The sequence below is a fragment of the Bacillus cereus group sp. RP32 genome, assembly GCF_040459735.1.
GTDB lineage: Bacteria > Bacillota > Bacilli > Bacillales > Bacillaceae_G > Bacillus_A > Bacillus_A wiedmannii.
Window position 1 is genome coordinate 519,044 of sequence record NZ_JARVHO010000001.1, and the last position, 57,671, is coordinate 576,714.

The window sequence follows — 57,671 nt, forward strand, 5'->3', positions numbered from 1 at the left end:
CTGATGCAGCAACAATTTGCCAAGAACGATTCACACCTTTATTATGGCATCAAACGAAGCGTCTCAAACTTCCTTTCGATTGGGTGTATGATCACCCAACTCGAGATATGGCAGAATTAATTCGCTATATGATGATAGAAAAAAAGAAAGACTGGGAGCAAACAATCGTTCAATTTGTTACAGATTATGAACGGAATTATTCGCTATCCTCATTTGGTTGGCGCCTATTATTTGCAAGGCTCCTGTTTCCGCTTCACTATTTTGAAACAGTCGAACGATATTACCAAACGGGAAATGAAGAACAAAAAAGCATATATAGAGATCGCTTAGAAGCCATTTTACACGATGTGAACCGCTCTGAGCAATTTATGAAGCACTTTTATGGCTCACTTCGTTTACCGGTCGATAAGTTAGGGATTAGGAAATTAGATTGGCTATCTTAAAATATAAAAAAGAGACCGATTGAGGTCTCTTTTTTATATATCACAATTGTATGTAATACATTATGCCCCTACCTGTTGATCTGCACATATATTTAAAATGAATTGATGTCTTTCAATTTTTTCATTTACTTTACTCAATAATTCTTGCTGAATTTCTTTAAATAAAAATTGATAACTTACATTCCATGTTGGTATAACGGATGAAAGGTCTAATAAATACTCTTTTTTCTTTTCTAGTTCTTGAATTGTTAAGAAAGTGTTCCCCATCTTTGGCATGTGTCGTCCCCCTATGTTTTTTTCTGTATATGTGTGAACGATTCTATAGTATTAATTATCTCACTTTTTGAGAAGGATTTCCAATTTTGTTTTATGATGTTAAAGGAGAAGTGTTTTTTGAATAAAAAAAGAGACCCAAATGGGTCTCTTTCTAGGAAGCGATTCTGAACGAGCCGCTTCTGCTTTTAGATTAATATCTAGCTCCAGCGGCTAAAATGTTCGGTGGCTTCGCTTCTTCCGCCGAGGCAAAAAGCGCCTCTATGTCAGAAGCTCCATCCTCCTCACATTTTGAACGAGCCGCTTCTGCTTTTAGATTAATATCCAGCTCCAGCGGCTAGAACAGGAGGTCATTTCGCGCCTTCCTGTGAGGCAAAAAGCGCCTCTTCGTCAGGAGCTCCAATGACCTCCTGTTCTGAACGAGCCGCTTCCGCTTTTAGATTAATATCCAGCTCCAGCGGCTAGAACAGTCGGCCATTTCGCGCCTTCCTGTGAGGCAAAAAGCGCCTCTTCGTCAGGAGCTCCAATGACCTCCTGTTCTGAACGAGCCGCTTCCGCTTTTAATTAAAATACTTGTTCTACTTCAATAACGCCTGGTACTTCTTCAAGTAATGCGCGTTCGATACCAGCTTTTAGTGTGATTGTAGAACTTGGGCAGCTTCCGCAAGCACCCATAAGGCGTAATTTTACGATACCTTCTTCAATGTCTACTAATTCAACGTCTCCGCCATCGCGAAGTAAGAATGGACGTAATTTATCTAATACTTCTAGTACTTGTTCTTGCATATGTGGGTTTTCCATTTTTATCGACTCCTTTCATCAGTTTTATTATAATCAAGATAGAGGGGAAAATCTATTTTTTCTGTTCTTGTTTTAATGTCGAAATTTTTAATCATGTTTACAACGTGTTTTTTCAGTATAGGGGTATGGAATAAGTTTGTAAAATGATGTGCTTATGTACTAAGACATCTGAATATGCTGTTGAAACAAGAAGTGGGGGAGAAGAAATGGTTAATGTGCAAGTGTATGGGACGAAAGTAATTTGTGCGAGCTGCGTTGGAATGCCATCTTCAACAGAAACGTTTGAGTGGCTACAAGCGGCGATTGGTCGTAAATATGAAGGACAAGAAAATAAATTTAATTTCGAGTATATTGATTTTCAAGAAAAACAAGAAGATGAAGATAAAAAAGCATTCGCAGAGCGCGTAGTGGAGGAAGATCTATTTTATCCAGTCGTTCTTGTAAATGGAGAAATTGTTGGAGAAGGAAATCCTCGTTTGAAGGATGTTTACGAAGAAATCGAGAAATATTTATAAAGCAGGAAGCCTTTGCGAATTCGCAAAGGCTCTTTTTTATTGGAGGGATAGATGTGAAAAATAGAGTGAAGTATGCGTTACCAATGGAAGTACAACAGTTAATGGAGCGGTACACAGTAGAATTAAAAGAAATTTTTTTAGATGAAAAAATAGTCGGGGTATATATTTACGGCTCCATCGCAATCGGTGCATTTCATGCAGAAACGAGCGATGTTGATTTTATTACAGTAATAAGTGATTCCGTGAATGAAGCTGAAAAACAGCAACTTGTAGAACTTCATAAGAAACTTAAGAGTAGTACGTTAGGTAAAAGAATGGATGGTATGTATATTCCGCTTGCTGATTTAGGGAAATACAATGATGAAATGAATGAGTACGTGTATTGTGCAGATGGTAAAGCGAATATAGGTCATTGGGATATTAATGCGGTCACATGGTGGACGTTAAAAAATCAAGGTATTACAGTTACTGGGAAAGAAGCGGAAGATCTTCCGTTTCAAATAAAGTGGGACGATGTAGTCAATACGATGAAATACAACGTAGAACAGTACTGGAGTGAAAAAGCGAAGCAGCCGTATTTATTTTTCATAGAAGAGTGGGTAGAATCAGCTGTCGTTACGATGGGCCGTATTTTATATACACTAGATCATAAAACAATCATTTCAAAAGATAGTGGATTGCAATACTTGTTAGAACGTTCAGGGGAAGAATGGGAGCTTTTATTAAAAGAAGTAGCGAGAATACGGCAGAATCCAAAAGAAAAGCGAATGCTCTCAAGGTGGAGAAGGGCAGATATGACGAGGGAGTACTTATTGCATTTAATTGAAACATGTAGAGAGAAATGGTAGGGGGAAAACCGACGATACAGTAAATTGTATCGTCGGTTTTTGTGTTGAGAATGGTATATAATGGATTAAAAGGTTTAATTATACTGGAGGGGATAGGATGAATACAGAATTAGCTACTTATGAAGAAAAGAATGTAGCAATAAGTATGCGCGAAGTAATTAGCATGATAATAATTATTTTTGGGGTAATGTATGGAATTGGTTTTTTGAACATTATATATGACTCTTCTTTATATCCATGGTATGTAGATCATCTTATTCCACCTTTAACATTTCTTACTATTATTTTAATATATGCACCAGCAAGAAATTGCTGTGTGCAGTTAGTAAAATCAATGCAGTTTAATAATTTAAAACATTATGTAACGATAGTAATGACGATGATTGTACTACTTATATATCTTGCAGTATTAAATTTAGTTTTACCACATGGGCTTCGTGTGAATGAATCTAATATAGTAATAAAGCCTACTAAAAGTGAAATCATTTTATACGTAGTTGTACTCACCACTTTTGCACCGATTTGGGAAGAACTTTTATTTCGGGGGATGTTTTTCACGAAATTATCTCAGCGCTTTTCTACACTTAGTAGTGCCGTTATAAGTGCTGTTATCTTTACTTTAGGTCATCCCCTTACAGTAGGGAGTGTTTTATATATTTTTGGTGGTGGTATATGTTTAGCTTATACGTATAAGAAAACAAATAACTTACTCGTCCCATGGGGGATTCATTTATTAAATAATGCATTTTTTATATTAGTAAATTTTCAACTGTAAAAAGACGCCTTTTGAAAAGGGCGTCTTTCGTATTTTGTAGTAGGTAGAAAAGGCTTTACAAGTATTATGTAGAGGAAAGATAATAGAAAAAATATGTGTATGGGGGAAGATGATGAGTAAATATAAATTACATATAGATAAAGAACAATTATAGATAGTTTCATGTGAAACATTTTTATTATCAAATATACAAAATGATTAACTTAGTGCATTAAACGTATCATTCATAAGTATTCTAATATATTTAAAAGTAAAATGAAATAATAAACAGATAATTGTCGGAATATATTCGATTTTCGTTCGTTTTTATGAAATATATGTACTTTTTGTTAGATTCCTTCTTTTTATTTCTATAAAATACGCGTATGTAGAAATGAGAAAAGGATGATGTACGTGAGGGACACTGTTTTACAAGAAACAATTTCTCCGCAACAGTTACATACAGTCGTTCAAAAGAATACGGCGTATTATGACTTTAAGTGGGGAAAGATAGAAAATCCAGCGCAAGGAAATACGTGGAATTGGGTAGCCTTTTTCTTCCCAGTTTTTTGGTTAGCTTATCGTAAAATGTATAAGTTGTTTATTATACTTACGTTACTGGCGGTACCTAGTATATTTGTAACTCCTTTTATAGATATTCCAGATGGGATTTTTTTATCAATTGGTCTAGTTTTTCAATTAGGAATGATGATATTTACTGGATGGCAAGGAAACCGTTTATATTATAAGCACGCTGTCCGTATTTTACATAAGGAAGAAAATATGCCAGATCATGAGAAGGCATATTAATTACAATTAAAGGGTGGCGCTAGTTTTGCTTGTATGGTTGGTTTACACATCATAGTAGGGGTTAGTATTTGGCGGAGCCACGTTCGGACTCTCCTTTTTACCAACTGAACCAAATATAAAAAACGTTGTTCGTGCAAGTGATGAAGGATTTACTTTAGAGATAATGACGGATAATCCAACGTGGAAGCTTGTAACGAAAGAAAAAGATTATGATGTAGTAGAATTTACTGGTTATGATTATACAGAGAAGAAAAACGTAAAAATTAAATTTGCTGTTTATTTCGATGAAGATTATTTCGAGTGGCAAGAGGTATACGAGAATAATAAGAAGTTAAGTGAAGAAGAGTTGGAAGAGTATCAATTTTATATTGAAGAGAATGGTTGGGGGTTCTAGTGAGAACTCGTTCATTTTGAAAAGAAGGATCTTGTGAAGGTTCTTCTTTTTTATTGGAAACACCATACGAATTGAAATTTTGTAAAATAAAATAAAAAATGAGAATTTGAGGTAGGCTTGTCAATAACGTGAGACTATGGCACTATAAAGAAATGCTATACAAATTTTATTTATCGAGATGTAAACATCAATTTTGATTTTTACGTATAAATAATGAACGGAGGAAATGAATTTATGGCTACTTTACCTAATTGTCCAAAATGTAATTCAGAATATACGTATGAGGATGGCGTTCTTTTCGTATGTCCAGAATGTGCTCATGAGTGGGGCCAAGAAGCAGAAGCTGAAAATAATGATGGTGCAAAAGTTGTAAAAGATGCGAACGGAAACGTTCTTCAAGACGGCGATGCTGTTACTGTTATTAAAGATTTAAAAGTAAAAGGAACTTCTTCAGTTGTGAAGATCGGTACGAAAGTAAAGAGTATTCGTCTAGTTGATGGCGATCACGATATTGATTGCAAAATCGACGGTTTCGGAGCTATGAAGTTAAAATCACAGTTCGTTAAGAAGGCGTAAATAAAAAGAGGAGGCGATTAGCCTCCTCTTTTTATTGTCATTTTTTGTCGGTGAGTCGATATAATTTCATTTACCATGAACAGTGCACCATTTATCGCGCACTATAGTTAATCTCTTTCAACTGACACCGCTTATTAAAGAATGTTTTATATCCAAGCTGTAAGAAGATAATAACAGCAAAGGCAGTGCTTCCTGAAATACCAAGTATAATGGCGATTTGATATTGAATGGCTGTAAATGGTGATACACCAGATAAGATTTGACCAGTCATCATGCCTGGTAAGCTTATAATCCCCATTCCGATCATAGAATTGATTGTTGGTAAAATAGCAGAGTCAAAAGCGTCTCGTATGAGCGGCGCAGCGGCTTCTTTCGGTGTTGCGCCGAGCATAAGTGCGCCTTCAATTTGACCTCTTTGCGATTTCATATTATTTAAGAACGTATTTGCCCCGAGAGAAACACCTGTCATCGCATTCCCAACTAACATTCCCGTAATCGGAACGATATATTGCGGCGCATACCAAGGATCATGACCGATAATAACAAAGATAAATAGTAGAAGTGGCCCAATTGATCCGGCAACCATGGAAAGCGCGGCTACTCGTTTTAATTCTTTAGACATCGGGATGTTAACCCGTTTATAAATATTAAAAATTGCAAAGGTAGTAATAGAAGTAATAAGGGCAATTGTATAAAATGGATTACTATTTTCAAATACGTATGTAAGGACATATGCAACGAGTACGAGCTGAATCGTCATACGGAATGTTGCGAGCGCAATTTGTTTTTCACGCGGAATCCCTTTTAATTTTACAAGTCCAATTAAAATAAGAATAAAAATATATGCAGCGGCAAGTTGCCAAATTTGGAGTTCAATAACGCCCTTCAACTGAGAGCACTTCCTTTCTAGTTGCACCGTTTGTTTTACTAATTTCAATAATGTCGTCTGCAATTTCTTCTGGAAGTTGTTGTGAGTGTGTAATGAAGATAACTGTTTTTTTCTTTTCTCTTGCTAGCATAGTAAATTGTTTCATAACGCGGCGTTCTGTATCGCTATCTAGTGCCGAGGTTGGTTCATCTAATAAATAAACAGGTGGATCCATAAGTACGATACGTGCAAAAGCAAGTCGTTGTTTTTCTCCGCCTGATAATGAATCAGCGTTGTCTTCTAAATTTTTTTCTAAGCTAACAGTCGTTAATGCGCTTCGCAAGGCGTCATCATTTGGAAATGGTTTTTCAGAAAAACGAAGTCCCATTAATAGATTGTCTTTAATCGTTCCATCAAAAATAGGTGGCGTTTGTCCAAGCATGACTACGTCACGTCGTAATTGAATAGGGGGATAATCGGAAATTTGTTTTCCGTTATATTCAATTGTACCGGATGTTGGAGATTGCAAATCATTTAGCATGCGGAGCAATGTGCTTTTTCCGCTCCCACTCTCACCGATAATACATGTGATTTTTTCTTTTTGAATCTGTAAATAAGGAATTTGTAGTATATCTTTATATGTAACGTCTTTTAATATAAACATAGATGGCTCCTTTCTGATTCTAGTTCTATCGTATCAAAAAAGAGAGGATAACGGTTATAAAGAGCAACGTTTTTTCTTCGTCTTGAGTTCTATTAATAAGTTAAGTAAACGATCTAATTCTTGGCTGAAAGAAATCACTTTATCATGAGTGAATCCGTACTTTTCAACGAGATAGATCAATTCTTTCTTCTTCGCTTCTATTCGATCGTTTAGTTTCGTTAAGTTCATAAGTGAAATGGAATACCTCCTGTAAAAGTATTTACAACATAAAAAATAAGACCGAATGACTTCGGTCTTAAAGGAAATAATAAAACAACTTATAAATAGCATACACTGTTTATCAATAGTTTTTAATATAAAAATGAAAAATAAATCATCATCCATATTGAGAAAGATGTGTCTGATAATTATATTTTAACTCATAAAAGAGACTGCCTATTTAGTAGACAGTCTGTAAAGTATTAACCTTTATGATATTTGTACATCCAAAGAAGACCGGATTTTAATAATCTCGGTACACGTCCCATTAATGGTTGGTTTGCTAGTAAACCGAAGCCGTGCTTCTTACCAAGAGAGCCGAGAACACCTTTTAATTTAATTACAGGTAGTTCGTCAGGAAGTGGTTCATTATTCCAACGTTTTAATAATATTTGGACAATTTGCTCTCCTTGACCTTCAGCAAGTTGTGCAGATGGAGCGTGTGGAAGTGCTGCGCAATCTCCTACAACATACACGTTCTCGTTATTTGGAATATTGTGATATTTTGTTAAAACAACCCGTCCGCTACCATCTTGTTCAACTGGAAGGTTTCGAACAACTTCATTTGCTTGAATACCAGCTGTCCAGACGATTGCATCACATTCAAGTGGTTCATCGTGGTTGTATACAATATTTGGTTCTACTTTTGTAATGTTAGAGTTTCGTATAATAGTAACCTTATGTTTTACGAACCATTCTTCTACGTATCTACTTAATTTCTCTGGATATGGGAATAGAATTCTATCTTTTCGATCAAATAAGTGAATTTTTAAATCAGAACGGCTTTCGCGAAGTTCACTTGCAACTTCAACGCCACTTAATCCAGCACCAACGACAGCTACTGTTGCGTTTGGTTCTAGACTATTTAATTGTTCATATGTCTTACGTGTTTGTTCAATCGATTGTAGGCTATGTGTATATTCCTTCGCCCCAGGAACGTTATGATATTTATCCTCACAGCCAAGACCGATAATTAAATCATCATATGGGATTGCTTCGCCGCCATCGAGATGAACAGCTTTTTCTTCGAGATCAATATTTGTTATTGTGCCGTATTGAATATTGAGGCGTGGGTGCTCGGGAAACGGTATACGAATATGTGTTTCTGAAATAGTACCCGCAACTAATGCATAATATTCAGTTTTGAAGCAATGGTATGGTACTTTGTCGATTAATGTCACTTGTACATCATCTGGAAGTTGGTTGCTTGGAAGTAGCCGCTGCAGAATTCTCATTCCACCGTAGCCGCCACCTAGTATTACGAGGTGTTTCATGATGGATTACCCCTTTTCTGTTGAAATATCCCCTAATCATACAATTTTATATTAATAAAATATTTTGACTTTACTCAATCAAATTATATCGAATTTGTGAACAAATAACAATGCATGAATGAATACTCTGTTGTACAATAAGGAGAAAAGTAAAGTAAACTGTTTTTCCTTTTTAATTACTATTTCATTGCGAGTAGCATGTTATATAAAATAAGTCCATCTACTTTGAAGTGAAATAGTGAAGTAACTAAATAGTTTAGAATGTATAACGAAAACAACAAGAGACAGCTTAGTTTTCTTCTTATAGATAGTCAGAAGGTAATTTGTTTTGTAGTACAGGGGGGAGAATTTTGATTAAACCATTAATTGAATTTTGTGTAGGTAACCTTGCGAGTGGTTCACAAGCAGCTTTAGAGAAATTAGAAAAAGATCCGAATTTAGATGTAATGGAATATGGTTGTTTAGGATATTGTGGTATTTGTTTTGAAGGGCCGTTTGCACTTGTAAATGGTGAAGTCGTACAAGGTGCTACAGTAGAAGAACTTGTCCATAATGTATATGAGTATTTGGATGAAAATCCAATGTTTTAAGGTGTTGCAATCAGCAGCACCTTTTTCTATTAGATAAAATCTTCTTTCGCGGGGGAGGATAATATTGTATATAAATAAAAAAAGGCCCTTGTAGAAGGGCTTTTTTTCTTACACAATTTGTGCAAGAATGGCTCATCGCCAAATGTTGTCAAATATGAGAAACGGGGGACATTCATATTGTGTTCTAAAAGCGTGCATTTTATACTTAAAATAACAAACTATTTTTGGAGTGAATACAAATGAGCCAATTTTCTTTTACAAAAATGCATGGTCTTGGCAATAGTTATATATATGTAAATATGTTTGAAGAACAAATTCCTGAAGAAGATTTAGTTCTTGTCGCGGAAAAGGTTTCAAATATTAATACTGGTATTGGAGCAGATGGAATGATTTTAATTTGTCCATCTGACGTAGCTCCGGTGAAAATGCGCATGTTTAATAATGATGGTTCAGAAGGAAAGAGCTGTGGTAACGGTTTACGCTGCGTAGCGAAATATGCGTATGAGCATAAACTAGTAGAAGAAACAGTTTTCAAAATTGAAACGTTAGCTGGTATTGTAACAGCGGAAGTAACGGTAGAAGAAGGGAAAGTTACATTAGCGAAAATCGATATGGGAGCACCGCGTTTAACACGTGCAGAAATACCGATGCTTGGTGAAGGTGAAACACCATTTATTCGTGAAAACTTCTTATACAATAATCATCGTTATGCATTTACAGCTGTTTCAATGGGGAATCCGCATGCGGTTATTTTTGTTGATGATGTAGAGCAAGCACCTCTTACAACACTTGGTCCAGTCCTGGAGACACATGAAATGTTCCCAGAGCGAGTAAATGTTGAATTCGTCGAGATTTTGAATGATGCAGAGATGAACTTCCGTGTTTGGGAACGTGGATCTGGTGTAACACAAGCTTGCGGAACAGGGGCGTGTGCTGCAGTTGTAGCCTCTATTTTAAATGGGAAAATGGAACGTGGTAAGGAAATTATAGTTCATTTAGCTGGCGGCGATTTAATGATTGCATGGACAGAAGAAGGCAATGTGTTAATGAAAGGACCAGCAGAAGTAATTTGCCGCGGAGTGTATGAGTACAAGATAGAAGCGTAAAGATGTATAATAGAATGAGAACAGAAAGGATGGTGTATTTCATGATTGAAGTAACAGAACAAGCAGCTTTTCAAATTAAAGATATGTTAAAAGATGCTGAAGATGGAGAGAAGTACGTGCGCCTTGCTGTACACGGCGGCGGATGTACTGGCCTTTCTTACGGATTAGGATTTGAAGTAGAACCAAAAGAAGACGACACAGTTCTTGAGTTTTTCGGTGTTGAATTTGTTATCGATACAGAAAGTGCTCCAATTGTTAAAGGAGTAAAAATTGATTATAAACAATCTATGCTTGGTGGCGGATTTACAATCGATAATCCAAACGCAATCGCATCATGCGGATGTGGATCATCTTTCCGTACAGCGACGAATGCTGGTAAGCCAGAAGAGTGCTAAGTTTTTAGCCGAAATAGAAAAAGACCTTTTTAGCGATGGAATACAATCGTTAGGGAGGTCTTTTCTTTTTCCATAAAAGTCCAATTAGAAAGTGCTGATTAAAGTTTTACTTTATCTTTGCATAGATGCAAGTATCAGTTAGTTGTTTGCCGTCAGCTGAAAAATCTTCATTACGTAATACCCCTTCAAGCTCAAAACCTAATTTTTCAGGGATTGCACGACTTTTCGTGTTATTACATTCGCATCGTATTTCAATCCTTCTAAATTTGAATAACTGAAATCCAAGGTTTATTAACGCACTTACTGTTTCTGTCATATATCCATGGCCACTAAATTGCGTGTTAATCCAGTATCCAACTTCACATTTAGAAACCTTCCAATCAATTGCGTGAAGGCTAGCAGTTCCAATAAAATCATTCGTCTCCTTATGATAGATAAGATAGCGAAAGCTTTCTCTTTTCAAAAAATCTATATGTGCATTTCTCAGAAGAATTTCCGTTTCTTCAACAGTAGGAATGGACTGGAATAGAGACAACCATTGCTTTAATTCATGAATTGAATCTTTAATAGCTTCATGTACTACATTCCCTTCACCAGCTTGAAGTGGTGCTCGAAGAATGAGTCTGTCTGTTTCTATTTGTAACGGAACATCTAATAAAATAGGATTCATATTATTTCTCCCTTCAAAAGCTAGAAAACAATAAATATATATTCCATTCATTATTTAGAAATCCCTTTTCACATATTGAAGGCGGAATGACGGTTTCTAAAGTGAAGAAATAATTATTATCTTACAAAAGTGTAATGTTCATGTCATGTTTTTGAATTTCTTCTTTAAAGTTTAAGCTTTAAGATAACAATATAAGAAAAACACATGAGGTGAAGGAAATGAAAAGATATATTGCACTTTTTAGTATTTTAGTTGTATTTGCAAGCCTGTTAGTTGGCTGTGATTTAAATCGTATGGGTAAGGACGAGTATTACGTTCAAATTACAGTAGATGGAAAAGAGTATAATGGTAAGTCTGATAATGGTCAGCCTTATAAAGATTACCAATATAAACTAACTGGTTTTGATAAAGATGGTAAAGAGAAAGAATTAGAATTCACAGCTCAAAAAAACTTACGTAAAGATGCATTTTTACGTGTATATCATTCAGATAAAAAAGGTGTATCAGCTTGGGAAGAAGTGAAAAAAGACGAGCTTCCTGCGAAAGTGAAAGAAAAATTAGGCGTTAAATAAGAAAGAAAAAAGGAATTGGCGAACAGGGTCAATTCCTTTTTTCATTCTCAAAATCCTCTTCTGAAATGACTTTAAATCCGTGTCTTTTGAACAAAGCGGTTGTTACCCCGTAACCAGTTTGTTTATTCCCGTTAAATTCTCCAGTGTAAATTGTAGAACTACCACAAGATGGGCTACGTTCTTTTAAAATAATATATTCTGGGTGTAAGCCTTTCAGTTGTTCCAATGCTTTATAAGCACCATTTACGAAAGCTTCTGTAACATCTTCACCGTCTTTTGTCATCACTTTTGCTTTTCCATCCAAAACGTCATCGCCATTTCCACCAATAATTTCAGCTGAGGGACGAGGCGTCGGCAATCCTCCTAATACTTCAGGACAAACAAGTAAGGTATCTTCTCTTTGTAATAACTCCTCTATCTTTGAAACGAGATTGTCATTTCCATCATACCGACAAGCGATGCCACCTAAACAAGAACTGATTACAATCATATTTTCATCTCCAATAAAAAATAGTAACTATCACGCCAATTTCTCTTCCTGCCTCTTATTTATAAGTGAGGTGATAAAAATGGGAAGCTTATATAATTTAATGAAACCATATAGTGAATTTCGAAGTAAAGAAGAGTTTAATACATACCAAAAACAAGTTTTGAAATATTATCGATTTCAATTAAATAAAACGGATGCTACTATTATTCATTTTTTAGGAAAGTATGCAGTGAATGAGAAACAAAAAACAGTAGGAGTTGCTTGTCCGTTAATGGAGACGATTGCGACAAAAGAAAGACATAAACGCGGCGGATATAGTGCGAACTTATATGTATTTCTTATATCTGCAATTGACCGCATGGATGACCGTATGAAAATGTCCGCATGTGAAAGTGAGGATCGTGCAGCTGGCTGTAGTAAAAATGTGCAAAAAAGTGAGGGGGAAACAATTCTTTCTAAAAACATCCCACAAATAAAAGAGAATAGAAAAGAAACGTACGAACTTGATGAGACGTATTGCCGCCACGATATACCGAAGCCTTTTATATATGCACTTCTGCCGATGACGAGTAATCCGAAGAAGATTAATATATTTTGGAGTAAGGTGGAACTTGCATATCAAAAGAGCGGGTTACTAGAGCAAGGTGTGTTACTGGAGCAAATATTAGCTGATGAAGAAGTGTATGGAAATTTCATTTGGCGAGTGAAGAGTGTTGTGAGAGCGTATAAATATGGGGAAATCCGTAAAAATGTTAAGGCTCTTTTATACAGTACAGTGCGGGATCTATTTTTAGAGGTTGGATTAGAATGGGGAGCAGCTGTGAGAAGAAGTAAGGGGATACCGTTATTTGATCCGTTTAAAAAAGAGCCATGCGTATAACACATGACTCCAAGTGTGGCTTTAAAATAGTGTTTGATCAAAATTACCTTTCAAACTCGTATTTTACGTTAAATAAAAGGAATCCGTTTTGAAAAAAGATTGATCAAAACGGATTCTTCTCTTGTGAATTAGTATAGATCTTTTATAAAAAAGTTTGATTATTTTATGCCTGTGATCTTCCACAATCGCGCACTTTAATGGAATAACTAAAATATTTATCAAATCCTATACTCATTAGTCAGACTCTAATGAAAGTTTCCTTGTTCTCTTCTTCAATACAAAAGCCGTTAAATGCACAGCGAACTTGATATTCGGTACGTTCGTTCTAATATACATTTCCTCTCCCTTCACAACTGCAAAGGTGGGTGATGATTTCCCCTTTCAAAACCTTCAACAAGTTTTTGAAATGCTGGTATTGGAAAGTATTTTTACCCCTAAAATTGGTGATTATTCATAAAATTTCTATTTAAATAGAAAGAATATCTGATAAAAATAAGTGCAAGTATACCGAATAATCCTCCAATCCAGCTTAAATTCACTATATTTGTATACTGAATAATGATTCCTCCTAATGCAGAACCTAGCATCATTCCAACATTCATTAAGGCGGTATTAAAACTGAGTACGGTTTCAGAGGATTGTGGTTTTAGTGAAATCAGATAAAACTGCTTTGCTGGTGTCGTTGTCCAAGTTGCTACTCCCCAACAAGCTAGTGTGACAAATACACCGACTGCCCTATACTGTGTAAATGTTAGTACAAATAAAGAGATGATATGAACACATAAACTTAATGAAATCGTTCGATTAGGTCCCCATCTGTCTACCGCATATCCTCCAAAGCGTGAGCCAATAAAAGCAAAAGTGCCTAAAACAAATAAAGCGATACTTGTCATTTCTATAGAAAAACCAGCAGTATGACTTAATAATGGAGCAATGTAGGCGAACACCATCGTATATCCTAAAATCCAAAAGATCGTTGTCATTAAACCAGTAAGGACTCGTTTATCTTTCATAATTTGTAGCTGTTGTGTAAATGGCAGCGGTTGGTTTCCTTTTATTGATGGTAATAATTTGTAAAGTCCTATTATTAAAAAAACTGTGCCAAGCGCAATAATTAAGAAAATATAGTGCCAATCAAAATGTCCAGCTAAAAATGTTCCGATAGGTACTCCAAGTACTAATGAAACAGTGAAACCTGTAATGACTGTTGCCATAGCACTACCTCTTTTTTCTGGAACTGCAATTTGCGCAGCATAATTGGTGGCAACAACAATGTATAACCCTCCACTCATCGCCATAATGACTCTAGATAACATAAGAAAGACAAAATTATAGCTAAAAAATGCAACTAGATTCCCTAGAATAAATATAGAGATAGCATATAAAAGTACTTTTTTACGATCCAATTTAGACGTTAGCATGACCAAGATCAAAGCTCCAATAGCATAAGATAAAGAATAAATCGTAATCAACTGACCAGCCATTGAAATTGAAATATCTAATTCAAAAGAAATCAGTTCTAAAATTCCAGAAACAACAAACTCTGCTGTTCCTGTTACAAAAGCCCCTAAAGCTAAAAGTATGATGATTAGTTGATTCATATTATTTTTCAATTTGTACATCTCCTTATATTTGAACTACTGTTTTTATTTTATGTTCCATGTTAACATAAGTAAAATTGATGTTTTTAATAAAGGAGATGAGTAATTACTCATGACTATTGTGCGCTACGAAATCATTGCAAAAGTGGTTGAGCTAGGAAGCTTTACAGAAACTGCTGAAACATTAAATATGACCCAATCTGCCGTGAGTCATGCAGTTGCGAGTTTAGAATCTGAATGGGGAGTTTCTTTATTAATTCGTGATCGAAAAAAAGGAATAACACTTACAGATATAGGACAAAAAATTCTGCCGCATATTAGAGAAATATTGAAAAGAGTGGAAGTCATTAATCAAGAAATTGCGCTTATGACAAGCTTGGAAACAGGTATTATTCGTATCGGCACTTTTGCAAGTGCTTCTTCCTGCTTATTGCCTAAATTACTTGCAAAATTCCGGAAAAAGCATCCTAAAATAGAATTTAAATTTTACGAAGGAACCTATGAAGAGATTACGGAATGGTTAGGTTCAGGCATTATTGACATTGGATTTGTAGTAAAAGGAAAACCAAACCCAAATTTCGATTTGGTTCCTTTGATTAAAGACAAGATGGTAGTCGCTTATCACCCTGATCATCAATTTCATTCTAAAGAAATAGTAGAAATGAATGATTTAATGTATGAATCCTTTATTATGCCAACAGGGATGTACCAATCACATGTTGAGGAATTATTTGCAGAAGCGCAAATTAAACCATCTATTCTTTTTGAAGTACACGACTGTACAACCATCGCTAATATGGTACAGGAAGGACTTGGCGTTACGATAGGTCCAGAATTATTTTTAAAGACACAGCAAAACATAAAAATCAGCAAACTAAATATTGAAAACAGCCGTGAAGTAGCACTTGCCTGTCAATCAATTGCAAATGCTTCTCCTGCGGTTAAGGAATTTCTTCATGTGGCAAAAAATAGGAATTATTAATAAAACACTAAACTACTCCCCATAGTAAGCCAATCCTATTCATGGTTTGCGACGCTTTGAACGCCCAAACCATGGAAGGACTGGCCCTTTAGTTTAATAAGATATCCTACAATTCTTAAAGAATAGAAAACGAGAATACTGAGTACTAAAAAGATTTGAATGATAATTCCTACCACACTACAAATTAAACCGGAAGTAGCTAATCCACTACCACTTTGGTTTTTTTCTACAATTTCTTTTGTCGCTTTTCTAGCAACTACAACTCCTAAACCACCAAAAAAAACCGATAAATGGTATTAGGATCTAAATAATACCAAGGGTTAAAGAAATTATCGAATTACTGTTTGTTTGAGCATTTTCAACCATTTAGATTTCCCCCTTTACAACCCTTTAGTTTAAGGGAAAATCTTCACAATTTTTTTGCTCCATAATTATTTTCATTAAAGTGTTACTCAAGAAAATGGCTCGTTTGTGGAACAAGAAAAAATCCTGCATATCAACACAGGATTTTTAATCAAACTTTATTATAAATTATCGATCTTTATTATAAATAATCAGACTTTTTTCAAAAGCTACACCAAGTAGTTAATCAAACTTTCTTACAACTGGAACACGAATCGCTACAAAGAGTACGAAGACGATAACGGCGATTGCACCGCTTTTCATAACGGTTACGATTGGAATTCCTATTGCAAGTGCGATTGATGTGAATGCATAAGAAAGCGGGATAAAGCCCATTGATGAGAGCATAAGTAAACTCATTACGCGTCCCATCATTTCTTCTTTTACTGTCGATTGAATCATCGCCATAAGCGGAACGATAGCCATTGCAATTGTAATACCGTAAAACATGCCAGCTAATAATGCTTGCCACAGTACGGTGCTAAAGTTGATGGATAAGAAGAATACACCAGATAGTAGCATCATGATAATGCAAAATAGACCGCGTCTACGATTAATATTTTTTAAACCGACAATGACAGCGCCTATCGCCATTCCGCCTCCTACAGATGCTTCTAAGTAACTAAACTGAAGCGAGTCACCGTGCAGAACATTTTTAACGAAAAGAGGGAAACCGACTTGCATCGGACCGATTAAAAATAAGTTTAAAAAGGCACTACAAATAAGGAAGGTTGAAAGGAATGGTGATTCCTTTACATATAAGATTCCTTCTTTAATAGAAGTGAACATGCCTTTGTCTGTATTTTGCTGTTCTGGCATCGTAAATTGTATTTTTTGAACGAGTATGGCTGCGACGATTAGTAATAAAATCGTGATCGAAAAGATCGTTTCATAGTTCGTAAATTTGATAAGAATTCCGCCCAGTACAGGGCCTAGGATGACCGATGCTTGATTTGACATTTGTGTAAGTGAGTTTGCTTGTGTTAAACGGCTTTTTTCTACAAGTTCAGGCAAGATAGATCCATCAGCTGACCAGAAAAAAGCATCAGCAAGCCCAAAGAATAAAGCGAATAAAGCAAATGTATATAGTGTTACATCACCTACGATGAACCAAGTAAGGATGGTTGCGACGAGAATAGCACGAATAATATTAGAATAAAACATAATGTTTTTTTTCGGGAATTTATCAGCTACAGCACCGCCGATAATCATAAAAATAAGCCTTGGAACACTAAGAGCTACGAAAACAACACCGAGTGAAGCCTCAAGGTTTAATGTTTTTGCTATGTACCACGTTTGTGAAAAAGTAAAAAAGGCTAAAGCAAAACTTGAAAAAAGAGTAGCTGCCCAAAGGAAAAGGAAATTCGTATTTTTTAATAACGGTTTCGCATTTTCTTTTAAAGCAGATTTATTTTGTTGTAGTTCCTCCATATTGCTTCCTTTCTATGTGACAAATTTAAACTAAAAAACCTATTAACAATCGTTTTATACAGTTTCTAATATTTCTATACTGCACTTTCTCATTGTAGACAATAATGTTGGGTTTGCACAGTGGCTATTTAACGACAAAAAAGAAGATACCAAATGGTATCTTCTTTTTTGTCGTTCAGGCTAATGCAATATAAATATCTAATTGTACGTTGGTTGGATCTGTTGCTTTTTCATCATAAAGCTCAAAGTCTGTTGTAAAAGCACGTTTGTTTTCTTTTGACCATTGCCAAATATATTCCCAAGCCTCACAAACGACTTCAGCAACTGGCCCCTTTCTTGTTGTAAATACCGCATACGTAGCAGCAGGTATTGTTAAAGTTGTCATATTTTCAGGTGCGTCTTCTAATGAAGAAACGGGCATACCGATCGTAAATTGATATGTACCAGTTTCATCTGATTCGTAATTTGAGTAGAACGCGAATGTTTCTTTCGTTTGTTGATTTGGGATGTGATGCATCATTTGTTCTTGGAAGTATTGGTTCCAAAGCCCTGGAATTTTTCCTTCAGTAGATGCCTCTATTTCATTTGTCGTCGTAATCGAAACACCGATTGCTTGGAAAGCTTCTTTTTTTACGATAATGGGTTCGTTTATCATTAAAAATCCCTCCTCTAAATTAGAACGTTTGTTCTTGTTTAATATAACATATTTTTACATGTAACGGTTACTTTTTTTCGAGAATTCCAACTATATTTAACAAACTGAAATAAGTAAAAAATGGTAAATTTCCTATTGCTTGTATAAATAGATTAACGAGTATGTTAAGATTTTTATGTATCCTTTAACTGTTATATAAACCTATACAATATGGGATTTTTCCTATATAAAAAAAATGGTAGAGGTTTATATGGGTATCCGATATATATGCTATTTTTGATAAATTAAAATAGTAATATTCTATGAGATTTGTATTGTTGAAATAGAGATTTCAATGATGCATCTTCGTAGGAAGGATTGTTGCGAGTGGATATATATTGCTATGTTCCCGGCTACTAAATGAAATGGGTACTGAAATGAAGTAGAGGATAGCAAATATATAGAAAGGAGAAAAGGTGGAAAATATGAAAAAAGTGTTGAAATGTTTTAATGTCGTAACAATGATTACACTTCTCCTATCCATCATATTGCCTTCACCTAGTGCTTTTGCTACAGAGATAAATAAAAAGAGCTGGGATGAGTTACAAGGGAATGATGTGAAGATTAAGGCAGAGCAAGTGAATGCTGAAATATATAGGGGAGAAGTAGCTGAGAGGGAGCACGTATTTCAATATACGATTGAAAATACGGGAGATACACCAATTCAAGAATTGGCGATTAAACAAAATAATGATAATGAAATTATGTTTCTTCCTCAATCTATGAAAGTAAACGGAGAGAAATTACCTGAAAATAAGGTAGCTGATTTCTATGTAGAGGAAAAAGATAAGGGAGGAAAGCTTCTTTCTTCCAATCTTAAAATTCAAGATTTAAAATCACACGAAAAAATGACTGTGCTAATAAAAGCTAGCCGTGCACAGCATTTTAATAAAGAATACAAACAAAAGATTAGTGTGCAAAAAGATCAAGTGCAAATAGGGACCATGTCTGTAGATGTTGAAGGGATTCCTTCTGAAGACAAGGTAGAAGCTAATGCCGATGATGAGGCTGACAGTAGTAAGAAAGAAGTCGGGTCACCAGTTGATAATGCAACTAACAAAGCAGACGAAAAACAAAAAGCATCTGTAGAAGATAAAAATAAACCTACATCCAACACAGAACTGGTAAAGAAACCAGTAGCTAAAGATGAAAAGCAGCTAGAAAAAGAGAAAAAACAATCGCCTGTAGCGGCAAAACAGAGTGATACAGAAGTACAAGCTGCATCAGAGAATGCTTCAAAGGTTCAAATCCAAACAGGGGATAAGCAAGGGTTTGGAGATCCACTGTATTCCGTAATTACTGCTGGTGATTTAGTACAGACTGGTAATGTGACGCTTGGGCTAACAGATAATTACTATACTAGGCAAAGTGTCGGGGGAAAGGTAAATAAAAAAGCTGTAGATATTGATAATGATGACACCACATTTAATTCATCAACAGGAGCTTTTCCTAACATCCCTGCTGGAAGTAAAGTGAAAAAGGCATATTTATTTTGGACAGCTGCTATGGGGACTCCGGGTGATGCAAGGACAGATTATAGAGTTAGCGATGAAGATGTAAGACAGCCCGTTAAAATGAAGATGGGAAATAAGCAATACGCTGAAGTAAGTGCTGATAGTATACGAAAAGCGGATTATTTACCGTATATTGCAAATCACTATAGCAGTGGCGCAGGATATGTTGCGTATGCTGACGTAACAAATGTGATTGCAAAACAAGGTATTTCTCAAACGGTGACAGTTGCGAATGTACCACAAATTAAATTTGAAAAGGGCAGTGGCTACTACTGGGGTAACTGGAATCTTATATTAGTTTATGAAAACTATAAAGAAACCGTAAAAGATATGAAAATTTGGGAAGGTTTAGTTTCTCAAAAAAGTACAGCTTGGACAGATATTAGTGTTAATAAAATAAACACACCGAAAGAAGGGGCTTTTAAGGCGAAATTTAGTTATTTCTCATCACAAGGAGATCCTGCTGAAAATGATGGATATGCCTATGATTATGGAGAGTATGACTTTGGATTAGGATACCAAAAGTTGAAAAATATTAACGGTAAAGATAATGATGTTAATGACTCGTCTATGACAGAAGTACAAGTGGATGGCACTAACGAGTTTGTTACAAAAAAATATCCGGGATATAACCCAGATTGGACAAATTCATTCAGTACAGATATTCATACGTACCACCTTGAGGGAGCAAAGCAAGTAAAAAACGATTTAAAAGAAGGAAAAATGCGCTTTAGAGCAAATGGTGGTGGCGGTGATATTTACGTATTAAACAACACTACATTCGTCACAGAACATAATGCGCCAAATTTACAAGTTGATAAAAAGGCATTAGATAGTGCTGGAAAAGAAATTAAGGAAGTTAAAGTTGGCGAAGAAATTACGTATCAAATTGAAGTGAAAAATGATACGAAGAACAATCAAGCACCGGTATCTAATGTAAAAGGGTTTGATAAATTAGATACTCGCTTAGAGTATGTTCCGGGATCCATTCAATATATTAGTGGAAGCAATAAAGGACAAAAAACAGATGATGCAAACGATGATGAAGCAGAGTTTGTAAATAATCAAATTGATTTCCGTATTGGTGAAGGGGCAGATGCTACAGACGGTGGTGTTTTACAGCCTGGTGAAAGTGCCATTATTACATTTAAGGTGAAAGTGAAAGAATCTATACAATCAGATACAACAGTAAAAAATGTCGTTGCTGTAAAAGGACAAGATAGTGCCGAGATAAAGTATGAGAGTGAAGACGATGCAAATATTACGGTTACGACTCCAAAAGAGGTTCCTGGAGAAATAGAAGCGACAAAAATAGCTTCTAATAAAACACCGAGTTTAGGTGATGAGGTAGAGTATCGTATTACTTTTAAAAACATTATCAAAGATGGATGTCTAGATGTATTGACGATTGAAGACGAATTACCGAGTAGTCTTGAATTTGTGAAAGATAGTTTGAAAGCAGAAGGTGCAAAACCAGAGCCAGTAGAGCTGAAATTTGAAAATGGAAAGATCATTGCAAAGTATCCAGAAATTGCGGATATGGAAGAAAGAAGTATCGTCTTTAAAACGAAAGTAAAAGAAACTGCAAAAATTGATGAAGAAATTGTTAATAAAGCAATTGTTAGTGATAAAACAAATCCACCAAAGAATTTAGAAGAAAAGATTACACCACAGCATAAGGCCGGAAAAATTGATGCAAAGAAAAAAGCAACAAATAAGAAGCCGAAGCTAGGAGAAGAAGTTGAATATCAAATTAGCTTCAAAAATACGGTAGAAAATGGAAAACTAGAGGTAGTTACAATAGAAGATGAAATTCCAGCTAACTTAGAATTTGTTCAAGGCAGTGAGAGAGCTGAAGGTGCTGGACCAAAACCATTAGAGTTAAAAGTAGAAAATGGTAAGGTAATCGCAAAATATCCAGAAATTACGGATACAGAAGAGCGAAGTATCATTTTTAAAGTGAAAGTAAAAGAAGAAGCAAAAGTAGGAGAAACAATTGTTAATAAAGCAATTGTGAGTGATCCGAATGTTCCGTCTGAGCATCCAGAAGAAAAAATTACGCCAGGTTATAAAGATGGTAAAGTAGACGTGGATAAAAGCGTAACGAATCAAACACCAAAACTAGGAGAAGAAGTGGAGTACCGCATTACATTTCATAATACGGTAGAAAACGGAAAGCTAGAAAAGGTAATGATAGAAGACACGTTGCCTGAAGGTGTTGAATACGTGAAAGATAGTTTGAAAGCAGAAGGTATAAAACCAGAGCCAGTAGAACTAAAAATGGAGAACGGCAAAGTAACTGCAAAATATCCAGAAATTACGGATATGGAACAAAGAAGCATTGTTTTTAAAGTGAAAGTAAAAGAGACGGCAAAAGTAGGGGAAGCAATTGTGAACAAAGCAGTTGCAAAAGATCCGAAACATGATCCGGCTGATGCAAAGGTTGTTATTACACCGCAAAGTAAAAAAGGTGAAATTGCGGCTACAAAGGTAGTTAATAATGAAAAGCCGAAGCCAGGAGAAGAAATCGAATATCGAATTAGTTTTCATAATACGGTAGAGAACGGAAAACTAGCAGAGGTGCGAGTAGAAGATGCAATTCCAACAGGTCTTGAATATGTAGAAAATAGTATTAAGGCTGAAGGGGAAGCACCGGGGCCAGTAGAATTAACGGTTGCAGCTGGGATAGTTAAAGCTAAGTATATCAATATTACGGATATGAAAGAAAGAAGTATCGTCTTTAAAGTAAAGGTGAAGGAAGAAGCAAAAATAGGTAAAGAAATCATCAATAAAGCAATTGTTGATGATACGAAAAATCCACCGATTGAGCCGGAGGAAAGAATTACTCCGCAATATAAAGATGGAATAATTGATTCGAAGAAGACAGTAGATAATCCATCACCAAAACTAGGAGAAGAAGTGGAATACCGAATTAGCTTTAAGAACACGGTAGAAAACGGAAAACTAGAAAAGGTAAAAATAGAGGATACAATCCCTAATGGTTTAGAGTATGTAAAAGATAGTGAAAAGGCGGAAGGCGATAAACCAGCTCCAGTAAAGTTACATGTGAAAGATGGAAAAGTTATCGCTGAATACGAAAATATTACGGATACGAAAGAAAGAAGTATCGTCTTTAAAGTAAAGGTGAAAGAAGAAGCGGAAGTAGGCAAGGAAATCGTCAATAAGGCAATTGTTGATGATACGAAAGATTCGAAAGAGCCAGAAGCGAAAATTACGCCATTACACAAAGATGGAAAAATTAAAGCAAAAAAAGTAGTAAATAATGTATCACCGAAGTTAGGAGAAGAAGTAGAATACCGAATTAGCTTTAAAAACACGGTAGAAAACGGAAAACTAGCAGAGGTGAAAATAGAAGATACTTTACCAGAAGGTTTAGAGTATGTAGAAAACAGTGTGAAAGCAGAAGGTTCTAAGCCGGATCCAGTAGAATTGAAAGTGGAAAACGGTAAGGTAGTGGCGAAGTATCCAGAGATTACGGATACAGAAGAAAGAAGTATCACCTTTAAAGTGAAAGTAAAAGAAGAAGTAAAAGTCGACGAAAAAATCGTCAATAAAGCAATTATTGATGATACGAAAAACAAGCCAGAAACACCGAAAGCAGAAATTACTCCGCAGCATAAAGACGGAAAGCTTGAAGCGAAAAAGACGGTAAATAATGTAACGCCGAAGTTAGAAGAGGAAGTAGAGTACCGAATTAGTTTTAAGAATACGGTAGAACATGGAAAGCTAACAGAGGTAAAAATAGAAGATGATTTACCAAATGGCTTAGAGTACGTGAAAGATAGTTTAAAAGCAGAAGGTTCTAAGCCAGAACCAGTGGAATTGAAAGTGGAAAACGGTAAGGTAGTGGCGAAGTATCCAGAGATTACGGATACAGAAGAAAGAAGTGTCGTCTTTAAAGCGAAAGTAAAGGAAGACTTCAAAGTTGGTGACGGCATTGTCAATAAAGTAGTTGTTGATGATACGAAAGATCCAACGACATCAGAAGTAACGATCACACCAGAATATAAAGACGGTAAGCTGAAAGCTGAGAAATTTGTAAATAATAAGAAGCCGAAATTAGGAGAAGAAGTAGAATATCGAATTAACTTTAAAAATACGGTAGAAAACGGAAAACTAGAAGAGGTTAAAGTAGAAGATGAAATTCCAGCTGGACTAGAGTATGTGGAGAACAGTTTACAAGCAGAAGGTTCTAAACCAAGTCCGGTAGAACTGAAAGTGGAAAACGGCAAGGTAATGGCAAAGTATCCAGTAATTACAGATACAAAAGAAAGAAGTATTGTCTTTAAAGCGAAAGTAAAAGAAGAAGCAGAAATAGGCAAGGAAATCGTTAATAAAGCAATCGTAGTAGATACAACACATGAGCCAGAAAAACCTTATGTGGAAATTACACCGCAATATAAAGACGGCAAGATTATTGCTCAGAAAGTGGCGAATAATCATAAGCCAAAACTAGGAGAAGAAGTAGAATACCGAATTAGTTTTAAAAACACGGTAGAAAACGGAAAACTAGCAGAGGTAAACATAAAGGATACATTACCAGCTGGGTTAGATTATGTGGAGAACAGCGTGAAAGCAGAAGGTTCTAAACCGGAACCAGTAGAGCTACAGGTGAAAAATAACAAGGTAATGGCAAAATATCCAGCAATTACAGATACAGAGGAAAGAAGTATTGTCTTTAAAGCGAAGGTAAAAGAAAGCGTAAAAGCGGGAGAAGAAATCTTAAATGAAGCGGTTGTGGATGATACAAAGAATCTGCCAGAAGAGCCTTATGTGGAAATTACACCGCAATATAAAGATGGAAAAATTGAGGCGAGAAAAGAAGTAAGTAATCACGAACCGAAGCTAGGTGAGGAAATCGAATATCGAATTATTTTTAATAATACGGTGAAGGATGGAAAGCTAGCAGAGGTGAAGATAGAGGATGAAATTCCAGCTGGTTTAGAGTTCGTGCAAGGAAGCGAAAAGGCTGAAGGTGAAGAGCCAAAACCAGTGGAGTTGAAAGTAGAAAATGGCAAGGTAATGGCAAAGTATTCAGAGATTATGGATACGAAAGAAAGAAGTATTGTCTTTAAAGTGAAGGTGAAAGATTCAGTTGCAATAGGCAAGGATATTACAAATAAAGCGATTATTCATGTGGATGATCCGAACCATCCTATAACTGAACCGACAGCTAAAATTACACCGCAATATAAAGACGGTAAAATTACTGCTCATAAAAAAGTAAATAATCATAAACCAAAGCTAGGGGAAGAAATCGAATACCGCATTTCATTTAGTAATACGGTGAAAGATGGAAAGCTGGCTGAGGTGAAGATAGAAGATGAAATTCCGTCTGGTTTAGAATTTGTGAAGGATAGTCTAAAAGCAGAAGGTGATAAGCCAGCTCCAGTAGAGTTGAAAGAAGAAGCTGGAAAAATTATCGCAAAGTATGAAAATATTACTGACATGAAAGAAAGAAACATTATCTTTAAAGTGAAAGTGAAAAATGATGTGGAAGTGGACAAGGCAATTGTGAATAAAGCGATTGTGGATGATTCGCAAAATCCAGTAGAACGACCAGAAGTGGAGATTACACCGGAGTATAAAGACGGTAAAATTAAAGCTGATAAAAAGGTAAGTAAAAAAGATCCAAAGCTAGGAGAAGAAGTAGAGTACCGAATTAGTTTTAAAAATACGGTAGAAAACGGAAAACTAGCAGAGGTGAAAATTGAGGATCAATTACCAACTGGTTTAGAGTATGTGAAAGATAGTTTAAAAGCAGAAGGTAATGAACCGAATCCAGTAGAGTTAAAAGAAGAAGCTGGAAAAATTACAGCGAAGTATGAAAACATTACTGATACAGCGGAGCGTAGTATTAGCTTTAAGGTGAAAGTAATGGAAGCAGCAAAGGTCGGTAAGACAATCGTGAATAAGGCAATTGTGGATGATCATAATCCGAAGAATCCACCGCAAAAACCAGAAGCGAAAATTACACCGGAGTATAAAGATGGAAAACTAAAAGCTGAGAAAACAGTAAATAACGAAGCTCCGAAATTAGGAGAAGAAGTAGAGTATCGAATTACTTTCCGTAACGTAGTTGAGCATGGAAAAGTAGCCAAGGTGAAGATTAAGGATGAATTACCAAGTGGCTTAGAGTTTGTAGAAGGTAGTGAAAGGGCTGAGGGAGAGAATCCGAAACCGTTGCATGTGAAAGTGAAAAACGGAATTGTCCTTGCAGAGTATCCAGAAATTACGGATACGAAAGAAAGAAGCATTGTCTTTAAAGTGAAGGTGAAAGAAAAAGCTAAAGTAGGCGAGGCAATTGTGAATAAGGCGGTTGTGGAAGATACGATACATCCACCAGAGCAACCGAATATCGCTATTCAGCCTCAATATAAAGATGGTGCATTGCAAGCAGAAAAAACAGTAAGTAATCATGAACCGAAGTTAGGAGAAGAAGTAGAATATCGAATTAGCTTTGAAAATACGATAGAGAACGGAAAACTAACTGAGGTAAAGGTAGAAGATGAAATTCCAGCCGGTTTAGAATATGTACAAGGTAGTATAAAGTCTGATGGACCGGAACCAAATCCAGTAGAACTTTATGTTGAGAATGGAAAAGTAACAGCAAAGTATCCGGAAATTACAGATATGAAAAAAAGAAGCATCATCTTTAAAGTGCGAGTACAAGAATCGGTACAAGTAGGAAAAGAGATTATAAACAAGGCGATTGTGGATGATAATAATCCGACGACTCCGCCAGTTGAGTCACTTATACCAATTACACCGCAATATAAAGATGGGAAACTAGAGGCAAGGAAAGAAGTAAGTAATCATGAACCGAAGCTAGGAGAAGAAATCGAATATCGAATTACTTTTAACGGCACAGTAGATGGCGGGAAGTTAGTTGATGTGAAAATTGAAGATGAAATTCCAGCTGGTTTAGAATATGTGCAAGATAGTTTGAAGGCTGTAGGTGACAAGCCTGCACCAACAGAGCTTATAGTAGAGAATGGAAAAATAATAGTGAAGTATCCAGATATTATGGATACGAAAGAAAGAAGTATCATTTTTAAAGTGAAGGTAAAAGAAACAGTAAAAGTTGGAGGAGAAATAACAAATAAAGCGATTATTCATGTGGATGATCCGAACCATCCAGTTATGGAACCGACAGCGACAATAAAGCCAGAATATAAAGATGGTAAGTTAAAAGCAACGAAGACAGTAAGTAATAAAGAACCGAAGCTAGGAGAAGAAATCGAATACCGAATTAGCTTTGAAAATACGGTACAAAACGGAAAATTAGCCGTGGTAAAGGTAGAAGATGAAATTCCAGCCGGTTTAGAATACGTGCAACATAGTCTTAGATTTGAAGGTGCTGAGCCAAATCCAATAGAGTTAAAAATGGAGTTTGGAAAAGTAACTGCTACGTATTTAGACATTATGGATACAAAAGAACGTAGTATTATTTTTAAAGTGAAGGTAAAAGAAACGGTTAAAATCGGTGAGGAAATTGTGAATAAAGCGATTGTGGAAGATACAACAAACAAACCGCTTGAACCGACAGTTTTCATTAAGCCGAAAGAACCAGAAGTGAAACCGGAAGATCCGAAAGAACCAGAAGTGAAACCGGAAGATCCGAAAGAACCAGAAGTGAAACCGGAAGATCCGAAAGAACCAGAAGTGAAACCGGAAGATCCGAAAGAACCAGAAGTGAAACCGGAAGATCCGAAAGAACCAGAAGTGAAACCGGAAGATCCGAAAGAACCAGAAGTGAAACCGGAAGATCCGAAAGAACCAGAAGTGAAACCGGAAGATCCGAAAGAACCAGAAGTGAAACCAGAAGACCCGAAAGAACCAGAAGTGAAACCGGAAGATCCGAAAGAACCAGAAGTGAAACCGGAAGATCCGAAAGAACCAGAAGTGAAACCGGAAGATCCGAAAGAACCAGAAGTGAAACCGGAAGATCCGAAAGAACCAGAAGTGAAACCGGAAGATCCGAAAGAACCAGAAGTAAAGCCGGAAGATCCGAAAGAACCAGAAGTGAAACCAGAAGACCCGAAAGAACCAGAAGTGAAACCGGAAGATCCGAAAGAACCAGAAGTAAAGCCGGAAGATCCGAAAGAACCAGAAGTGAAACCAGAAGACCCGAAAGAACCGGAAGTGAAACCGGAAGATCCGGAAGTAAGACTGGAAAAATTAATTAAAGAGCCGCACGTAAAGGTAGAAAGAGAATTACCGAAAACAGGGGCGGCATCTCCATGGATGATGTCAGTTGGTGCGGGAATTTCATTCTTAGTCGGCGGAGTATTATTCATATTAGGTAGAAGAAGAAAACAGTAATTCTAAAAGCACAATGAGTTCGATCATGTATCGGATTCATTGTGCTTTCGTTTTCTGATATATAAAGAAAAGCTCCTTCCATACGTGGAAGGAGCTTTATTTTTGTATATTAAAACATACTAGAGCTGTGCATCGGTTGAAGTTTTGCGTTTGGATCGAAGTAAGCTTTTGCATTGTTTACTGCTGTTGGTGCTTCACCAAAGCCGCAAGCAATGAGTTTTACTTTTCCTTCATATGTACAAATGTCACCAGCAGCGTAAATGCCAGGAATATTTGTTTCCATTTTCGAATTCACGAGAATGCTGTTTTTTTGTATATCTAAGCCCCAGTTTTTGATTGGGCCAAGAGAGGAAACGAAGCCGTAGTTTACGATGACATCATCCACATCGATGATAATTTTTTCTTCTGTTTTTACATGCTGAAGAACGACTTGTTCAATGTTGTCATCACCAATGAGTTCTACTGGTATGTACGGTGTGCTTACTTCTGCACGAGAATTCATTAAGCTTTCTACGCTATGTTCATGTGCACGGAACTTATCACGGCGATGAACGATTGTAACTTTTTCAGCGATCGGCTCTAACATCATTGTCCAATCAACCGCTGAGTCGCCGCCACCAAATACTACGACGCGCTTACCAGCAAATTTATTCATATCATCAACAAAATAATGTAAGTTTTTCTTTTCGTACTTTGCTGTACCTTCTAATTCTAAGCGGCGTGGTTGGAAAGCACCATTGCCAGCAGTAATAATAACTGATTTAGAATAGTGAGTTTGCTTATTCGTAACAAGTTTAAATATACCGTCAGCTTGTTTCTCAAGCGTATCAACAGCTTCTTCTAAACAAACGGTTGGGTCAAATTTCTTCATTTGCTCTTTTAAGTTATCAACTAATTCTTGTGCACGCACTTTTGGAAATCCAGCTACATCATAAATGTATTTTTCAGGGTAGAGTGCGGATAATTGTCCTCCAAGTTGAGGTAAGCTTTCAATGATTTTTACACTTGCTTGTCTCATACCGCCATAAAATGCTGTGAACAGCCCTGTTGGACCACCACCAATAATTGTTATGTCGTAAACTTTTTGATTTTCTGCCACTTTCATTCCCCCTATAGATGGAATTTTGATATTGATTTCATATATTGTTCATATGTACACGAAAATCCTGCAAATGATGACACTTTCAAATAAATGATAGCATATTTGAGTTCATAATACTTCTGAAAACGACTGAATTGTGTGTAAGTTTTCGCATAGATGCTTTTTTAATTGTATAAAATATGGCGAAAGGAAAATACATGAAAAAAAGGCTGAAAAACCCTTGAAAACGCTATGTTATTTTAAAATATTGATAATTCTCCAGACGCTTGAATTCTGGAATAAAACCGACTAATATAGGGAAGTATTATGTTAAATTTCTATGACAAAATTCGTACGATTTTTTGACTGCGTTTTGTTATGATATAGAATGTGATAAATTCCACATTCTTGACAAATATAGTTTTTAGTACTTGGTATTATTTTTCATTACTATTATATAAAGAAAAGGGTTGTGATTTGGTGAAGACTCCAAAAATCGTAGTTTTAGGTGCAGGTTATGGCGGGATGATTACGACTGTTCGTCTGCAAAAAGCATTATCTGTAAATGAAGCTGAAATTACGTTAGTAAACAACAACAGCTATCACTACCAAGCGACTTGGTTACATGAGAGCGCAGCTGGTACATTACAAGATGAAAAAATCTGTCTAGATATTCAAGACGTTATTGATACAAATAAAGTGAACTTTGTACAAGATACAGTAGTAGAAATTAAAGCTGCTGAAAAACGCATTATCTTAAAAGACGGCGAGTTAGAGTATGATTACTTAGTAATCGGTCTTGGTTTCGAATCAGAAACATTCGGAATTACAGGATTAAAAGAGCATGCATTCTCAATCGCTAACATTAATGCAACTCGTGAAATTCGTGAGCATATGGAAGCTAGTTTCGCTAAATATGCAACTGAACAACGCGATGAGTTAGTAACAATCGTTGTTGGTGGTGCTGGATTTACTGGTATCGAGTACGTAGGTGAGCTTGCAAACCGTGTTCCTGAACTTTGCAAAGAGTACAATGTACCACGTGAAAAAGCACGTATTATCTGTGTAGAAGCTGCTCCAACAGCACTTCCAGGTTTCGATCCGGCATTAGTAGAATACGCTGTAAAACAACTTGAGAAAAAAGGTGTAGAATTCCGCATCGGTACAGCAATTAAAGAAGCAACTGAAGAAGGTATTATCGTTGCAAACGGCGATGATACTGAATTAATTAAGTCTGAAACAGTAGTTTGGGCTGCGGGTGTTCGTGGTAACGGTATTGTAGAAGAGTCTGGTTTTGAAGCAATGCGCGGACGTGTAAAAGTTGATGAGTACATGCACGCTCCAGGATACGAAGATGTATTTATGGTTGGTGACGCAGCGTTAATCATTAACGAAGAAATTAATCGTCCATACCCACCAACGGCACAAATCGCAATTCAAGAAGGTTACAACATTGCACACAACTTAACTGTGTTAGTTCGTGGTAAAGGCGAAATGAAAAAATTCGCATTCGACAATAAAGGATCTGTATGTTCTTTAGGTCATGACGATGCAATGGGCGTTGTTATGGGCAAAAAGTTAACAGGTTGGAAAGCTTCTTTCATGAAGAAAGTTATCGATAACCGTTACCTATTCTTATTAGGTGGACCTTTATTAGTTCTTAAAAAAGGTAAATTAAAGTTCTTTTAATATATAATAGAAAAGCAGAAACGGCTAAGAGCTGTTTCTGCTTTTTTCATTTTAAAAATATAGTATAATATATAAAAAGAAAGAATATTCTGTCCGTTCTAGTAGAGGAGGGTATTACATCATGGAGAAGCGAGGGAAAGTATGGCTAGCTGTTGGTGGCTTAGTAGCTACAAAAGATGGCAGGTGGCTGTTCGTTAAGAAAAAATACAGTGGATTAAAGGGGAAATGGTCTTTGCCGGCTGGTTTTGTAAATGAAGGTGAGACGGTTGATGAAGCTGTGAAACGTGAAGTGTTAGAAGAGACAGGTATCGTCGCTCATGTGAAGGGGATTATTGGTATTCGATCGGGCGTGATTCGCAATGAGATTAGTGATAATATGATTATTTTCCTTTTGGAGCCTGAAGGAGAAAACATTATTGTACAGGAGAAGGAATTGTCTGAAGTAGCATTTTTACATCCAGATACGATTGCGGACGATCCAAATACGTCTCTACTTATCAAATATTTGTTTGAAGGAAGATCAGAACTACATCTTGAGATGAACAAAACATTAGATCCAGGAGAGCAATTTGGTTATACAGCCTATCATGTATTTACGGCGCATGCGAAGGAGAGGGAGAAAGAGTGAGTATACCAGTATTACTTATTTCAATGATGTTATTTTTTATTTTGTTTTTTGGAATTGGATTTTTACTCAACATGATATTGCGAGCGACATGGGTAATGGTTATTGTGTATCCGATTGTTTGTATACTTATTATTAATAAGGCGAGTGTGTGGGATTATTTTTCAAATCCGAAAGAAACATTCTCTTCATTTGGGACAAGTGTATCGCATTTAGGGCAGGCAGATGTGTTTATTCTATCTACTGGATTAGTAGGTGCTGCTTTAGCCGGAATTGTCATTAAGAAACTTCGGAAAAGCGGATATCAAATGTTTTGATCTCCAATTCATTTGGGGATTATTTTTTTGCATATTCCTTCATCGTATAGGGAATGATTAACGATGAAGGAGTGTGGAATATAAAAATGTTAAAACGATATTGTATTCGCATTATGATGACTTGTTTACTTGTATCCGCATTATGCGTAACATGGAATGCTTTCACAGGAGTTTCTTTATTAGAGATTGTAAAGAAATATGAGGGAACGAGTGCAAAAGAAGTACATGCAGCAGAAGTTAAGAGAAATGTTGCTCCGAGTAAAGAAGTGATAAATGCTTTAGAGCAGGCAAACGACTGGTCTAAATATCGTTCAATTGAAATGACTGCAACAGGTTATACGTCGGGAATTGAGTCAACTGGTAAGAGACCGGGACATCCGGAGTATGGTATTACATATTCAGGAGTTAAGGTGAAAAGGGATTTATATTCCACAATCGCTGCGGACTTACGCGTATTCCCAATTGGAACGATTCTATTCGTACCAGGTTATGGGTACGGTGTAGTAGCTGATAAGGGCGGTGCAATAAAAGGAAACCGTCTTGATCTGTATTATGATACGGTGAAAGATGTTTATAGCCAATGGGGTAAGAAAAAAGTGAATGTGTATGTAGTGAAAGTTGGAAATGGTAAGTTTTCAGAAGAAGAATTAACGATGTTAAATCAAGACGAAACGATGCAAGTGTTTCGTGGTCAATATTTAAAACAAAGATAGTCTAGTGGTAATTACGCTAGACTTTTTTATTTTATAAATAGAAGAAATATGGATTATATAGGATGTAACAGAAGTTAGAATTGTCGCATTTTATCGAAAATAAAGTTATAATAAAGGCAGAGTAGAGAAATTTAGGGGGTCTGAACATGTTTCAAGTACAAAAAGAATTAGCAAGCCATGAAGCGGTAATCGTTGCCTTATTTGAAGAAGAGAAAACGAGTAGTTTTGTACAAGAACTGGACAAAGCGTTTGAAGGACAACTACAAGTTTTATTAGAAGAGAAAGAACTTTCTACGAAGAAGAAAGCTATTTCAAAAGTACATAGTTTAGGAAAAACAAATGTGAAACGTTATTATTTCGTTGGTTTAGGTAAGAAAGAGTCTTACACGACAGAAACGTTGCGTGCTGCTCTTGGTAAGGCGTTTAAAACGTTACAAGCAGCAAAAGTACAAGATGCAGCAATCTTGCTTGATTCTTTCGTAACAGAGAAATTAGATGCGATTGATGTAGCTCATATTGCAGCAGAAGTACAAGGTCTTGGTACATATGAGTTACAAACGTATAAATCAGATAAAAAGGATCGTGTGGAACTAGAGAAGTTCACGGCTATTACAGCAGAAGATGCACAAGAAATTGAAGCTGCATTAACAGTTGGTTACGTACATGGACGTGCAACAAATTCAGCTCGTACACTTGTAAATATGCCGCCAAACGTATTAACAGCAACAAAGCTTGCTGAGTATGCTGTTGAGTTAGCGGAAAAGTATGATATGGATTATAAAGTTCTTGAGAAAGAAGAGATGGAAGAGCTTGGTATGGGTGCGTTACTTGCAGTAAATCAAGGATCTACTGAGCCACCAAAAATGATCGCTCTTATTTATAAAGGAAAAGAAGAGTGGACAGATGTCATTGGATTCGTTGGAAAAGGGATTACATACGATACAGGTGGTTATTCTTTAAAACCACGTGAAGGTATGGTCGGTATGAAAGGTGATATGGGCGGTGCTGCGTCTGTATTAGGTGCGATGGAAATTATCGGTGAACTTCGCCCAGAGCAAAATGTAATTGCTGTTATTCCATCAACTGATAACGTTGTAAGTGGTACAGCATTTAAGCCAGACGATGTAATCACATCTATGAGCGGAAAAACAATTGAAGTATTAAATACAGATGCAGAAGGTCGCCTAGCGTTAGCTGACGGTATTACGTATGCGAGAAAACTAGGTGCAAACTATCTTATTGATGTTGCGACATTAACAGGTGGTGTAATTGTTGCACTTGGAAATCATACGACAGGCGCAATGACAAACAATGAAGAGTTGTTTGAGCAAGTGCTAGAGGCGTCTATGGAAACAGATGAATCAATTTGGCAATTACCGATTTTTGATCGTGATAAAGAACGCGTTCGAAACAGTAAGTTTGCCGATTTAAATAACTCACCAGGCCGCGAAGGACATGCGGTTATGGCAGGTACATTCTTAGGTGAATTTGCTGAAGATACACCTTGGGTACACTTAGACATCGCTGGAACATCTGAAACGTCAGGAGCGCATGATTTAGGGCCAGCTGGAGCAACAGGTGCAATGGTACGTACACTTGCAACACTTGTTGAACGTTTCGGAGAAGAGTAAGATCCATAAGAGAAGGCTGTTCCAATATTTTGGAACAGCCTTTTTTATTGGTATGATTATTATCATTTTTTTTCGTTAAGTCGATATAATTTCATTTCCTATTGTACTGTTCTATAGGAAATGATGGATCCTATAAAGAAATCGTATATAACGTTCCATTTAAAGCGAATGAAGTGCGACCTGTTTCTTCAGAGACAACTAAAATAAGTGCGTCGCTTTTTTCTGATAAGCCAATCGCAGCTCTGTGACGTGTTCCTAGTTCAGGATCAACTTCTGTGCTTTTCGTTAACGGAAGAATATTGGCAGCTGAAACAATATGATCATTTTTAACGAGAACGGCTCCGTCATGAAGAGGGTTACCTGGATAGAAAATGGATTCAAGTAACGGTGAGGTTAAATGAGCATGTAATGTTGTTCCAGTTTGAATGAGAGAGTCAAGTGGTTCGTTTCTTTCCACAACAATAAGAGCCCCGTGTTTTCGGGCGCTTAAATGTTGGACAGTTGCTGTAATAGAATGTGAACTTTCCGTATAAGGTGATAAATACGCTTGAATATAGTATGTAGCTGCTAATGTTTGTACGTTTGCTAACATATGATGAATATCTTCCATTTTGCACAAAATACATTCATCTTCTTTATCAATTGCTTGTCTCATAATTGATAATTCTTTCTCAGCAATTTCAATCATTTGCTTTGTTTGTATTTTGAGCTCTTCTGACAAGCCCCATTCTTGCATAATCCTCATTCCCTTTAGTGGAGTATTTAACCATAGTGTATACAAATATTCCTAGTAAAATCCTGTTAGATTGTAAAAAATATTGAGATACAGGTTGTTTTTTTCATATAATAAAGGTATGACAAGCGAGAGGAGATAGAAATATGAACTGGAAACAAGAATTTAGTCGCTGGCTTTCATATGCAGAGTTAGACGCAGAACTAAAAGAACAGTTAGAAAACATGAAGCAAGATGAGAAGAAAATTGAGGATAGCTTTTATAAAAATCTAGAATTCGGCACAGGTGGTATGCGTGGTGAACTTGGTGCTGGTACGAACCGTTTGAACGTATATACAGTTCGTAAAGCAACACAAGGATTAGCGAAGTTTATTGAAAAATTAGGTGAAGAAGCGAAAAAACGCGGTGTTGTTGTAGCGTACGATTCTCGTCATAAATCACCTGAATTTGCAATGGAAGTAGCTGCTACACTTGGTGCACACGGTATCACAACATATGTGTTTGAAAGCTTACGTCCAACGCCAGTGCTTTCTTTCGCAGTTCGTCATTTACATACAGTAAGTGGAATCGTTCTTACGGCAAGCCATAATCCGCCGGAATATAACGGTTATAAAGTATATGGTGAAGATGGTGGGCAGTTGCCTCCAAAAGAAGCTGATGAGTTAATTAGCTATGTAAATGCAGTAGAGGATGAGTTAACAGTTGAGGTTGCTAATGTGGAGCAATTAAAAGCTGACGGTTTATTACATATTGTTGGACAAGAAGTAGATGATGCATATGCATCAGAATTGAACAATGTCATCATTAATAAAGAAATGGTACAAAATGTTGGAAAAGACTTAAAAATCGTCTTTACACCATTACATGGAACATCAAATATTTCTGTGCGCCGTGGTTTAGAAGAAGTTGGATTTACAGATGTAACAGTTGTAAAAGAGCAAGAGTTACCAGATCCGAACTTCTCTACAGTAAAATCACCGAACCCAGAAGAGCATGCAGCGTTTGAGTATGCAATTCGTGACGGTGAGAAGGTAGGCGCAGATGTGTTAATCGCAACGGATCCTGACGCAGACCGCCTAGGCGTTGCAGTTCGTAATCACGATGGTGAGTTCCAAGTATTAACTGGTAACCAAACAGGTGCATTAATGCTTGATTACTTATTATCTCAAAAGAAAGAAAACGGAACGCTTCCAGAGAACGGTGTTGTATTAAAAACAATCGTAACGTCTGAAATTGGCCGTACAATCGCGAAAGCATACGGTTTAGATACAGTTGATACATTAACTGGATTTAAATTTATCGGTGAGAAAATTAAACAGTATGAAGAAAGCGGACAATACGAATTCCAATTCGGTTATGAGGAAAGCTATGGTTATTTAATCCGTCCATTCTGTCGTGATAAAGATGCAGTACAATCTGTTCTATTTGCATGTGAAGTAGCTGCATACTACAAATCACAGGGTAAAACGTTATACGATGGTTTATTAGAAGTATTTGAGAAGTACGGTTTCTTCCGTGAAGATCTTGTATCGTTAACGTTAAAAGGAAAAGATGGAGCGGAACAAATTCAAGAAATGATGGCAACATTCCGTGAAAATCCTCCGAAAGAAGTGGCGGGCTTAACAGTTGTAGCTGTTGAAGACTATAAAGCGAGCATCGTTACATCTTTACAAGATGGACATAAAGAAGAGATTCACTTACCGAAATCAAATGTGTTAAAATATCAATTAGAAGATGGTTCTTGGTTCTGCCTACGCCCATCTGGAACTGAACCGAAGATTAAGTTCTACTTCGGTGTTCAAGATAATTCTTTACAAAATAGTGAACAAAAGTTACTTACTATTAAAGAAGATATTATGAATCGTTTATAATATAAAGTAATTTTAAGTAATAGGGAACAAAAGGGAGTGAAACCTCCCTTTTGTTCTATGTAAGGAAGTAATCGTTATTGATTCTGACAGAAGAGAGGGTATTTTGTGATGAAAAGAGTAAGAAAAGCGATAATCCCAGCAGCTGGATTAGGAACACGTTTTTTACCAGCTACAAAAGCAATGCCAAAAGAAATGTTACCGATAGTAGATAAACCAACTATCCAATACATTGTAGAAGAAGCAATAAAATCAGGGATCGAAGATATTATTATCGTTACTGGTAAAACGAAGCGCTCTATTGAAGATCATTTTGATAATGCATTTGAGTTAGAGCAAAACTTATTAGAAAAGAAAAAGTACGAGTTACTTGAAAAAGTACAGGCTTCTTCAAAAATGGTAGATATTCACTATATCCGTCAAAAAGAACCAAAAGGATTAGGGCATGCAGTTTGGTGTGCACGTAAATTTATCGGTGATGAGCCATTCGCTGTTTTATTAGGTGATGATATCGTTCAAGCTGAAAAACCATGTTTACGTCAATTAATTGAAGAATATGATAAAACGCTTTCTTCTGTTATTGGTGTACAAACGGTTCCAGAAGATGAAACACACCGTTATGGAATTATCGACCCATTAGAGCAGGAAGGACGTCGTTACCAAGTTCGCAATTTCGTTGAGAAACCAGCAGCAGGTACAGCACCTTCAAACTTAGCAATTATGGGACGTTACGTTTTAACACCTGAAATCTTCATGTTCTTAGAACAGCAACATGTTGGTGCTGGTGGTGAAATTCAGTTAACAGATGCAATCCAAAACTTAAACGAAATTCAACGTGTATTTGCTTACGATTTCGAAGGAAAGCGCTACGACGTAGGTGAAAAGTTAGGATTCGTTCAAACGACAATCGAAATGGCCCTGCAACACCCAGAATTACGTGATGAAATGGTTCCAATGATGCAGAAAATTTTAGAAGAACACACGAAGCAACAGTCTTAATATAAAAAAGGAGTTATTTCAGTGTACTGAAATAACTCTTTTTTATTATGAAATCGTCGAATGAGAATGCTGATAAGCGGAACGACGTACAGCATAGTATATGCGAGGTGCGATAATAGCACCGATAATGGTAAAGGCAATATCTTTTACTGCGAACCACATCATAATCATCCAAGCCGCTTTATAACTCATATTACCACCCATGAAGAAATTGACTGCCCCGTACATATAAGTAGTACCGATAATATACGTTAAAATGATTCCTGTGAAAGAGGCAATTGCAAATGTACTGAATGTTGGTCGTTCTTTTTGTTCTACTAGTTTTCCGGATACGTAAGCAACGATAATAAATGCAATAATAAAACCACCAGTAGGATCTAAAAGCGCTCCGAATCCAGCTTTGAAGTTAGCGAAGATTGGTGCACCAGCTAAGCCAACGAGCATATACACAGTCATTGATAATGCGCCAAGTCTACTTCCAAGAAGAAGCCCTGCTAAAATTGCGAAAAATGGTTGCATAGATAATGGGATGCCCGCTACTTGCAGGAATGGTGCCCAAGATACAATATTTGCACCAATGGCCATAAGAGCGACGAACATGGCAGCTAATGCTAAATCTAAAACATGAAATCTTCTCATAATGTTAACCTCCTGTTGTTTTTAGGTTAACATTATCGTAGCGAAAATATTTACTTGTTGTCAATCAAAATATTTTGATAAGAAGGCTTCAAATAGTCTCTTAGCAATGTATACGGAATACGAAATTGTGGAATTCCGCTTGAATAAGGAGCAATCTCATATAGAGGGAAATAAATGACGAGATTGTTCGGCTCTAAAAAGAAGTGAAACTTTTTCGTGCTCATGACCTTTTCAGTTGCATCGGGAAAATAAATGCTTTCATTTTGTTTAATTTGTCTCACAATCTCAGCGCGTATTACTTCTTTATATTTATCTTCTTGTTGAAATAAATCGTCTAAGTGTAGTAACTTTTTTTCTTTTAAATCAAATGTGTTTGCCTTCCACGTATAAAGACCGTGTGCTCCGCCTGTATATTGATAGTGATTCACATATAGGCTGAGTAAGGGTGGTTTATTTAAGGAGATTTTATAATCAACATTCGCTACGTACGGATGAAAAGGTGTGCTAGATCCTTCTGTTTCTTTATAATATTTTTTTGCGTCTTTTTCTAATTTAGTTTTAAATTTGTCAGTAGACTTTTTGTAATAGAAATTGAGCTTATTTTGAAATTTAGAATCGGAAAAATTGTGAAAAGAAGGTCTGTTAATTTGATATTCTATATAAGGTTTCTTACCTTTTTGTGTTACAGTCTGAACATCGATTGTCAGGTTGGATGCTTTGGCTGCTAGTGCACAATTTGGTACAATAGTCAGCAAGGAGAACATAAGCAGTAATATACAAAATTTCTGTTTCATTTAGGTGAAACCTCCTTATATAAGTGTTATAAGTAGTTTGAAAATAAATAGGTAAAATTATACATTCAATTAAAGTAAGAGAAGGAGGAAACGATATGGGAAAAACTTTAATGGATTCACTTGGAATTGAGTTGTTAGAGATGACAGAAGATAAGGTGGTTGCTACGATGCCTGTTGATGAGCGTACGCATCAGCCGTTTGGTTTTTTACACGGCGGTGCATCTCTTGCATTAGCGGAAACAGTAGCAAGTGTTGGTTCATACAATTTAATTGATCAAGAGAAATGTATTTGTTTCGGTCTAGAAATTAATGCAAATCACATTCGCTCAAAGAAAGATGGAATTGTAACAGCAATCGGAACACCGATACATAGAGGACATTCAACGATGGTTTGGGATGTACGTATTATTGATGAGAATGATGATTTACTATGTATATCAAGGTGTACAGTAGCAATTAAAGAAAAACGTGAAAAGTAAAAAGAGGCGGCTCAATAGAGAGGCCACTGAAAAACTTACGTTTTTCGGTTTATAAACCGGATGCAAAACAAGAAAGGCGATTTTTCATTCAATTTTGAATGAAAAGTCGCCTTTCCCTTTATTCTTTTTTACTTTGTTTCTTTTATCAAGGTTAGGATTCGTTTTAAATTGACAGCGAATATAGCCATTGCACCTTGCATTTGCATACCAATCAGACCCGAGGAAGATGCCACATCATACCCGTGTCTATGCTTAAGTTCACTATTTTTCGCTTCAATTTTATAACGCTCTTTCCCCTTTTCTTTAAAATATGCACTTTCTTGAAATGCTTGTTGTTCCTTATGTTCAGTGGATTTAATTGTCACAGAATATGTTTTATTTTTAGCGCCTTCTTTGTAACACCCACTTTTGAATGGACATACTTTGCATTTTTCAATATCAAAATAGTAGGTATGACTTTGACTATTGTTTGTTCCCTTTTTACCCGTACGTGCTCTACGAACGGCCATATGTCCAGCTTTACAGACATACATACCCGCATCTTTATTAAATTCAAATTCATCTTCTTTTTTACGTGGCCCTTGTGTCACAATAGGGTTTAATTTCGATACTAATTGTAATTGATTTTGGTTGGCATATTGAATATTATTTTTCTCAGAATAAGCAGTATCTCCAATAACTGTATCAATTTCCATCCCTGTTTCACGACTTTTTTCAATCAATGTTTGAAGGTATTTTCCATCGCTTTTTTCACCCGTTGTAATCACCGCAGCTGTAATGATGCGTTCTTCATTCATCGCAATATGTGTTTTATAACCAAAGAAAGAAGAATCCGCTGTTTTATGTCCAATTCGCGCATCAGGATCTTGCGAAAATTGGAGGTGTTCTTGGTGATCTTCTACGATTTCTTTTAAATAATTCAGTTTCTCTTTCACATTTGGATATTCACGAATGATTTCCTCTTTTTCTACTGTTTCAATTACTTTTTGACAATATTCAAGTTCGTCACTTAAGTCATCTGTCATTGTTTTTGGTGGGAACTTTTCCTTCATTCCTTCGTCAACTTGATAAACAGCTTTGCGGAGTAATTTGGATTTCTCCATTAAAAATTCTTTCGGCGATTTTTGATTGAAGCGTGCTTTTGTATGCGTGGCATCAACAATAATAGATTTATTTTTAATCAAGTTTTTTTCGAGTGCAATTTCCACTGTTTTTTGAATGAGCATGTCAATTAACCCTACATCTGTCAGACGAAGCTTGCGGAACTTCGTTAACGAACTAGGGTCAATGACCATATCTTCTGGTGCCATATCTAAGAAATATTTAAAGGACATATCGTATTTTGAGCGTTCCACAACATCTACATCTGATAAATCAAAAATAGATTTTAGTAATACATATTTAAACATACGAACAGGCGGCACTGCATTGCGACCGTTATCGAGACAATATTTATCTTGTAGTTCTTCTAAAACAAAAGAAAAGTCTACCAGTTCATTAAATTGACGAAGCATATTATCCTTTGGTACAACGATATCGTAAATCGCCATAAATGGACTGAGGTTAAGAGATTGTTGATTAGAAATCATCCGAGACACCACCTAGAATTAGTACAATCATTATACATGAAAAAAGCGAAAGCTTCCTCGATTTCATCGAGGAAGCTTTCGCTTTTTAAACTATAAGGACTTTTTCAGTGGCCTCCTCAATAGAGCGCCTCTTTTTTATAATTAGAACTGGATTTTCTTCTCTAAGAAGCCTTTTAGCTCGCTAATTGGCATACGAACTTGTTCCATTGTGTCACGGTCACGTACTGTAACAGCTTTGTCTTCAACTGAGTCGAAGTCGTAAGTGATACAGAATGGTGTACCGATTTCGTCTTGACGACGGTAACGTTTACCGATAGAACCAGTTTCGTCAAAGTCTACCATGAAGTCTTTAGCTAGTTCTGCGAATACTTCAGTAGCACCTTCAGATAGCTTTTTAGATAATGGTAAGATAGCTGCTTTGTATGGTGCTAAAGCAGGGTGGAAACGAAGAACTGTACGAGAATCGTTTTCTAATTGCTCTTCTTCATATGCATCACATAAGAATGCTAATGTTACACGGTCAGCACCTAAAGATGGCTCGATGCAGTACGGTACGTAACGCTCATTCGTTTGTGGATCGATATAGTTAAAGTCTTCGTTAGAGTGTTCCATGTGACGTTTTAAATCGAAGTCTGTACGAGATGCTACGCCCCAAAGTTCGCCCCAACCGAATGGGAATCTGAATTCAATATCAGTTGTTGCGTTACTGTAATGAGATAATTCCTCTTCACCGTGGTCACGAAGACGCATGCTTTCTTCAGTCATACCAAGTGAAAGTAACCAGTTCTTACATGTTTCACGCCAGAATGCGAACCACTCTAAATCTTCACCAGGCTTACAGAAGAATTCAAGTTCCATTTGTTCGAATTCACGTGTACGGAATGTGAAGTTACCAGGCGTGATTTCGTTACGGAAGCTCTTACCGATTTGGCCAATACCAAATGGAAGTTTTTTACGCATAGAGCGTTGTACGTTTTTAAAGTTTACGAAAATACCTTGTGCTGTTTCAGGACGAAGGAAGATTTCGTTCGTGCTAGACTCTGTAACACCTTGGAATGTTTTGAACATTAAGTTGAACTGACGGATTTCAGTGAACTCTTCACTACCACAATCAGGACATTTTACTTCATGTTCTTTCATTAGGTCAGCCATTTGGTCGAAAGTAAGACCATCAACAACCATTTCGATGCCTTTTGCATCTAATGCATCTTCAATTAATTTGTCAGCACGGTGACGCGCTTTACATTTTTTACAGTCGATCATTGGATCGTTGAAGTTACCAACGTGACCAGAAGCGATCCAAGTTTTTGGGTTCATTAAAATAGCTGCGTCTAAACCAACGTTGTATGGAGATTCTTGAATGAATTTTTTCCACCAAGCTTTTTTAACGTTATTTTTTAATTCGATTCCAAGTGGACCGTAATCCCAAGTGTTTGCAAGACCACCGTAAATTTCAGAACCAGGGAAAACAAAACCGCGATGTTTCGCTAAGTTTACAACTTGTTCCATTGAATACATAATAAAATCCTCCTTTTGAAAGTTAACGTATTGGCGATGACGTGCTCTGGTACTTGTGAAACAAGCGGTATATGCTTTGAAAAACATAAAAAAACGCTCATCCCAAGGCTTAATTGCCTAGGGACGAGCGTTTGCCCGCGGTTCCACCCTAGTTGATACACAACAGGTGCATCCACTTTATCACGTATTGCTCGGGACTGCCGTTTCCTTGCGGCATCAGGCTTTCACTATCCCTGAATCGCTTTTTGTGCAAGTACTTATAAGTCCGTCATCGCTACTTATATTAATAATAATGAACATATTCTAACACGTTCTTTTTTAAATCTCAATAGAGGAACGCGTCTATCTATGATAGAGTCTCGCCTATTTTTTCGTTATTTATTCCGTAATTTTGTTTAATGTGCTTAATTGCTTCGCGTTTACTAAGGGGAGCAAGCTCGTTATTTTGCACGTATTCCCAAACGACATCGGGCTTCGTTTTTGCATACTCGCGAAGGACCCAGCCAATCGCTTTTTGAATGAAAAATTCTTTTGAAGAATGTAGTTGTCCAATAATCCAGAAAAGAAGTTCTTCGTCCATCTTTTGTTTATATTTTAGCTGGAATAAAATAGCGGCGCGTTGTAACCATATGTTGTCTGATGCAATCCATTTTGGAATATAGGCAGAAATTAATTCCGGATGTTTTAAAAAGATATTCCCTAAAAATGTAGGGACGATGCTATCAACAAAATCCCACCAAGATTTTGTTACAATAAGTTCTTCTAAAAACGGGATATGCGTTTCGTTTATATGCTTTTTATATTTTTGCATAATATCGAGTGCAGCCGCTTGAAATTCACGTTCTGGTAAATCCCAAAGCTCACGTACGATAATTTGAAAGTCTTTTTGATCTGGAAGAGTGTGTATTTGGATAACGTCTTTTAATAACTGTCTTCTTTCAGGTGTTTGAATACCGAGAAATGGGAAGTGGTTTTTCATATAACGTGCCATTGGTTCTGCTTTTTCAGGATTTTTATGGGCTGTGAAATGCTCTTGTAATGCTTGTACAAATGGATGCATAAGTGCGTTCTCCTCTCTTATTATCTCGCTCCTATTATTATACAGAGAGTTTGGATAAATTTTAAAACATAACTTGTAAAGTAATGAAATATGTTGAGAGTAGAGAGGAGAGGATAAGATGGAAGATCAAGGCGTACTAGCAGGTTTCTTTGCTCTTAGTTTTGCGTTTATTCTTGTTGTATTGATTTGGGCAATTATTGCGTATTTATTAACGGCTTTTGCACTGTATACGATGGCGAAAAATGATGGTGCAACGGATGGTGCTCTTGCGTTTATTCCTTTTTTAAATAGTAAGATATGGGGTGATTTAGCAAAAGACAAATTACCGGATTTCTTAAAAGAAGAAGCAGGATGGAAAGTATTCGGCATATATGTCGCGTGTTTCATTTTTAACTTCGTACCAATTCTATATTTATTAGCAACAGCTGTATCGATTGTGCTGTCTATTTATCTTATCTACGCAATTTTAGATAGATACGGAACGAATTCTATATTGTTTACGATTATTCATACAATCACATTTTCGGTTTTCTTACCGATTCACTTGTTCATTATTCGGAATGAGCCGGTAAGGTATAACGAGTAGGGATATTTGAAAAGTCATTCATATAATTGTATTGAACAAGAAAAAGGGCTGTCACATGTGACAGCCCTTTTTCTACTACATAAGGTAACGTAAATAAATATAAATATGAGAAATGATTAATGAAACGATCATAATTGGGAAGCCGACTTTAAGGAATTCCATGTAGCTAAATTTATGGCCCTCACGACTTGCGATACCTGCAACGATTACGTTAGCAGAAGCTCCGATTAATGTTCCGTTTCCACCTAGACAAGCACCTAATGCTAATGCCCACCATAATACGTCGATTTGTGCGTCAGAAGGTGATAAACCTAGCCCAACTGCCATATCATTAATAAGTGGGATCATTGTTGCAACGAATGGAATGTTATCAATTGTTGCAGAGGCGATACCAGATACCCATAAAATAAGGATAGATGCGTAAGAAACATCTCCACCTGTTATTCCAATTACTTTTTGAGCTAACATTTTGATAAGGCCGATATCAATAAGTCCTCCAACAAGTACGAATAGTCCTGCGAAGAAGAAGATCGTTACCCACTCTACACTTGCGAATACCTCTTCAATTTCATGTTCTTTCACACCGATTAGCATAAGTACAGTAGCACCAGTTAAAGCGATGATAGCTGCATCAACATGGAAGATCGAATGAGTCATGAAACCTACGATTGTAAGTCCAAGTACGGTTAAAGATTTTTTCATTAATACTGGATCTTGAATGTATTGTTTTTCATCTAAACTCATTAATTTTTTAATTTGTACAGGATCAGCAATTAATTGTTTACGATACATGAAGTAAAGTATTGTCGCTGTAACAGCAATAATAATGATTACGATAGGTGCTAAGTTGAATAAGAACGCATTGAAATCTAAATGCTTATTTGCAGAACCAATCATAATGTTAGGTGGATCACCAATTAATGTTGCTGTTCCTCCAATGTTTGAAAAAATAATTTCAGAAAGTAAATAAGGAACAGGATTTACTTGCAGTATGCGCGTAATAGATAAAGTAACTGGAACAACAAGAAGTACAGTTGTAACGTTATCTAAAAATGCGGAACCAAGCGCAGTAAGTAAGGAAAGTGAAATTAAAATTTTAATTGGATTTCCTTGCGCCCCTTTTGCTGCTTTAATGGCAACGTATTGGAAGACACCCGATTTACTCGTAATGTTCACCAGAATCATCATACCGATGAGTAGCGTAATCGTCCCCCATTCAATATGTTTCGTAAAGGCGTTGTGTAAATCAACGACCCCCATAATTACCATGAGTGCTGCACCAAGAAGTGCGATGACAGCGCGATTAATTTTTTCTGAAATAATAATGGCATATGTAATTAAAAAGACTGCGATAGCAAAATAATACTGCCAGTTTGCGAGCTCTTGCGTTGTTTCGTGCAAAACTCTCATCTCCTTTCATTCACTTTTCTTAGTGTGTCAAAAAATTAACTAGATGAAACACACATAACGTCATTATAAAGTAGAAAAAAGGGGGATGTAAATGAAAGGGCTTATTTTGTCATATTTTCTGCATCGGTCATTTTTTCTTATTTTTAAAAATATTTGTGGGCATTTGACATATATATAAGATACATCCAATCTGAATATTTAAAATGGAATTAGCATTCGAGCTTGTTCGTGTAGGAGTGTCAAATAGAAAGGAATGACAAAGATGATAAGGAAGGGATCGTATGGATGAACAACGATTTTTATTTTTGGATTTTGAGTTTACGATGCCCCAGCACAGAAAAAAACCAAAAGGATTTTTCCCGGAAATCATTGAAGTAGGACTCGTTTCGGTTGTTGGCTGTAAGGTAGAAGACACGTATTCAGCTCATGTTAGGCCGAAAACTTTTCCTTCTTTAACGGATCGATGTAAGAAATTTTTAGGAATTAAACAAGAAGTCGTAGATAAAGGAATTTCGTTTCCAGAACTCGTTGAAAAACTTGCAGAATATGAAAGGAGATGTAAACCAACCATTGTTACGTGGGGAAATATGGATATGAAAGTGTTGAAGCATAATTGTGAAATGGCAAGAGTAGACTTTCCGTTCTTAGGCCAGTGCCGTGATTTATCACTTGAGTATAAGAAGTTTTTTGGGGAGAGAAATCAAACAGGATTGTGGAAAGCAATTGAGGCATATGGAAAAGCAGGGACGGGTAAGCATCATTGTGCGCTAGATGATGCGATGACGACGTATAATATTTTTAAATTAGTAGAAAAAGATAAAGAGTATTTAGTGAAACCAGCACCTCCAACGTTAGGAGAACTCGTTGATTTTTCAAAAGTGTTAAAGAAAGTGAGTACACAGTAACGACCAAATTGCACAGTATGTAATTTGGTCGTTTTGTTTTTTTAAAGTTTGTAGTCTTTTTTTAACTGCTCTAATGTTTCTAGACTACGAACTGCAAAAGGTGAATCATCTTCAGAAAATGAATTCATTTGAGTTTCCAATGCTAATTTGAGTGACTCTGTATACTCTGGAATTTCTCCTTCATATTTCTTCACCATTTGTTCTGGAATATTCGTCTGTTCACGGAAAGCTAAAGCACGTCTTTCATGGAAAAATGGTACGTCAGCTTGTTTTACGTTATGTAAGTCACCTTGCACCGGATGTTTTAAAACAGCTAACACTTTTACGACGTAACTGCCAGGACGGCTATTTGTAACTTCGCCGATGTATTTGCCAGTTTTATAAATACCAGTAACGATTTCACCAATTTCAAATGTTTCTCTCATATTTTTCACCTCAAGTTTATAGTAAGGAAAGTGTGCGAAGGAGTCAAAGAAATCATTCGCTTTCGGAATGCCCCCTTGAGAATATGGATAGGTTCCACTATAATTTTATATTATATAACAGAAAATTCTGATGTTTTTTAATCTTATAATAAGGAGTGTTCCGTATGATGCCTTTATATTTTCCGGAAGATAAAACAGAATATATTATTCCAGGGATTGTTTGCGTTCTATTTATCATTGGTGCCGTTGCTACGTGGCGTATGTTCATTCGTGTATCAAAACGCGAAGCGGAGCGATTACAGAAAGTTGAAGAAAAACTTTTAGCGGAAAAGAAACAGTAACTCATTTTTGTATGTTTCCCTCTATGCTCGGACAATCTAAGGGCAGAATATATTTTGGAGGGAATAGAATGAAAAAACGGCTTTTTTTAAGTTGTTGTTTATTATTTCTGTTGGCAGGTTGTGACCAAGGGAAGCCGAAAGAAATTGACGTGAAATTATATAATGCTTCAGGCGATGAAGTGGGGACTGCGAAAGTAGTGCAGCAAACAAGCGGAGTGAAAATTACGATTAAAGGGGAAGGTTTCGCACCAGGCGCGCACGGACTGCATGTACACGAAATTGGTGAGTGTAAAGCACCACGTTTTGAATCATCTGGTAATCATTTTAATCCTGATAATAAAAAGCATGGACTTCTTAATCCGAAGGGTGCAGAAAACGGTGATTTACCGAACGTAATTGCAGACGGTTCTGGAAAGATCAAGGCAGAAATCGATGCGCCGCACATAACGCTGGAAGAAGGAAAAACGACGATTCATAGAAAAGATGGAGCGTCTATTATTATTACAGAAAACGCTGATGATGGTATGACACAACCAACAGGTAAATCAGGTGATCGAATTGCTTGTGGTGTCATTGTAAAAAAAGCGTCGGATATGAAGAAAAAGTAAAAGCTACCATGCATGGTAGCTTTTTTTGTGAAACGTATTTGAAAAGATATTGATAAAGGAGATTGTCCCGAATTACCTCCTTTCTTATTATGAAAACGTATGGCGCAGTCTATTTAAAATTTCTTCTAAAACAGATCTTGGACAGCCGATGTTAATTCGAATATGTTCTTCGCCGCCTAATCCGTATTTCTCACCAGGTTCAACGATGATTTTCCCTTTTTCCTCAAGTAATGCAGTGCGTTCATTTTGAGAAAGCTGTAGGCGGGAGCAATCAATCCATAATAAAAAGCTACCTTCTGGTTTCGTTACAGAAAGAGTAGGTATGTGATTTTTAATATATTTACAAGCGAATTGAGCGTTATCTTCTATATATAATCGAATTTCATGTAGCCAATCATTACATTCTGTATAGGCACTTTGCATCGCTGTATAGGCAAATGTATTTAATCCGTGGAAACCTTGTCTATATTGGATAGATATAAAGGTTTGACGGAGTTTTTCGTTTGGAATGATAATAATCGATGCCTGTAATCCAGCGATATTAAATGTTTTACTCGGAGCCATACAAGTAATCGTGCGCGCTGCTAATTCTTCTGATAAGGAAGCGAACGGTGTATGAGTACGATCTCCGTAAATAATATCGGCATGAATTTCATCCGCGACAACGATTACATTATATTTTGTACATAACGTGCCAAGTTGTGTGAGTTCCTCTTTTGACCAAACACGCCCGATTGGATTGTGAGGACTACAAAGAAGCATGAGTTTGACGCCTTGTTGAAATTGCTTTTCTAAATGATCGAAGTCTATCGCATATGTATCATTTTGTTTCTGTAAAGGACTCACGTATAATCGTCTATTGTTCGTTGTGACCATTTCGAAAAATGGGGGATAAATAGGTGGTTGTACGAGAACGGATTCGTTTTCCTTTGTGAAGGCCTGTATGCTCGCACTAAGAGCTGGAACGATTCCCGCGCTAAAGACAATCCAATCTTTTGGAATATCCCAGTTGTACTGTTTTTTTGTCCAGTTACAAATAATATCTCCAATATTTTCGGGAGGAAGTGTGTAGCCGAAAATAGGATGCTCGATACGTTTCTTTAAAGCAGTCTGAATTGGTTGTGGTACTTCAAAATCCATATCAGCAATCCAAGCATGGAGAAGTTCTTCGTTTTTATATGTATCCCATTTCGTACTATGAGTTCCACGTCGATTGACTGTTTTATGAAATAGTTGCATAAGTTTGCCCCCTTCTTCTGTAAACCGTTAAGTTATAAAAGTTCTCTCTCTTCTTATAGAATAGCTGATGTGATAGGATAAAGAAAAGCATTAAAAAGTGAAAAGGCGGGAAGCTAATGGGTACATATGAAAAGATGATAGAGGTTGTGAAGAATTGGGATCCGTTTCAAATGGGACCGGAGTTTTATGAAACAGAAGCGAGCGATGTTGTGAACGTCGTAAGTGTGTTCGACGATCCAAAATACATCGCAAAAAAGATTCAACATATATACTTTATGTCTTTTGAGGAAGTACCTGCGCTTGGAAAATGTGAGAAGTTAGCTGTGGAATTACTTGTAATAAAAGAAGGCGGAAGTTGTTCATTGTAGGCTGTCGGAATTTCCGACAGCCTTTTGTATTATTGTGTAGAAAAAGCGATAATTTCTTCATAAACAAGTTCAGGCTTTTCTTCAGGTAGTAAATGTCCTGTGTTTTCGTAAGAAATAAATTTCGAATTTGGTAAATCTTTGTGTAGCCGATGACCTACATGTACAGGGACGACACGATCTTTTTCACCCCAAATGAGTAGTGTAGGTGTTTCAATTTTTTGTAATTCAGTTGAAGATAAATCACCTTCACGGTCTCTTATCATACGAGTTAAAGCAGGGAATATACGGTTGTCATAAAAAGGAGCGGAGTAACCTTCCTTCATTTCATCGTCAATTAATGAGTGATCATGAACGACATTCATTAAGTTATGAACAATGCCCCGCCGTATAATCCAGTTCTTTACGTATAAATGAAAGAACGGTAAATAAGAAGAGTATAGTAAAGGCAAAGTTGCACGTGCTAAATAGCTAGAGCTGCATAGTAAAATTGTCTTTGAAATTAATTCAGGGCGTATACGGTTTACATAGAGAGAAATTTGTCCACCCATAGAATGCCCAACTAACACAATATTTGAGAGAGATAAATGTTCAATTAAATCGATAATAACCGTTGCTAAATTATGATAAGAATATTTAAACAGATGAGACTTATCACTTTTTCCAAACGGTGGCAAATCAAGAGCTAGTACTGTTCCTGCTTTCGATAATAAAGGAATGAGGCGACGGTAACTGAATGAGGAAGATAAAAAGCCGTGAACGAGTACGAAAGTAGGACGTTCCGTTTTGTTGTCATGTTCATACAATTCGTAATGAATAGTAGTGCCGCGAGTGGAAAAAGTGAAATAAGGACAAGTATATTCGTGATTCATTTTTTGTCACTCCATTGATTTTTGTTCATATCATCTCCAAGGCAGAAAAAAATATGTTAACAAAAAAAGGCAAGATGACGATGTCATCTTGCCTTTCGTTTATTCATCATTACCCGCGAACAATATTAGGCGGTGTTTTTCCTTGTAACACTGCAACTAAATTTTCAGCGGCTGTCATAGCCATTTGCTGCCTAGTTTTTAACGTTGCAGATCCAATATGCGGTAAAGTCACGACATTTTGTAATGATAAGAGCGGATTATCTTTTTGAATCGGCTCTTGTGTAAACGTATCAATGCCTGCTGCAAAGATTTTCTTTTCTGTTAACGCTTGGATTAACGCTTCTTCATCTACTGTTTTTCCGCGAGAGGCATTAATGAAGATTGCTGTTTCTTTCATTAATGAAAATTCCTTTTCTCCGATAAGATGATACGTTTCATCTGTTAATGGAGTAAGAAGAACAATAAAATCAGATTGTTTGAGTAACGTCTGTAAATCACAATATGTAGCATCGAATTTTTGTTTAGCTTCTTCTTTACGGCGACGGTTATAATACAGAACATTCATATCAAATCCGAATTTCGCTCGTTTTGCAACGGCTTCTCCAATTCGTCCCATTCCGATAATACCGATTGTACTATGGTGTACATCCAACCCGAAGTGCTCTTTTCCAATTTCGGCGTTCCATTTACCATTTTTTACGTAGGAGTCGAGTTCGCAGACGCGGCGACCAGCAGATAACATAAGAGCGAAAACAAGATCCGCTACTGTATCATCTAATACATATGGTGTATTCGTTCCGATTACATTTTGCTTTTCCATCGCTTGTAAATCAAAATTATCGTAACCGACAGAAATGTTGCTCACTACTTTTAAGTTAGGAGCTACATTTAATAATTCTTCATTAATAGCAGATCCGAAATTTAATAAGCCATCTTTATTTTGTATTTTCTCCAATAGGACATCACGAGGTACCTTCTCATTTTGCTCCCATTTTTCATAATCACAGTGTTCTGATAAATAGTTTTCTACAAATGTTGGAACTGGTTCAGCAATATAAACTTTTGGTTTCACGGTTCCATCCCCTTTCGCTTTATCACGCATTTTCCCGCTGATTAAAGTTTCACTTTACCCCGCTTTAACGGACAGTAAGCCTCCCAGCTCAAAAAGTAGCTTAAGCAAGGTTAGGTGGGAAAGCAACTGTCCGTAAAAGCCCGATTGGTTCAACTAATAATCAGCGGGGTGAAGCATTCCGCTGATTAAAGTTTCACTTTATTTTGACATAATTCACTAAAAAAATCTTCTTTTCAAACTGGAAAGGGTATTTGTATAATTTAGACACAACCGAAAAGGAAGGATGATTTATATGGTGACAGAAAAAGAATTAGAATTATTAGCTTGTCTTGAAAAAAGTAGTCGATTATCTGTAGATACATTAGCGAAGCTGTTAAATATAGAAGTAGAAGAAGTAAAGAAGATGGTTGAAAAATTAGAAGCGGAAAAGATTATTGTGGATTATGTAACACATATCGATTGGACGAAGGTAAAAGAACATACAGGTTTAACGGCGATGATCGATGTGAAAGTTACGCCAAAGCGCGGCGTTGGGTTCGATGCGGTTGCTGAACAAATTTATCGTTATTCAGAAGTGAAATCTGTGTATTTAATGTCAGGGACATACGATCTTTCTATTACATTAGAAGGAAAGACAATGGGAGAAGTAGCGATGTTTGTTTCTGAGAAATTAGCAACAATTGAATCTGTCGTTTCTACAACAACGCATTTCATTTTGAAAAAGTATAAACATGAGGGAATTATTTACGAAAAAAACGATGATGATAAGCGCATTGTGGTGACACCATGAAGCAATTTGAACTATCTAGAACGGCAGAATCTTTACAACCATCTGGTATTCGAAAGTTTTTCGATTTAGCAGCAAATATGAAAGGTGTTATTTCTCTTGGAGTAGGAGAGCCTGACTTTGTTACACCTTGGAATGTAAGGCAAGCATGCATCCGTTCTTTAGAACAAGGATATACGTCATATACAGCAAATGCAGGATTATTGGAACTGCGCCAAGAAATAGCAAAGTATCTAAAAAAACAATTTGCAGTATCTTATGATCCGAACGATGAAATCATTGTTACAGTTGGAGCGAGTCAGGCGTTAGATGTAGCGATGCGCGCCATTATAAATCCTGATGATGAAGTACTCATTATTGAACCAAGTTTCGTTTCTTATGCACCGCTTGTGACATTAGCGGGAGGAGTTCCGGTTCCTGTGGCAACGACTTTAGAAAACGAGTTTAAAGTACAACCAGAACAAATTGAAGCAGCTATTACAGCGAAAACAAAGGCAATTTTGCTTTGTTCACCAAATAACCCAACAGGTACAATGTTAAATAAATCCGAGCTTGAAGAAATAGCAGTGATTGTTGAGAAGTATAATTTAATCGTATTATCTGATGAAATTTATGCAGAGCTAGTATACGACGAAGTATATACAAGTTTCGCGAGTATTAAAAATATGCGCGAGCATACAATTTTAATTTCGGGATTTTCAAAAGGGTTTGCGATGACAGGATGGCGCCTCGGTATGATTGCAGCTCCTGTTCAATTTTCGGAATTAATGCTTAAAATTCATCAATATTCCATGATGTGTGCACCGACAATGTCTCAGTTCGCAGCACTCGAAGCGTTACGCGCGGGGAATGATGAAGTAATTCGGATGAGAGATAGTTATAAGAAACGCCGTAATTTTATGACGACATCGTTTAATGAAATGGGTTTAACGTGTCATGTGCCGGGCGGAGCATTTTATGTCTTTCCTTCTATTTCTTCAACTGGACTATCTTCGGCAGAATTTGCAGAACAGTTATTATTAGAAGAAAAGGTGGCTGTTGTACCTGGAAGTGTATTTGGCGAAAGTGGTGAAGGATTTATTCGTTGCTCGTATGCAACATCGCTTGAACAACTTATGGAAGCAATGAAGAGAATGGAACGGTTTATAGAAAATAAAAAAAGGACAAAACATAATACGTTTTGTCCATAAAAGGGGGGGAATACTAGAAAGCCATGTGTTAGTATTCTATCCCAATATTAGAAAATTATACGTACTCTAGGAAATTTTTCGTTAATTTTGAATGAGTTCTGTCATAGTGGTATAATTTACTAATATAAGGTATGCATATCCTAAGTAGCTTTACTTAGGGTACGTACTAACTAATCGGATATTTAACAATAAATCATCTGCTTTACTATCTACAATTGTAGAGAAAATGGTAACGTATGGGAGTGTTTCATATGTCAGAACAATATACAACTGGAGTGGTTGTAACAGGGAAAGTGACTGGGATTCAAGATTACGGAGCATTTGTAGCGTTAGATGCAGAAACACAAGGGCTTGTGCATATATCTGAAATTACAAATGGATATGTAAAGGATATTCATGACTTTTTAAAAGTCGGCGATACAGTAGAAGTAAAAGTACTTTCAATTGATGAAGAACACAGAAAAATGAGTTTATCGTTAAAAGCGGCGAGAAGAAAACAAGGGCGGATCCTTATACCGAATCCATCTGAGAACGGATTTAATACGCTGCGAGAAAAGCTAACCGAATGGATTGAAGAGTCCGAGTTAACAAAGTAAAAGAGGAGCGCATATGAGCGTTCCTCTTTTACTTTGTCTTATGATATATATTTGCAAATATGATTGCATGCAATCATATTCGTATGTCGGAGGTGAAATAAAGACATACTGACTAGTGGATTTCGTTCGTTTCTGGGTGAGTGCCAAGATTTTCTGATGGTTTAAAGAGTAAACCAAGATTGATAAGCCCAGAAATACCGACGATGCCGTAAATAATACGGGAAAGAGCTGAATTTTGTCCACCGAAAATGGCTGCCACTAAGTCAAACTGGAAGAACCCGATTAGTCCCCAGTTCACAGCGCCAATTACAGTAAAGACTAATGCGATACGTTGCAGAGTACTCATGAAAAAGCCCTCCTTAATTGTGAAGCGTGAACAAGCGATGAGTTAATTAACTCCTTTATAGAATGGCGTAGTTATGTTGTTTTTATACATAAAAAATATAAGAAAAAGGATGTATATACATCTATACCGAAAAATGCGAATTTTTATGCAAAAAATGAACTTTTTCTAAAAAATATATATTGGTTACGTTTACAATGGTTGAATCGCTTGATTTACAACTTCAGTTTCGCTAAAGTGAATACAGAAATACATATACATTATTGGAGGGAAAAAGATGAGTACACATGTAACGTTCGACTATTCTAAAGCGTTATCCTTCATCGGTGAACATGAAATCACTTATTTACGTGATGCAGTGAAAGTAACACATCATGCAATCCACGAAAAAACTGGAGCTGGGAACGATTTCCTTGGGTGGGTAGACCTTCCGCTTCAATATGACAAAGAAGAATTTGCTCGCATTCAAAAATGCGCAGAAAAAATTAAAAATGACTCTGACATTTTACTTGTTGTAGGTATCGGTGGTTCTTACCTAGGAGCACGTGCAGCAATCGAAATGTTAAACCATTCTTTCTACAACACGCTATCTAAAGAACAACGTAAAACTCCACAAGTGCTATTTGTTGGACAAAACATTAGCTCCACTTACATGAAAGATTTAATGGACGTATTAGAAGGTAAAGACTTCTCTATTAACGTTATTTCCAAATCAGGTACAACAACAGAGCCGGCACTAGCATTCCGTATTTTCCGTAAGTTATTAGAAGAAAAGTATGGAAAAGCAGAAGCTCGCAAACGTATTTATGCAACGACAGATAAAGCACGTGGTGCATTAAAAACATTAGCTGATAACGAAGGTTACGAAACATTCGTTATTCCAGATGATGTTGGAGGACGTTTCTCTGTATTAACGCCAGTTGGTTTATTACCAATCGCAGTAAGTGGCTTAAATATTGAAGAGATGATGAAAGGTGCAGCTGCTGGTCATGGTGATTTCGGTACATCAGAACTAGAAGAAAACCCAGCTTACCAATACGCAGTAGTTCGTAACGCTTTATATAATAAAGGAAAAACAATTGAAATGCTTGTTAACTATGAGCCAGCACTTCAATACTTCTCTGAATGGTGGAAACAGTTATTTGGCGAAAGTGAAGGGAAAGATCAAAAAGGTATTTTCCCATCTTCAGCAAACTTCTCAACTGACTTACACTCATTAGGTCAATACGTTCAAGAAGGTCGCCGTGACTTATTCGAAACAGTTCTGAAAGTAGGTAAATCTACACATGAACTAACAATTGAATCAGAAGAAAACGATTTAGATGGATTAAACTACCTTGCTGGTGAAACTGTAGACTTCGTAAACACGAAAGCATACGAAGGTACATTACTTGCACATAGCGATGGTGGGGTACCAAACTTAATCGTAAATATCCCTGAATTAAATGAGTACACATTCGGTTACCTTGTATACTTCTTCGAAAAAGCATGTGCGATGAGCGGCTACTTATTAGGCGTAAATCCATTCGACCAACCAGGAGTAGAAGCATACAAGAAAAACATGTTTGCTTTACTTGGTAAACCAGGATTTGAAAAGTTAAAAGCAGAATTAGAAGAGCGTTTAAAATAATAAAAAGCGACCGGAATCCGGTCGCTTTTTATTATTTTATCGAAAAGTCCATCGGTATATTCAAACTAGAGTGGGTATGCTAAAGAAAAAGTCTAGGAGGGATGGGCTTGATTCCGATTCAATCAAATTTAGAAGGACGTACATATGCGTTATATAAGTTAGAAGAGATAATGAAGCCACTTGGGTATAACATTGGTGGCAATTGGGATTACGATAAAGGATGCTTTGATTACAAAATCGATGAAGAAGATGGCTATCAATTTTTACGAGTGCCATTTACAGCAGTGAATGGCGAATTAGATGTGCCTGGTGTAATAGTCCGTCTGGAAACGCCGTATATTCTTTCGCACGTATATCAAGACGAACTAGATGATCACGTAAATACTTTAATGGCTGGAACGATGGATCAATTTGCTGAGCCGAAAGATCCAGACGGAGATGTGAAAAGAAAATATATCAATATTGGGAAAGTGCTCATGCAGGAACTAGAAAAACATTTTCTTAATGGTGAATAACAATGAGTATGTCGCTTTCAATGAGAACAAAGGAATGGACTGGATTAATCATATATTGTTCGTCGCGTTTTATACCTAGTAAGAGAATATTTTGCTTTAAAAGAGTATAGCTACAATTTGCAAAAGTTTGTCCAGTGCAGGAAGGATAAAGCTCCATCAGTTGTAATTTGTTATCAGAGATTTCATCGTAAAGTGAGAATAGTACGCCTGAAATGGAAGGGAATAAAAGAGAAGCGGTAAATACGTAGCTCGTTAATTTATTTCCTTCTATAATTTCTGATACACCAGCTCTAGTTGCATTTTGTATTTGTTCAGAAGTAAGAAGTTCAGCGATGCAGTGAATGTTTGGATTGAGACCTTTTGCAGTTAAAATATTTAAAATGGACTGTGTATCTGCTAAGCTTTCATTTTTTTCTTTATCAGCTGTTATTAATATAGTGTGAGCTGTTGTAATATTAGCTTTTAATAAAGTTTGATCGTGATGCGGGCAACCCTTTATAAATTCTAAATGATGAAATGGTTTTGGAAGTAAAGAAAGTGTTTCATCAATTAAAACGATATCAAGGTTCGGTTGTAAGATGTGCATTTGTTTTACAACATGTTTTGCCCGTTCATTCCAACCCACGATAATCATATGACCGTTAGAGGTAGCGGCTTCTTCTCCTTTAATTTTCATATATTGTTTATTAATCATATCAGTGGCGAACAGAACCATATAATAAGAACAAAAACCGGTTCCAAATAAAATAATTCCCATACCGATAAGTTTGCCTATTAGTGTATGCGGGGCAAAGTCACCATAGCCAACGGTGAAAATGGTAACGATTGACCACCAAACTCCATCAAACCATGTGGTGAAGTGCGATGGCTCTAATCTATGTATAAGGAAGCCAGAAAAAGC

At 36.5% G+C, this 57,671-nt stretch carries 55 protein-coding genes and 1 pseudogene (2 of these 56 running past the window's edge); 31 read left to right on the plus strand and 25 right to left on the minus strand.

Translation table 11 applies throughout. The features are described from left to right. Positions 1-443 carry the final stretch of a spore coat putative kinase YutH gene (gene yutH / locus QCI46_RS02525; RefSeq protein ID WP_048528362.1) on the plus strand. 559 nt of this gene lie to the left of the window's left edge, so the window shows 443 of its 1,002 coding nt (coding positions 560-1,002); the start codon falls outside the window, past its left edge; the stop codon is at positions 441-443. 60 nt (positions 444-503) lie between these two features. Here the strand turns inward: yutH and QCI46_RS02530 are convergent, their stop codons facing one another. Both QCI46_RS02530 and QCI46_RS02535 read right to left on the minus strand, forming a co-directional pair. Then, positions 504-719, minus strand: coding sequence for a carbonic anhydrase (locus QCI46_RS02530; protein WP_088091984.1), 216 nt, complete (start codon positions 717-719; stop codon positions 504-506). Between the two features lie 561 nt (positions 720-1,280). Further along, entirely contained in the window at positions 1,281-1,517 is a 237-nt protein-coding gene (locus QCI46_RS02535) for a NifU family protein (RefSeq protein WP_000431159.1), read from the minus strand. A gap of 206 nt (positions 1,518-1,723) precedes the next feature. Here QCI46_RS02535 and QCI46_RS02540 point away from each other — a divergent pair, with 206 nt between their 5' ends. The 5 genes and pseudogenes from QCI46_RS02540 to phnA all read left to right on the plus strand — a co-directional run bounded on the left by QCI46_RS02540 (position 1,724) and on the right by phnA (position 5,414). After that, the gene (locus QCI46_RS02540; RefSeq protein WP_061679584.1) at positions 1,724-2,032 is read left to right on the plus strand and encodes a YuzD family protein; all 309 of its coding nucleotides are present in this window, start codon (positions 1,724-1,726) and stop codon (positions 2,030-2,032) included. A gap of 53 nt (positions 2,033-2,085) precedes the next feature. Continuing rightward, a complete protein-coding gene (locus QCI46_RS02545) occupies positions 2,086-2,880 on the plus strand; it encodes a nucleotidyltransferase domain-containing protein (RefSeq protein WP_353839522.1) in 795 nt (264 codons plus the stop codon). A 97-nt stretch (positions 2,881-2,977) separates the two neighbouring features. Then, positions 2,978-3,655, plus strand: coding sequence for a CPBP family intramembrane glutamic endopeptidase (locus tag QCI46_RS02550; RefSeq protein ID WP_087986030.1), 678 nt, complete (start codon positions 2,978-2,980; stop codon positions 3,653-3,655). 387 nt (positions 3,656-4,042) lie between these two features. After that, positions 4,043-4,838 (plus strand): annotated as a pseudogene (locus QCI46_RS02555) (DUF2628 domain-containing protein). A 234-nt stretch (positions 4,839-5,072) separates the two neighbouring features. Further along, entirely contained in the window at positions 5,073-5,414 is a 342-nt protein-coding gene (gene phnA, locus QCI46_RS02560; RefSeq protein WP_000212737.1) for an alkylphosphonate utilization operon protein PhnA, read from the plus strand. 91 nt (positions 5,415-5,505) lie between these two features. Here phnA and QCI46_RS02565 read toward each other — a convergent pair whose 3' ends face one another. The 4 genes from QCI46_RS02565 to QCI46_RS02580 all read right to left on the minus strand — a co-directional run bounded on the left by QCI46_RS02565 (position 5,506) and on the right by QCI46_RS02580 (position 8,478). Further along, the gene (locus QCI46_RS02565) at positions 5,506-6,303 is read right to left on the minus strand and encodes an ABC transporter permease (RefSeq protein ID WP_353839523.1); all 798 of its coding nucleotides are present in this window, start codon (positions 6,301-6,303) and stop codon (positions 5,506-5,508) included. Next, a complete protein-coding gene (locus tag QCI46_RS02570; protein ID WP_353839524.1) occupies positions 6,287-6,946 on the minus strand; it encodes an ABC transporter ATP-binding protein in 660 nt (219 codons plus the stop codon). Before QCI46_RS02570 ends, QCI46_RS02565 begins: the two co-directional genes overlap by 17 nt. Positions 6,947-7,000: 54 nt before the next feature. Next, positions 7,001-7,174: an aspartyl-phosphate phosphatase Spo0E family protein gene (locus QCI46_RS02575; RefSeq protein WP_001054620.1), complete on the minus strand. Its 174-nt coding sequence runs from the start codon at positions 7,172-7,174 to the stop codon at positions 7,001-7,003. Positions 7,175-7,407: 233 nt separating this feature from the next. Beyond that, the gene (locus tag QCI46_RS02580; RefSeq protein WP_353839525.1) at positions 7,408-8,478 is read right to left on the minus strand and encodes an NAD(P)/FAD-dependent oxidoreductase; all 1,071 of its coding nucleotides are present in this window, start codon (positions 8,476-8,478) and stop codon (positions 7,408-7,410) included. 350 nt (positions 8,479-8,828) lie between these two features. Here QCI46_RS02580 and QCI46_RS02585 point away from each other — a divergent pair, with 350 nt between their 5' ends. From QCI46_RS02585 to QCI46_RS02595, 3 genes are all read left to right on the plus strand, one after another. Next, positions 8,829-9,068, plus strand: coding sequence for a YuzB family protein (locus QCI46_RS02585; RefSeq protein ID WP_000595024.1), 240 nt, complete (start codon positions 8,829-8,831; stop codon positions 9,066-9,068). 239 nt (positions 9,069-9,307) lie between these two features. Then, positions 9,308-10,174, plus strand: coding sequence for a diaminopimelate epimerase (dapF, locus tag QCI46_RS02590; RefSeq protein ID WP_000077407.1), 867 nt, complete (start codon positions 9,308-9,310; stop codon positions 10,172-10,174). Positions 10,175-10,215: 41 nt separating this feature from the next. Next, complete coding sequence (locus tag QCI46_RS02595; RefSeq protein ID WP_000573830.1) at positions 10,216-10,569, plus strand: HesB/IscA family protein; 354 nt, start codon at positions 10,216-10,218, stop codon at positions 10,567-10,569. Positions 10,570-10,675: 106 nt separating this feature from the next. Here the strand turns inward: QCI46_RS02595 and QCI46_RS02600 are convergent, their stop codons facing one another. Continuing rightward, a complete protein-coding gene (locus QCI46_RS02600) occupies positions 10,676-11,239 on the minus strand; it encodes a GNAT family N-acetyltransferase (RefSeq protein ID WP_327959232.1) in 564 nt (187 codons plus the stop codon). 218 nt (positions 11,240-11,457) lie between these two features. On the opposite strand from QCI46_RS02600, the gene QCI46_RS02605 reads away from it, so the two are divergent. Further along, positions 11,458-11,811 carry a YxeA family protein gene (locus QCI46_RS02605; RefSeq protein WP_353839526.1) on the plus strand — a complete coding sequence of 118 codons (354 nt, stop codon included), beginning with the start codon at positions 11,458-11,460 and terminating at the stop codon, positions 11,809-11,811. 28 nt (positions 11,812-11,839) lie between these two features. On the opposite strand, the gene QCI46_RS02610 is transcribed toward QCI46_RS02605, so the two are convergent. Then, a complete protein-coding gene (locus QCI46_RS02610) occupies positions 11,840-12,301 on the minus strand; it encodes a 2-thiouracil desulfurase family protein (protein ID WP_353839527.1) in 462 nt (153 codons plus the stop codon). Positions 12,302-12,380: 79 nt separating this feature from the next. Here QCI46_RS02610 and QCI46_RS02615 point away from each other — a divergent pair, with 79 nt between their 5' ends. Continuing rightward, complete coding sequence (locus QCI46_RS02615) at positions 12,381-13,181, plus strand: helix-turn-helix domain-containing protein (protein WP_353839528.1); 801 nt, start codon at positions 12,381-12,383, stop codon at positions 13,179-13,181. Positions 13,182-13,615: 434 nt separating this feature from the next. Here QCI46_RS02615 and QCI46_RS02620 read toward each other — a convergent pair whose 3' ends face one another. Continuing rightward, the gene (locus QCI46_RS02620) at positions 13,616-14,803 is read right to left on the minus strand and encodes an MFS transporter (protein WP_353839529.1); all 1,188 of its coding nucleotides are present in this window, start codon (positions 14,801-14,803) and stop codon (positions 13,616-13,618) included. A gap of 91 nt (positions 14,804-14,894) precedes the next feature. Here QCI46_RS02620 and QCI46_RS02625 point away from each other — a divergent pair, with 91 nt between their 5' ends. Continuing rightward, on the plus strand, positions 14,895-15,764 hold the full coding sequence (locus QCI46_RS02625; RefSeq protein ID WP_353839530.1) for a LysR family transcriptional regulator: 870 nt from the start codon (positions 14,895-14,897) through the stop codon (positions 15,762-15,764). Between the two features lie 585 nt (positions 15,765-16,349). Here QCI46_RS02625 and QCI46_RS02630 read toward each other — a convergent pair. Together QCI46_RS02630 and QCI46_RS02635 are read right to left on the minus strand one after the other, a co-directional pair. After that, complete coding sequence (locus QCI46_RS02630; protein ID WP_046959971.1) at positions 16,350-17,597, minus strand: MFS transporter; 1,248 nt, start codon at positions 17,595-17,597, stop codon at positions 16,350-16,352. Positions 17,598-17,772: 175 nt separating this feature from the next. Further along, positions 17,773-18,252, minus strand: a complete 480-nt coding sequence (locus QCI46_RS02635) for a GyrI-like domain-containing protein (RefSeq protein WP_087986042.1) — start codon at positions 18,250-18,252, stop codon at positions 17,773-17,775. A gap of 464 nt (positions 18,253-18,716) precedes the next feature. Between QCI46_RS02635 and QCI46_RS02640 the strand changes: the two genes are divergently transcribed. Beyond that, positions 18,717-28,151, plus strand: coding sequence for an isopeptide-forming domain-containing fimbrial protein (locus QCI46_RS02640; protein WP_353839531.1), 9,435 nt, complete (start codon positions 18,717-18,719; stop codon positions 28,149-28,151). Between the two features lie 109 nt (positions 28,152-28,260). On the opposite strand, the gene QCI46_RS02645 is transcribed toward QCI46_RS02640, so the two are convergent. Further along, positions 28,261-29,250 carry an NAD(P)/FAD-dependent oxidoreductase gene (locus QCI46_RS02645; RefSeq protein ID WP_000829787.1) on the minus strand — a complete coding sequence of 330 codons (990 nt, stop codon included), beginning with the start codon at positions 29,248-29,250 and terminating at the stop codon, positions 28,261-28,263. Between the two features lie 462 nt (positions 29,251-29,712). Between QCI46_RS02645 and QCI46_RS02650 the strand changes: the two genes are divergently transcribed. The 5 genes from QCI46_RS02650 to pepA all read left to right on the plus strand — a co-directional run bounded on the left by QCI46_RS02650 (position 29,713) and on the right by pepA (position 34,207). Beyond that, positions 29,713-30,921 carry an NAD(P)/FAD-dependent oxidoreductase gene (locus QCI46_RS02650; RefSeq protein ID WP_000856607.1) on the plus strand — a complete coding sequence of 403 codons (1,209 nt, stop codon included), beginning with the start codon at positions 29,713-29,715 and terminating at the stop codon, positions 30,919-30,921. Between the two features lie 121 nt (positions 30,922-31,042). Further along, a complete protein-coding gene (locus tag QCI46_RS02655) occupies positions 31,043-31,549 on the plus strand; it encodes an NUDIX hydrolase (RefSeq protein ID WP_327959226.1) in 507 nt (168 codons plus the stop codon). Further along, a complete protein-coding gene (locus QCI46_RS02660; RefSeq protein ID WP_327959225.1) occupies positions 31,546-31,863 on the plus strand; it encodes a YuiB family protein in 318 nt (105 codons plus the stop codon). The genes QCI46_RS02655 and QCI46_RS02660 overlap by 4 nt, the downstream gene beginning before the upstream one ends. Positions 31,864-31,949: 86 nt before the next feature. Then, positions 31,950-32,576 (plus strand): 3D domain-containing protein, encoded by a 627-nt coding sequence (locus QCI46_RS02665; protein ID WP_000920109.1) that lies wholly within the window; start codon positions 31,950-31,952, stop codon positions 32,574-32,576. Between the two features lie 146 nt (positions 32,577-32,722). After that, positions 32,723-34,207: a cytosol aminopeptidase gene (gene pepA, locus QCI46_RS02670; RefSeq protein WP_353839532.1), complete on the plus strand. Its 1,485-nt coding sequence runs from the start codon at positions 32,723-32,725 to the stop codon at positions 34,205-34,207. Positions 34,208-34,337: 130 nt separating this feature from the next. Here the strand turns inward: pepA and cdaS are convergent, their stop codons facing one another. After that, positions 34,338-34,943 (minus strand): sporulation-specific diadenylate cyclase CdaS, encoded by a 606-nt coding sequence (gene cdaS, locus QCI46_RS02675; RefSeq protein ID WP_070169194.1) that lies wholly within the window; start codon positions 34,941-34,943, stop codon positions 34,338-34,340. Between the two features lie 143 nt (positions 34,944-35,086). Between cdaS and QCI46_RS02680 the strand changes: the two genes are divergently transcribed. Together QCI46_RS02680 and galU are read left to right on the plus strand one after the other, a co-directional pair. Next, positions 35,087-36,811 carry a phospho-sugar mutase gene (locus tag QCI46_RS02680; protein ID WP_353839533.1) on the plus strand — a complete coding sequence of 575 codons (1,725 nt, stop codon included), beginning with the start codon at positions 35,087-35,089 and terminating at the stop codon, positions 36,809-36,811. A gap of 108 nt (positions 36,812-36,919) precedes the next feature. After that, positions 36,920-37,807, plus strand: coding sequence for a UTP--glucose-1-phosphate uridylyltransferase GalU (galU, locus tag QCI46_RS02685; protein ID WP_000832650.1), 888 nt, complete (start codon positions 36,920-36,922; stop codon positions 37,805-37,807). A 45-nt stretch (positions 37,808-37,852) separates the two neighbouring features. Here the strand turns inward: galU and QCI46_RS02690 are convergent, their stop codons facing one another. Together QCI46_RS02690 and QCI46_RS02695 are read right to left on the minus strand one after the other, a co-directional pair. Beyond that, positions 37,853-38,446, minus strand: coding sequence for a biotin transporter BioY (locus QCI46_RS02690; protein WP_001252151.1), 594 nt, complete (start codon positions 38,444-38,446; stop codon positions 37,853-37,855). A gap of 50 nt (positions 38,447-38,496) precedes the next feature. Beyond that, on the minus strand, positions 38,497-39,240 hold the full coding sequence (locus QCI46_RS02695) for a DUF3298 and DUF4163 domain-containing protein (RefSeq protein WP_353839534.1): 744 nt from the start codon (positions 39,238-39,240) through the stop codon (positions 38,497-38,499). 95 nt (positions 39,241-39,335) lie between these two features. Here QCI46_RS02695 and QCI46_RS02700 point away from each other — a divergent pair, with 95 nt between their 5' ends. Next, a complete protein-coding gene (locus tag QCI46_RS02700; protein ID WP_000520763.1) occupies positions 39,336-39,719 on the plus strand; it encodes a hotdog fold thioesterase in 384 nt (127 codons plus the stop codon). Positions 39,720-39,847: 128 nt separating this feature from the next. On the opposite strand, the gene QCI46_RS02705 is transcribed toward QCI46_RS02700, so the two are convergent. The 3 genes from QCI46_RS02705 to QCI46_RS02715 form a co-directional block, all read right to left on the minus strand. Then, positions 39,848-41,308, minus strand: coding sequence for an IS1182-like element ISBcy1 family transposase (locus QCI46_RS02705; RefSeq protein ID WP_353839535.1), 1,461 nt, complete (start codon positions 41,306-41,308; stop codon positions 39,848-39,850). A 141-nt stretch (positions 41,309-41,449) separates the two neighbouring features. Beyond that, positions 41,450-42,826 carry a glycine--tRNA ligase gene (locus QCI46_RS02710; protein ID WP_000287155.1) on the minus strand — a complete coding sequence of 459 codons (1,377 nt, stop codon included), beginning with the start codon at positions 42,824-42,826 and terminating at the stop codon, positions 41,450-41,452. A 346-nt stretch (positions 42,827-43,172) separates the two neighbouring features. Further along, a complete protein-coding gene (locus QCI46_RS02715) occupies positions 43,173-43,886 on the minus strand; it encodes a DNA alkylation repair protein (protein WP_353839536.1) in 714 nt (237 codons plus the stop codon). Positions 43,887-44,004: 118 nt separating this feature from the next. On the opposite strand from QCI46_RS02715, the gene QCI46_RS02720 reads away from it, so the two are divergent. Next, a complete protein-coding gene (locus QCI46_RS02720) occupies positions 44,005-44,472 on the plus strand; it encodes a hypothetical protein (RefSeq protein WP_000390066.1) in 468 nt (155 codons plus the stop codon). 75 nt (positions 44,473-44,547) lie between these two features. Here the strand turns inward: QCI46_RS02720 and QCI46_RS02725 are convergent, their stop codons facing one another. Beyond that, complete coding sequence (locus QCI46_RS02725; RefSeq protein WP_353839537.1) at positions 44,548-45,873, minus strand: ArsB/NhaD family transporter; 1,326 nt, start codon at positions 45,871-45,873, stop codon at positions 44,548-44,550. Positions 45,874-46,163: 290 nt separating this feature from the next. Here QCI46_RS02725 and kapD point away from each other — a divergent pair, with 290 nt between their 5' ends. Continuing rightward, positions 46,164-46,787 carry a 3'-5' exonuclease KapD gene (gene kapD, locus QCI46_RS02730; protein ID WP_000344365.1) on the plus strand — a complete coding sequence of 208 codons (624 nt, stop codon included), beginning with the start codon at positions 46,164-46,166 and terminating at the stop codon, positions 46,785-46,787. Positions 46,788-46,828: 41 nt separating this feature from the next. Here kapD and kapB read toward each other — a convergent pair whose 3' ends face one another. After that, positions 46,829-47,212 carry a kinase-associated lipoprotein KapB gene (gene kapB / locus QCI46_RS02735; protein ID WP_001209345.1) on the minus strand — a complete coding sequence of 128 codons (384 nt, stop codon included), beginning with the start codon at positions 47,210-47,212 and terminating at the stop codon, positions 46,829-46,831. A 164-nt stretch (positions 47,213-47,376) separates the two neighbouring features. On the opposite strand from kapB, the gene QCI46_RS02740 reads away from it, so the two are divergent. Then, entirely contained in the window at positions 47,377-47,553 is a 177-nt protein-coding gene (locus QCI46_RS02740) for a hypothetical protein (RefSeq protein ID WP_000982763.1), read from the plus strand. Between the two features lie 68 nt (positions 47,554-47,621). Then, positions 47,622-48,161 carry a superoxide dismutase [Cu-Zn] gene (gene sodC, locus QCI46_RS02745; RefSeq protein ID WP_353839538.1) on the plus strand — a complete coding sequence of 180 codons (540 nt, stop codon included), beginning with the start codon at positions 47,622-47,624 and terminating at the stop codon, positions 48,159-48,161. Between the two features lie 87 nt (positions 48,162-48,248). Here sodC and QCI46_RS02750 read toward each other — a convergent pair whose 3' ends face one another. After that, entirely contained in the window at positions 48,249-49,400 is a 1,152-nt protein-coding gene (locus QCI46_RS02750; RefSeq protein ID WP_353839539.1) for a MalY/PatB family protein, read from the minus strand. A gap of 116 nt (positions 49,401-49,516) precedes the next feature. On the opposite strand from QCI46_RS02750, the gene QCI46_RS02755 reads away from it, so the two are divergent. Next, positions 49,517-49,768 (plus strand): YugE family protein, encoded by a 252-nt coding sequence (locus tag QCI46_RS02755; protein WP_000537643.1) that lies wholly within the window; start codon positions 49,517-49,519, stop codon positions 49,766-49,768. Positions 49,769-49,797: 29 nt separating this feature from the next. Here QCI46_RS02755 and QCI46_RS02760 read toward each other — a convergent pair whose 3' ends face one another. Both QCI46_RS02760 and QCI46_RS02765 read right to left on the minus strand, forming a co-directional pair. Beyond that, positions 49,798-50,637, minus strand: a complete 840-nt coding sequence (locus QCI46_RS02760) for an alpha/beta fold hydrolase (protein WP_353839540.1) — start codon at positions 50,635-50,637, stop codon at positions 49,798-49,800. Between the two features lie 109 nt (positions 50,638-50,746). Continuing rightward, positions 50,747-51,739 (minus strand): 2-hydroxyacid dehydrogenase, encoded by a 993-nt coding sequence (locus QCI46_RS02765; RefSeq protein WP_353839541.1) that lies wholly within the window; start codon positions 51,737-51,739, stop codon positions 50,747-50,749. Positions 51,740-52,001: 262 nt separating this feature from the next. Between QCI46_RS02765 and QCI46_RS02770 the strand changes: the two genes are divergently transcribed. From QCI46_RS02770 to yugI, 3 genes are all read left to right on the plus strand, one after another. Next, a complete protein-coding gene (locus QCI46_RS02770) occupies positions 52,002-52,499 on the plus strand; it encodes an Lrp/AsnC family transcriptional regulator (protein WP_000255701.1) in 498 nt (165 codons plus the stop codon). Beyond that, positions 52,496-53,686 carry an aminotransferase gene (locus QCI46_RS02775; RefSeq protein ID WP_353839542.1) on the plus strand — a complete coding sequence of 397 codons (1,191 nt, stop codon included), beginning with the start codon at positions 52,496-52,498 and terminating at the stop codon, positions 53,684-53,686. Before QCI46_RS02770 ends, QCI46_RS02775 begins: the two co-directional genes overlap by 4 nt. 251 nt (positions 53,687-53,937) lie before the next feature. Beyond that, on the plus strand, positions 53,938-54,282 hold the full coding sequence (gene yugI / locus QCI46_RS02780; RefSeq protein WP_000003769.1) for a S1 domain-containing post-transcriptional regulator GSP13: 345 nt from the start codon (positions 53,938-53,940) through the stop codon (positions 54,280-54,282). 112 nt (positions 54,283-54,394) lie between these two features. Here yugI and QCI46_RS02785 read toward each other — a convergent pair whose 3' ends face one another. After that, positions 54,395-54,628 carry a DUF378 domain-containing protein gene (locus QCI46_RS02785; protein WP_048542215.1) on the minus strand — a complete coding sequence of 78 codons (234 nt, stop codon included), beginning with the start codon at positions 54,626-54,628 and terminating at the stop codon, positions 54,395-54,397. 274 nt (positions 54,629-54,902) lie between these two features. On the opposite strand from QCI46_RS02785, the gene QCI46_RS02790 reads away from it, so the two are divergent. Beyond that, entirely contained in the window at positions 54,903-56,255 is a 1,353-nt protein-coding gene (locus QCI46_RS02790; protein WP_172554648.1) for a glucose-6-phosphate isomerase, read from the plus strand. Positions 56,256-56,362: 107 nt separating this feature from the next. Further along, the gene (locus QCI46_RS02795) at positions 56,363-56,770 is read left to right on the plus strand and encodes a YugN-like family protein (protein ID WP_353839543.1); all 408 of its coding nucleotides are present in this window, start codon (positions 56,363-56,365) and stop codon (positions 56,768-56,770) included. On the opposite strand, the gene QCI46_RS02800 is transcribed toward QCI46_RS02795, so the two are convergent. Next, positions 56,757-57,671: the 3' portion of a potassium channel family protein gene (locus QCI46_RS02800; protein WP_087986054.1), read on the minus strand. Its footprint extends 81 nt past the window's final position; the window shows 915 of its 996 coding nt (coding positions 82-996); its start codon lies beyond the right edge, outside the window; the stop codon is at positions 56,757-56,759. The two genes, QCI46_RS02795 and QCI46_RS02800, sit on opposite strands and share 14 nt — an antisense overlap.

Bases quoted from the DNA above. Each gene is read 5' to 3' on its own strand.
- QCI46_RS02615 (WP_353839528.1), top strand. From the start codon at position 12,381: ATGGGAAGCTTATATAATTTAATGAAACCATATAGTGAATTTCGAAGT.
- galU (WP_000832650.1), top strand. From the start codon at position 36,920: ATGAAAAGAGTAAGAAAAGCGATAATCCCAGCAGCTGGATTAGGAACA.
- QCI46_RS02785 (WP_048542215.1), bottom strand. From the start codon at position 54,628: ATGAGTACTCTGCAACGTATCGCATTAGTCTTTACTGTAATTGGCGCT.
- yugI (WP_000003769.1), top strand. From the start codon at position 53,938: ATGTCAGAACAATATACAACTGGAGTGGTTGTAACAGGGAAAGTGACT.
- QCI46_RS02765 (WP_353839541.1), bottom strand. From the start codon at position 51,739: ATGCGTGATAAAGCGAAAGGGGATGGAACCGTGAAACCAAAAGTTTAT.
- QCI46_RS02690 (WP_001252151.1), bottom strand. From the start codon at position 38,446: ATGAGAAGATTTCATGTTTTAGATTTAGCATTAGCTGCCATGTTCGTC.
- QCI46_RS02535 (WP_000431159.1), bottom strand. From the start codon at position 1,517: ATGGAAAACCCACATATGCAAGAACAAGTACTAGAAGTATTAGATAAA.
- pepA (WP_353839532.1), top strand. From the start codon at position 32,723: ATGTTTCAAGTACAAAAAGAATTAGCAAGCCATGAAGCGGTAATCGTT.
- dapF (WP_000077407.1), top strand. From the start codon at position 9,308: ATGAGCCAATTTTCTTTTACAAAAATGCATGGTCTTGGCAATAGTTAT.
- QCI46_RS02665 (WP_000920109.1), top strand. From the start codon at position 31,950: ATGTTAAAACGATATTGTATTCGCATTATGATGACTTGTTTACTTGTA.
- QCI46_RS02620 (WP_353839529.1), bottom strand. From the start codon at position 14,803: ATGTACAAATTGAAAAATAATATGAATCAACTAATCATCATACTTTTA.
- sodC (WP_353839538.1), top strand. From the start codon at position 47,622: ATGAAAAAACGGCTTTTTTTAAGTTGTTGTTTATTATTTCTGTTGGCA.
- QCI46_RS02595 (WP_000573830.1), top strand. From the start codon at position 10,216: ATGATTGAAGTAACAGAACAAGCAGCTTTTCAAATTAAAGATATGTTA.
- QCI46_RS02610 (WP_353839527.1), bottom strand. From the start codon at position 12,301: ATGATTGTAATCAGTTCTTGTTTAGGTGGCATCGCTTGTCGGTATGAT.
- QCI46_RS02695 (WP_353839534.1), bottom strand. From the start codon at position 39,240: ATGAAACAGAAATTTTGTATATTACTGCTTATGTTCTCCTTGCTGACT.
- QCI46_RS02720 (WP_000390066.1), top strand. From the start codon at position 44,005: ATGGAAGATCAAGGCGTACTAGCAGGTTTCTTTGCTCTTAGTTTTGCG.
- QCI46_RS02755 (WP_000537643.1), top strand. From the start codon at position 49,517: ATGGGTACATATGAAAAGATGATAGAGGTTGTGAAGAATTGGGATCCG.
- QCI46_RS02640 (WP_353839531.1), top strand. From the start codon at position 18,717: ATGAAAAAAGTGTTGAAATGTTTTAATGTCGTAACAATGATTACACTT.
- phnA (WP_000212737.1), top strand. From the start codon at position 5,073: ATGGCTACTTTACCTAATTGTCCAAAATGTAATTCAGAATATACGTAT.
- QCI46_RS02705 (WP_353839535.1), bottom strand. From the start codon at position 41,308: ATGATTTCTAATCAACAATCTCTTAACCTCAGTCCATTTATGGCGATT.
- kapB (WP_001209345.1), bottom strand. From the start codon at position 47,212: ATGAGAGAAACATTTGAAATTGGTGAAATCGTTACTGGTATTTATAAA.
- QCI46_RS02530 (WP_088091984.1), bottom strand. From the start codon at position 719: ATGCCAAAGATGGGGAACACTTTCTTAACAATTCAAGAACTAGAAAAG.
- QCI46_RS02775 (WP_353839542.1), top strand. From the start codon at position 52,496: ATGAAGCAATTTGAACTATCTAGAACGGCAGAATCTTTACAACCATCT.
- kapD (WP_000344365.1), top strand. From the start codon at position 46,164: ATGGATGAACAACGATTTTTATTTTTGGATTTTGAGTTTACGATGCCC.
- QCI46_RS02630 (WP_046959971.1), bottom strand. From the start codon at position 17,597: ATGGAGGAACTACAACAAAATAAATCTGCTTTAAAAGAAAATGCGAAA.
- QCI46_RS02710 (WP_000287155.1), bottom strand. From the start codon at position 42,826: ATGTATTCAATGGAACAAGTTGTAAACTTAGCGAAACATCGCGGTTTT.
- QCI46_RS02570 (WP_353839524.1), bottom strand. From the start codon at position 6,946: ATGTTTATATTAAAAGACGTTACATATAAAGATATACTACAAATTCCT.
- QCI46_RS02605 (WP_353839526.1), top strand. From the start codon at position 11,458: ATGAAAAGATATATTGCACTTTTTAGTATTTTAGTTGTATTTGCAAGC.
- QCI46_RS02635 (WP_087986042.1), bottom strand. From the start codon at position 18,252: ATGATAAACGAACCCATTATCGTAAAAAAAGAAGCTTTCCAAGCAATC.
- QCI46_RS02540 (WP_061679584.1), top strand. From the start codon at position 1,724: ATGGTTAATGTGCAAGTGTATGGGACGAAAGTAATTTGTGCGAGCTGC.
- QCI46_RS02680 (WP_353839533.1), top strand. From the start codon at position 35,087: ATGAACTGGAAACAAGAATTTAGTCGCTGGCTTTCATATGCAGAGTTA.
- QCI46_RS02790 (WP_172554648.1), top strand. From the start codon at position 54,903: ATGAGTACACATGTAACGTTCGACTATTCTAAAGCGTTATCCTTCATC.
- QCI46_RS02625 (WP_353839530.1), top strand. From the start codon at position 14,895: ATGACTATTGTGCGCTACGAAATCATTGCAAAAGTGGTTGAGCTAGGA.
- cdaS (WP_070169194.1), bottom strand. From the start codon at position 34,943: ATGCAAGAATGGGGCTTGTCAGAAGAGCTCAAAATACAAACAAAGCAA.
- QCI46_RS02580 (WP_353839525.1), bottom strand. From the start codon at position 8,478: ATGAAACACCTCGTAATACTAGGTGGCGGCTACGGTGGAATGAGAATT.
- QCI46_RS02770 (WP_000255701.1), top strand. From the start codon at position 52,002: ATGGTGACAGAAAAAGAATTAGAATTATTAGCTTGTCTTGAAAAAAGT.
- QCI46_RS02760 (WP_353839540.1), bottom strand. From the start codon at position 50,637: ATGAATCACGAATATACTTGTCCTTATTTCACTTTTTCCACTCGCGGC.
- QCI46_RS02740 (WP_000982763.1), top strand. From the start codon at position 47,377: ATGATGCCTTTATATTTTCCGGAAGATAAAACAGAATATATTATTCCA.
- QCI46_RS02715 (WP_353839536.1), bottom strand. From the start codon at position 43,886: ATGCATCCATTTGTACAAGCATTACAAGAGCATTTCACAGCCCATAAA.
- QCI46_RS02550 (WP_087986030.1), top strand. From the start codon at position 2,978: ATGAATACAGAATTAGCTACTTATGAAGAAAAGAATGTAGCAATAAGT.
- QCI46_RS02600 (WP_327959232.1), bottom strand. From the start codon at position 11,239: ATGAATCCTATTTTATTAGATGTTCCGTTACAAATAGAAACAGACAGA.
- QCI46_RS02700 (WP_000520763.1), top strand. From the start codon at position 39,336: ATGGGAAAAACTTTAATGGATTCACTTGGAATTGAGTTGTTAGAGATG.
- QCI46_RS02575 (WP_001054620.1), bottom strand. From the start codon at position 7,174: ATGAACTTAACGAAACTAAACGATCGAATAGAAGCGAAGAAGAAAGAA.
- QCI46_RS02750 (WP_353839539.1), bottom strand. From the start codon at position 49,400: ATGCAACTATTTCATAAAACAGTCAATCGACGTGGAACTCATAGTACG.
- QCI46_RS02655 (WP_327959226.1), top strand. From the start codon at position 31,043: ATGGAGAAGCGAGGGAAAGTATGGCTAGCTGTTGGTGGCTTAGTAGCT.